General features: G+C 53.2%; 51 protein-coding genes (2 of these 51 cut by a window edge). 31 read left to right on the top strand and 20 right to left on the bottom strand.

The features are described 5' to 3' along the window. Nucleotides 1-1,288, bottom strand: partial view of a RimK family protein gene (locus SOJ49_RS13655; RefSeq protein ID WP_369855050.1) — the 5' portion only. 188 nt of this gene lie to the left of the window's left edge; the window shows 1,288 of its 1,476 coding nt (coding positions 1-1,288); the start codon lies at nt 1,286-1,288; the stop codon falls past the left edge of the window. Between the two features lie 384 nt (nt 1,289-1,672). Here SOJ49_RS13655 and SOJ49_RS13650 point away from each other — a divergent pair, with 384 nt between their 5' ends. The 3 genes from SOJ49_RS13650 (at nt 1,673) to SOJ49_RS13640 (ending at nt 5,079) form a co-directional block, all read left to right on the top strand. Continuing rightward, nucleotides 1,673-2,779 carry a peptidase C39 family protein gene (locus tag SOJ49_RS13650; RefSeq protein WP_369855049.1) on the top strand — a complete coding sequence of 369 codons (1,107 nt, stop codon included), beginning with the start codon at nt 1,673-1,675 and terminating at the stop codon, nt 2,777-2,779. 133 nt (nt 2,780-2,912) lie between these two features. After that, nucleotides 2,913-3,578: a DsbA family oxidoreductase gene (locus SOJ49_RS13645; protein WP_369855048.1), complete on the top strand. Its 666-nt coding sequence runs from the start codon at nt 2,913-2,915 to the stop codon at nt 3,576-3,578. Nucleotides 3,579-3,744: 166 nt separating this feature from the next. Beyond that, nucleotides 3,745-5,079 (top strand): ferric reductase-like transmembrane domain-containing protein, encoded by a 1,335-nt coding sequence (locus SOJ49_RS13640; RefSeq protein WP_369855047.1) that lies wholly within the window; start codon nt 3,745-3,747, stop codon nt 5,077-5,079. Between the two features lie 152 nt (nt 5,080-5,231). Here SOJ49_RS13640 and SOJ49_RS13635 read toward each other — a convergent pair whose 3' ends face one another. From SOJ49_RS13635 to SOJ49_RS13625, 3 genes are all read right to left on the bottom strand, one after another. Continuing rightward, nucleotides 5,232-5,615 carry a hypothetical protein gene (locus SOJ49_RS13635; protein WP_369855046.1) on the bottom strand — a complete coding sequence of 128 codons (384 nt, stop codon included), beginning with the start codon at nt 5,613-5,615 and terminating at the stop codon, nt 5,232-5,234. A 720-nt stretch (nt 5,616-6,335) separates the two neighbouring features. Next, nucleotides 6,336-6,761, bottom strand: coding sequence for a hypothetical protein (locus SOJ49_RS13630; protein ID WP_369855045.1), 426 nt, complete (start codon nt 6,759-6,761; stop codon nt 6,336-6,338). A gap of 114 nt (nt 6,762-6,875) precedes the next feature. Further along, nucleotides 6,876-8,504, bottom strand: a complete 1,629-nt coding sequence (locus SOJ49_RS13625; RefSeq protein WP_369855044.1) for an NAD(P)/FAD-dependent oxidoreductase — start codon at nt 8,502-8,504, stop codon at nt 6,876-6,878. Nucleotides 8,505-8,838: 334 nt separating this feature from the next. On the opposite strand from SOJ49_RS13625, the gene SOJ49_RS13620 reads away from it, so the two are divergent. Next, complete coding sequence (locus tag SOJ49_RS13620; RefSeq protein ID WP_369855043.1) at nt 8,839-9,435, top strand: Spy/CpxP family protein refolding chaperone; 597 nt, start codon at nt 8,839-8,841, stop codon at nt 9,433-9,435. A 411-nt stretch (nt 9,436-9,846) separates the two neighbouring features. Then, nucleotides 9,847-10,035: a hypothetical protein gene (locus SOJ49_RS13615; RefSeq protein WP_369855042.1), complete on the top strand. Its 189-nt coding sequence runs from the start codon at nt 9,847-9,849 to the stop codon at nt 10,033-10,035. A 202-nt stretch (nt 10,036-10,237) separates the two neighbouring features. Here SOJ49_RS13615 and SOJ49_RS13610 read toward each other — a convergent pair whose 3' ends face one another. Further along, nucleotides 10,238-11,722 carry an aldehyde dehydrogenase gene (locus tag SOJ49_RS13610; RefSeq protein ID WP_369855041.1) on the bottom strand — a complete coding sequence of 495 codons (1,485 nt, stop codon included), beginning with the start codon at nt 11,720-11,722 and terminating at the stop codon, nt 10,238-10,240. A gap of 545 nt (nt 11,723-12,267) precedes the next feature. On the opposite strand from SOJ49_RS13610, the gene SOJ49_RS13605 reads away from it, so the two are divergent. The 4 genes from SOJ49_RS13605 (at nt 12,268) to argE (ending at nt 15,966) form a co-directional block, all read left to right on the top strand. Further along, nucleotides 12,268-13,533, top strand: a complete 1,266-nt coding sequence (locus SOJ49_RS13605; protein ID WP_369855040.1) for a flavin-containing monooxygenase — start codon at nt 12,268-12,270, stop codon at nt 13,531-13,533. A 108-nt stretch (nt 13,534-13,641) separates the two neighbouring features. Further along, nucleotides 13,642-14,073, top strand: a complete 432-nt coding sequence (locus SOJ49_RS13600) for a RidA family protein (RefSeq protein WP_369855039.1) — start codon at nt 13,642-13,644, stop codon at nt 14,071-14,073. Beyond that, nucleotides 14,070-14,741 carry a DUF1028 domain-containing protein gene (locus SOJ49_RS13595; protein WP_369855038.1) on the top strand — a complete coding sequence of 224 codons (672 nt, stop codon included), beginning with the start codon at nt 14,070-14,072 and terminating at the stop codon, nt 14,739-14,741. Before SOJ49_RS13600 ends, SOJ49_RS13595 begins: the two co-directional genes overlap by 4 nt. Nucleotides 14,742-14,784: 43 nt before the next feature. Next, nucleotides 14,785-15,966 (top strand): acetylornithine deacetylase, encoded by a 1,182-nt coding sequence (gene argE / locus SOJ49_RS13590; protein ID WP_369855037.1) that lies wholly within the window; start codon nt 14,785-14,787, stop codon nt 15,964-15,966. 153 nt (nt 15,967-16,119) lie between these two features. Here the strand turns inward: argE and SOJ49_RS13585 are convergent, their stop codons facing one another. The 7 genes from SOJ49_RS13585 to SOJ49_RS13555 all read right to left on the bottom strand — a co-directional run bounded on the left by SOJ49_RS13585 (nt 16,120) and on the right by SOJ49_RS13555 (nt 22,926). Next, nucleotides 16,120-17,715: a GMC family oxidoreductase gene (locus tag SOJ49_RS13585; RefSeq protein WP_369855035.1), complete on the bottom strand. Its 1,596-nt coding sequence runs from the start codon at nt 17,713-17,715 to the stop codon at nt 16,120-16,122. Between the two features lie 12 nt (nt 17,716-17,727). Beyond that, on the bottom strand, nt 17,728-18,564 hold the full coding sequence (locus SOJ49_RS13580; protein WP_369855034.1) for an ABC transporter ATP-binding protein: 837 nt from the start codon (nt 18,562-18,564) through the stop codon (nt 17,728-17,730). Further along, the gene (locus tag SOJ49_RS13575) at nt 18,552-19,355 is read right to left on the bottom strand and encodes an ABC transporter permease (RefSeq protein ID WP_369855033.1); all 804 of its coding nucleotides are present in this window, start codon (nt 19,353-19,355) and stop codon (nt 18,552-18,554) included. The genes SOJ49_RS13580 and SOJ49_RS13575 overlap by 13 nt, the downstream gene beginning before the upstream one ends. A 10-nt stretch (nt 19,356-19,365) precedes the next feature. Then, nucleotides 19,366-20,364: an ABC transporter substrate-binding protein gene (locus SOJ49_RS13570; RefSeq protein ID WP_369855032.1), complete on the bottom strand. Its 999-nt coding sequence runs from the start codon at nt 20,362-20,364 to the stop codon at nt 19,366-19,368. A 162-nt stretch (nt 20,365-20,526) separates the two neighbouring features. Continuing rightward, nucleotides 20,527-21,510 carry a LysR family transcriptional regulator gene (locus tag SOJ49_RS13565; protein WP_369855031.1) on the bottom strand — a complete coding sequence of 328 codons (984 nt, stop codon included), beginning with the start codon at nt 21,508-21,510 and terminating at the stop codon, nt 20,527-20,529. A gap of 58 nt (nt 21,511-21,568) precedes the next feature. Next, entirely contained in the window at nt 21,569-21,922 is a 354-nt protein-coding gene (locus SOJ49_RS13560) for a hypothetical protein (RefSeq protein WP_369855030.1), read from the bottom strand. Nucleotides 21,923-22,479: 557 nt separating this feature from the next. Beyond that, the gene (locus tag SOJ49_RS13555; RefSeq protein ID WP_369855029.1) at nt 22,480-22,926 is read right to left on the bottom strand and encodes a bacteriohemerythrin; all 447 of its coding nucleotides are present in this window, start codon (nt 22,924-22,926) and stop codon (nt 22,480-22,482) included. Between the two features lie 483 nt (nt 22,927-23,409). Here SOJ49_RS13555 and SOJ49_RS13550 point away from each other — a divergent pair, with 483 nt between their 5' ends. Then, complete coding sequence (locus tag SOJ49_RS13550) at nt 23,410-23,661, top strand: hypothetical protein (protein WP_369855028.1); 252 nt, start codon at nt 23,410-23,412, stop codon at nt 23,659-23,661. A 477-nt stretch (nt 23,662-24,138) separates the two neighbouring features. On the opposite strand, the gene SOJ49_RS13545 is transcribed toward SOJ49_RS13550, so the two are convergent. The 4 genes from SOJ49_RS13545 to gcvT form a co-directional block, all read right to left on the bottom strand. Next, nucleotides 24,139-24,306 carry a hypothetical protein gene (locus SOJ49_RS13545; protein ID WP_369855027.1) on the bottom strand — a complete coding sequence of 56 codons (168 nt, stop codon included), beginning with the start codon at nt 24,304-24,306 and terminating at the stop codon, nt 24,139-24,141. Between the two features lie 152 nt (nt 24,307-24,458). Further along, the gene (gene gcvP, locus SOJ49_RS13540; RefSeq protein ID WP_369855026.1) at nt 24,459-27,404 is read right to left on the bottom strand and encodes an aminomethyl-transferring glycine dehydrogenase; all 2,946 of its coding nucleotides are present in this window, start codon (nt 27,402-27,404) and stop codon (nt 24,459-24,461) included. Nucleotides 27,405-27,547: 143 nt separating this feature from the next. Continuing rightward, a complete protein-coding gene (gcvH, locus tag SOJ49_RS13535) occupies nt 27,548-27,934 on the bottom strand; it encodes a glycine cleavage system protein GcvH (RefSeq protein ID WP_369855025.1) in 387 nt (128 codons plus the stop codon). 205 nt (nt 27,935-28,139) lie between these two features. Beyond that, entirely contained in the window at nt 28,140-29,237 is a 1,098-nt protein-coding gene (gene gcvT, locus SOJ49_RS13530) for a glycine cleavage system aminomethyltransferase GcvT (RefSeq protein WP_369855024.1), read from the bottom strand. A 325-nt stretch (nt 29,238-29,562) separates the two neighbouring features. Here gcvT and fliR point away from each other — a divergent pair, with 325 nt between their 5' ends. Together fliR and flhB are read left to right on the top strand one after the other, a co-directional pair. After that, complete coding sequence (gene fliR, locus SOJ49_RS13525) at nt 29,563-30,339, top strand: flagellar biosynthetic protein FliR (RefSeq protein ID WP_369855023.1); 777 nt, start codon at nt 29,563-29,565, stop codon at nt 30,337-30,339. Nucleotides 30,340-30,342: 3 nt separating this feature from the next. Then, nucleotides 30,343-31,494, top strand: coding sequence for a flagellar biosynthesis protein FlhB (gene flhB / locus SOJ49_RS13520; RefSeq protein ID WP_369855022.1), 1,152 nt, complete (start codon nt 30,343-30,345; stop codon nt 31,492-31,494). On the opposite strand, the gene SOJ49_RS13515 is transcribed toward flhB, so the two are convergent. The 4 genes from SOJ49_RS13515 to SOJ49_RS13500 all read right to left on the bottom strand — a co-directional run bounded on the left by SOJ49_RS13515 (nt 31,484) and on the right by SOJ49_RS13500 (nt 34,995). Next, a complete protein-coding gene (locus SOJ49_RS13515) occupies nt 31,484-32,272 on the bottom strand; it encodes a transglutaminase family protein (RefSeq protein WP_369855021.1) in 789 nt (262 codons plus the stop codon). The genes flhB and SOJ49_RS13515 overlap by 11 nt on opposite strands. A gap of 107 nt (nt 32,273-32,379) precedes the next feature. After that, on the bottom strand, nt 32,380-33,372 hold the full coding sequence (locus SOJ49_RS13510; protein WP_369855020.1) for a cyclic nucleotide-binding domain-containing protein: 993 nt from the start codon (nt 33,370-33,372) through the stop codon (nt 32,380-32,382). Nucleotides 33,373-33,505: 133 nt separating this feature from the next. After that, nucleotides 33,506-34,159: a DUF502 domain-containing protein gene (locus SOJ49_RS13505; RefSeq protein ID WP_369855019.1), complete on the bottom strand. Its 654-nt coding sequence runs from the start codon at nt 34,157-34,159 to the stop codon at nt 33,506-33,508. Between the two features lie 26 nt (nt 34,160-34,185). After that, nucleotides 34,186-34,995 (bottom strand): ion transporter, encoded by an 810-nt coding sequence (locus SOJ49_RS13500; protein ID WP_369855018.1) that lies wholly within the window; start codon nt 34,993-34,995, stop codon nt 34,186-34,188. Nucleotides 34,996-35,683: 688 nt separating this feature from the next. Here SOJ49_RS13500 and mraZ point away from each other — a divergent pair. The 19 genes from mraZ to argJ all read left to right on the top strand — a co-directional run. Then, nucleotides 35,684-36,139 (top strand): division/cell wall cluster transcriptional repressor MraZ, encoded by a 456-nt coding sequence (gene mraZ / locus SOJ49_RS13495; RefSeq protein ID WP_369855017.1) that lies wholly within the window; start codon nt 35,684-35,686, stop codon nt 36,137-36,139. Further along, nucleotides 36,136-37,071 carry a 16S rRNA (cytosine(1402)-N(4))-methyltransferase RsmH gene (gene rsmH / locus SOJ49_RS13490; RefSeq protein ID WP_369855016.1) on the top strand — a complete coding sequence of 312 codons (936 nt, stop codon included), beginning with the start codon at nt 36,136-36,138 and terminating at the stop codon, nt 37,069-37,071. Before mraZ ends, rsmH begins: the two co-directional genes overlap by 4 nt. Then, complete coding sequence (gene ftsL / locus SOJ49_RS13485) at nt 37,068-37,322, top strand: cell division protein FtsL (RefSeq protein ID WP_369855015.1); 255 nt, start codon at nt 37,068-37,070, stop codon at nt 37,320-37,322. The genes rsmH and ftsL overlap by 4 nt, the downstream gene beginning before the upstream one ends. Further along, nucleotides 37,319-39,040: a peptidoglycan D,D-transpeptidase FtsI family protein gene (locus SOJ49_RS13480; RefSeq protein WP_369855014.1), complete on the top strand. Its 1,722-nt coding sequence runs from the start codon at nt 37,319-37,321 to the stop codon at nt 39,038-39,040. Before ftsL ends, SOJ49_RS13480 begins: the two co-directional genes overlap by 4 nt. After that, nucleotides 39,037-40,623: a UDP-N-acetylmuramoyl-L-alanyl-D-glutamate--2,6-diaminopimelate ligase gene (locus SOJ49_RS13475; RefSeq protein ID WP_369855013.1), complete on the top strand. Its 1,587-nt coding sequence runs from the start codon at nt 39,037-39,039 to the stop codon at nt 40,621-40,623. Before SOJ49_RS13480 ends, SOJ49_RS13475 begins: the two co-directional genes overlap by 4 nt. Further along, nucleotides 40,613-41,977 (top strand): UDP-N-acetylmuramoyl-tripeptide--D-alanyl-D-alanine ligase, encoded by a 1,365-nt coding sequence (gene murF / locus SOJ49_RS13470; protein WP_369855012.1) that lies wholly within the window; start codon nt 40,613-40,615, stop codon nt 41,975-41,977. Before SOJ49_RS13475 ends, murF begins: the two co-directional genes overlap by 11 nt. Before the next feature lie 5 nt (nt 41,978-41,982). Further along, nucleotides 41,983-43,065 (top strand): phospho-N-acetylmuramoyl-pentapeptide-transferase, encoded by a 1,083-nt coding sequence (gene mraY / locus SOJ49_RS13465; protein WP_369855011.1) that lies wholly within the window; start codon nt 41,983-41,985, stop codon nt 43,063-43,065. Nucleotides 43,066-43,077: 12 nt separating this feature from the next. After that, the gene (murD, locus tag SOJ49_RS13460) at nt 43,078-44,454 is read left to right on the top strand and encodes a UDP-N-acetylmuramoyl-L-alanine--D-glutamate ligase (RefSeq protein ID WP_369855010.1); all 1,377 of its coding nucleotides are present in this window, start codon (nt 43,078-43,080) and stop codon (nt 44,452-44,454) included. After that, the gene (ftsW, locus tag SOJ49_RS13455) at nt 44,447-45,604 is read left to right on the top strand and encodes a putative lipid II flippase FtsW (RefSeq protein WP_369855009.1); all 1,158 of its coding nucleotides are present in this window, start codon (nt 44,447-44,449) and stop codon (nt 45,602-45,604) included. Before murD ends, ftsW begins: the two co-directional genes overlap by 8 nt. After that, complete coding sequence (gene murG / locus SOJ49_RS13450) at nt 45,601-46,713, top strand: undecaprenyldiphospho-muramoylpentapeptide beta-N-acetylglucosaminyltransferase (RefSeq protein WP_369855008.1); 1,113 nt, start codon at nt 45,601-45,603, stop codon at nt 46,711-46,713. The genes ftsW and murG overlap by 4 nt, the downstream gene beginning before the upstream one ends. Nucleotides 46,714-46,768: 55 nt before the next feature. Next, nucleotides 46,769-48,199 (top strand): UDP-N-acetylmuramate--L-alanine ligase, encoded by a 1,431-nt coding sequence (gene murC / locus SOJ49_RS13445; RefSeq protein WP_369858071.1) that lies wholly within the window; start codon nt 46,769-46,771, stop codon nt 48,197-48,199. Continuing rightward, nucleotides 48,199-49,119 carry a D-alanine--D-alanine ligase gene (locus SOJ49_RS13440; protein ID WP_369855007.1) on the top strand — a complete coding sequence of 307 codons (921 nt, stop codon included), beginning with the start codon at nt 48,199-48,201 and terminating at the stop codon, nt 49,117-49,119. The genes murC and SOJ49_RS13440 overlap by 1 nt, the downstream gene beginning before the upstream one ends. Before the next feature lies 1 nt (nt 49,120). After that, nucleotides 49,121-49,894, top strand: a complete 774-nt coding sequence (locus SOJ49_RS13435; protein ID WP_369855006.1) for a cell division protein FtsQ/DivIB — start codon at nt 49,121-49,123, stop codon at nt 49,892-49,894. Next, the gene (gene ftsA / locus SOJ49_RS13430) at nt 49,894-51,129 is read left to right on the top strand and encodes a cell division protein FtsA (protein WP_369855005.1); all 1,236 of its coding nucleotides are present in this window, start codon (nt 49,894-49,896) and stop codon (nt 51,127-51,129) included. The genes SOJ49_RS13435 and ftsA overlap by 1 nt, the downstream gene beginning before the upstream one ends. Before the next feature lie 64 nt (nt 51,130-51,193). Further along, a complete protein-coding gene (ftsZ, locus tag SOJ49_RS13425; protein WP_369855004.1) occupies nt 51,194-52,381 on the top strand; it encodes a cell division protein FtsZ in 1,188 nt (395 codons plus the stop codon). A 102-nt stretch (nt 52,382-52,483) separates the two neighbouring features. Then, on the top strand, nt 52,484-53,392 hold the full coding sequence (lpxC, locus tag SOJ49_RS13420) for a UDP-3-O-acyl-N-acetylglucosamine deacetylase (protein WP_369855003.1): 909 nt from the start codon (nt 52,484-52,486) through the stop codon (nt 53,390-53,392). A gap of 239 nt (nt 53,393-53,631) precedes the next feature. Next, nucleotides 53,632-54,510, top strand: coding sequence for a peptidoglycan DD-metalloendopeptidase family protein (locus SOJ49_RS13415; RefSeq protein WP_369855002.1), 879 nt, complete (start codon nt 53,632-53,634; stop codon nt 54,508-54,510). A gap of 113 nt (nt 54,511-54,623) precedes the next feature. Next, nucleotides 54,624-57,356, top strand: a complete 2,733-nt coding sequence (gene secA / locus SOJ49_RS13410; protein WP_369855001.1) for a preprotein translocase subunit SecA — start codon at nt 54,624-54,626, stop codon at nt 57,354-57,356. A 17-nt stretch (nt 57,357-57,373) separates the two neighbouring features. Next, a protein-coding gene (argJ, locus tag SOJ49_RS13405; RefSeq protein ID WP_369855000.1) for a bifunctional glutamate N-acetyltransferase/amino-acid acetyltransferase ArgJ crosses the window boundary here: on the top strand, nt 57,374-57,671 show its 5' portion. Its footprint extends 920 nt past the window's final position; 298 of the gene's 1,218 nt are visible here — the first part of the coding sequence; it begins with the start codon at nt 57,374-57,376; its stop codon lies beyond the right edge, outside the window.

Raw genomic sequence — 57,671 nt, 5'->3', positions numbered from 1 at the left:
TGGCGCGCAGGGCGATATCCAGTACATCACGCGGGACATCATAGGTCGGCATGGTTTCAAAACCGCCAGAATCCACTGAGCCAGTGTGGTGTTGGTAAATCTGCCAGTGATCCTTCACCATAAAGTAACGGCAGGCGAACAGTGGCTTGTTGTTCAGTACGCCAATACGCCAATCGTAGTCGGTGAACATGTACTCCTGAGCCAGTACCAGTGCGGATTTTTGCCGCAGCTGTTTCAGCCCTGTTTCCAGTTCCTTGCGATCACTGACCTTGATCACGCCACGTGAAAACGACCCGTCGGGTGTTTTCAAAACCATCGGAAAGCCTAACGACTGTTCAAGATCCTGTAATATGGCTTCGGATTGCTGGCTGATGATTCGAGTCGCAGGGGTGCCAATACGATGTGTCTTGAGCAAGTCGGCGAGGTACACCTTGTTGGTACAACGTAATATCGATGTCGGGTCGTCCATGACAACCAGGCCTTCGGCTTCGGCTTTTTTGGCGAAGCGGTAGGTATGGTGGTCGATGTTGGTGGTCTCGCGGATAAACAGGCCGTCGTATTCTGGCAGGCGCATGTAATCCTTTTTACCGATCAGCGAGACGTTGATGCCCAGGCGCTTGCCAGCCCGTACAAAGCGGGCGATGGCGTTTCTATCGCTGGGCGGCATTGCTTCGTCCGGGTTCACCAGCATGGCCAGATCAAAGCGGTAACGCTTGCGAGTACGAGGCTTACGCCACAGCAGGTTGGAGTACTGATCGACCGCATCGGCAAAATCGGTTTGATCCTGTTCGGTTTTAAGATCGCCCAACGCCAGTACTCGAATTCGGTCGACGGTCCAGCTGGTTTGCTTGCGTAAGCGCACTTCCAGAATCGGCGCGGCAAAACGCTCAAACAATTGTTTGCCTAACGGTGCCAAGGCACTGATCGGGGTTCTGCCGAAAAACAGCCGAAATACCAGCTCGGTGCCACTGTCGTCCAGTTGCCGAGCGAGTTTGTCGATGGTCTGCTCCAATCCTTCCAGCTGCAATGAGGTCAGGGCTTTACGGCGTACATCATTAAATACCGTAATGGACGGAATGATGTGATGGCCTCGGGCTTCTGCCAGCAAGGACGCATAGTAGCCACGGCCAAGTGCGTGGCTGTTGCGACAGCAGTTGATAACCCGCACCTTGTTGTCCGAGGTCTCGGTAGGCAACGCCAGGTATTGTTCGAACGAAATAACGTCTTTACTAGGGAAGTAGGGTGCCCAGTCGTTCAGGTCATCAACAACGACGTAATACGCAGGCATGGCACATGGTCCTCAGGAATATGAATGATGGTGAAAAGCTGATGGCGAACAGACGGGAATACCGTAACGGTGGCGCATGGTGAGGCCTGCCGCCTGCGACGTATAACGAAATTTTCTTGTTTTGTAGAGCAAGAAATTCTGATGTTACCTGGAGAGCACCAGTGTCAGACTGTCGGGCAGATTTCAAACCTGAATTCAAAACCAGAGTGTTTGCAACAATGGCGCTACACCTCGGCGCTTAATGCTCATCTATCATCTGTACATGGCGCTTTGTTCTTGCTTGTTGCTGTGTTTTTCATGGCTCATCGCGCGATATTTTTAGATACACCTCATACATTCAAGTATTGGTTGGTGGTATGACGCTGTTTTCTCTCGGATTCCATAATGACCGACTTTTTGATTCGTCCTGCTGTTGAAGCTGATCTGGCTCAGCTGGTAATGCTGGAAAACAGCACCTTTACCACCGACCAATTATCGCGCCGCAGTTTTCGCCATTTTATTCGTCATGCCCATGCCAGCGTACTGGTTGCCGAGCAGGCCGGTGAAATGGCCGGGTATGTGCTGGTGTTATACCGTCGGGGAACCTGGCTGGCCCGTGTGTATTCGTTGGCGGTGGCGTTGCGGTTTCGGGGCCAGCGGCTGGGCCAACAGTTGATGGCGGTGGCCGAGCAGACGGCTGAACAACACGATTGTGCGTTTGTACGCCTGGAAGTCAGCGTATGTAATACCGTCGCCTGCCAGCTTTACAAGGCAACTGGTTTTAAAACCATTGCTCGTTTGCCGCAGTATTACGCCAATGGTGATGATGGTGTGCGGATGGAAAAGGCGTTGTATCGCAAGCGCAGCAATCCTGTGCGACCCACGACCTACTACGAGCAGACGACGGATTTTACCTGCGGCCCGGCCAGTTTGATGATGGGTTTACACAGTCTGAACCCGGAGTACCAGATGAGCCGTCGGGAAGAGCTGCAAATCTGGCGCGAGGCCACCACCATTTTTATGACTACGGGTCATGGAGGCTGCTCGCCCCATGGACTGGCGCTCAGTGCCTACCAGCGCGGTGCCCAGGTACGTTTGTACGTCAGTCATAACGGTGTGCCTTTTATCGATGGTGTACGGGGTGATCACAAAAAAGCGGTGATTGAACTGGTGCATCAGGATTTTGTTGAGCGGCTGGCCGATACCACCGTGACCCTGGTCGAACAGTCGCTGACACTGGAACAATTACGCCAGCATCTACAACAAGGTGAGGTACTGGTTTGCCTGATCAGTACCTGGCGCTTGAACCGCAATCGGGCACCGCACTGGGTGGTGGTGACCTTTGCCGATGAGGACTATGTGTACTTGACCGATCCGGATTTTGAGAAGGAAGAAGGCCAAAGCAGCACTGACTTTATCGATGTTCCAATCCGGCATGATGAATTTATTCATATGGCGTCGTTCGGGCGTCAGCGGCTGAAGTGCACACTGGTACTGTCGCGTGCGCTGTAACACGATTCAGTTCCGGCAAGGTTGGAATAATAGAGTGTTGCAGAGTGTTGCTGCTCGCAGGCTGGGCAAGTGCTGCCACAACCGACATACTGAAGGTATGTGCAAGGTCGCCCGCCAGAATAAAGGAATCGTCATGTCCAAGCCGTTAACCATCGATTTTGTCTCTGATGTTGTCTGTCCCTGGTGCGCCATTGGCCTCGCCAGTCTGACTCGGGCGCTGCAACAGTTGGGCGATGAAGTCGATGCAACCATTCATTTCCATCCCTTTGAGCTGACACCCGACATGGGCAGTGACGGCGAATACGTAGTGCCGTATCTGTCGAGCAAATACGGTATCAGTCCGGAGCAGGTTGCCGCAAGCCAGGCGCAGATTACCGCACGGGGCCAGGATGTCGGGTTTGTTTTTGACTTTCGTGACGACAGTAAAAAATGGAATACCTTCAAAGCTCACCGGTTGTTGCACTGGGCCGGGTTGCAAGGTGAGAGTGACCAGCTGGCGTTAAAACAAGCGTTACTGTTGGCCTACTTTACTCACAATCAAAACCCGGATGATATTGATCTGCTGTGTGGTATCGCAACACAGGTCGGGCTGGATGGCGCTGCCGCCCGAACCGTACTGGAAAGTAATCAGTACGCGGATGACGTACTGGATGCCGAGCAACACTGGCAACAACAGGGCATCAGTTCTGTTCCGGCGATGATATTTAATGGCAGCCATTTGGTGTCGGGTGGGCAGCCGGAGGAAACGCTGAAAAAAGTTATTCGGGATGTGGTGAGGATGTCTGAAGCTATTAATTAACCGACATCGTTGTGTTCAGATCTGAGCTGACGCGTTAAATCCCGGTTTTTCTGGCGATATTAACCCATTGTTAACCTTCTTCCGTGCAGAATTCACAGATAGACATTGAGCTGGCTATTACCCGGCTCTGAATGTCCTTGTGAATCATCTGAGCATGGAAAACAATATGAAATCTGCCACCCGCCTGTACCTCGGCTTGCTATTGGCCATCACCCTGTTGTGGTTGCTGGCCGACTCCCTGTTACCCGAACCCTTTAGCTATTTCTCATTCCGCGCGGTGTTTATTCAGTACAGCGGAGCGATTGCCATGGCAGTGATGAGCCTGGCCATGGTATTGGCGGTGCGATCTTCCTGGTTGGAAGCACGACTGAATGGCCTGGATAAAATGTACCGGTTACACAAATGGCTGGGTATTACGGCCCTGGTGACAGCGGTGCTGCACTGGTGGTTTGCCCAGGGCACCAAATGGATGGTGGGTTGGGGCTGGCTGGAACGACCACAACGAGGAGCTCGGCCAGAGCAAACGCCAGGGCTGATTGAAGGGGCATTCAACAGTGTGCGCGAATTGGCCGAGCAAGTGGGTGAATGGGCTTTTTATGGTGCCGCCTTGTTGATGGTACTGGCATTGATCAAGCGCTTTCCGTATCACTGGTTCAAAAAGACTCATACCCTGATCGCAGTGGCGTACCTCGCATTGGTGTTTCACGCGGTAGTGCTGATCAAATTTGAATATTGGTCACAGCCGATTGGCTGGTTGTTGGCACTGCTGATTCTGGCTGGGACGCTATCGGCTGTGTGGATTTTGGCAGGCCGGGTGGGCAAGCGTCGTACGGTTGCAGGTCATATCGACAGTGTGATTCGCTACCCGGATATGAAGACGATAGAAACCCGTATCTGCCCGGATCATGGGTGGCCGGGACACCGCGCCGGACAGTTTGCTTTTCTGAAAAGCCGTGCGGATGAAGCGCCTCACCCCTTTACCATTGCCTCTGCCTGGAATCCGGCTGATCCCTGTCTGGTGTTTATCAGTAAGGCGCTGGGTGATCACACCGTTCAGATGATGGATTACCTGGAACCCGGTTTGCCGGTCTCGGTAGAAGGCCCGTATGGGTGTTTCAACTTTGAAGATGATCGTCCGCGTCAGATCTGGATAGGGGCGGGCATTGGCATTACGCCGTTTATTGCACGAATGAAACAACTGCAACAGCTGCCCGGCAAGCAATCGATTGATCTTTATCATACGACGGCTGACGTTGATGAACAGGCACTCGACAAGTTGATAAGCGATGCCCGTGATGCCTGTGTGGAGCTGCACCTGGTGCTCTCCGGGCAAGACAAGCGTTTGACGGCGCAACAGATTATGGAAGAGGTGCCAGAATGGCAGCAAGCCAGTGTCTGGTTTTGTGGCCCGGCAGCCTTTGGACAGCAACTTAACCGTGAGCTGACAGCCGCTGGTATGAATGCAGGCCGCTTCCATCAAGAAATGTTTGCTATGCGATAGTGTTATCGAGCCATCTTTGACCACACCAAAGTGGATGACGACAGCCCAATGGAGAAGGCGGGCTGTTCGCCCGCCTTGATAATCCGGTGTGTCAAAATGTAATTGATACACACCTTTAAAAATAAATACGTTAATAAAAAACGACTACAGCTCTAGTCGGCCAGCTTTTCGTACATAATCGCCACGGCGGACATTTTATTAAAGATAGACTCACTGGTGACCGAAATAACCGTTGGTACAAAATGGCCTTGTTCATCCAGCTTGAAACCGGAATTCGAAAATTTCCATTGTGACTTTACCTTGGCCAGTGCCGCCGATATCTCGGTGGTATTGGAGCTGGAAGTCGTCAGTGAATTGAGAGAATCATCAAATTCTTTTACCGACTTGTCGAAATCCTGTTTCAGGGTTTTGCCGTCAACGTTCCAGTACAAGGCAAAATAATACTTGGCAATTTTCTGGGTCAGTGTGGTGCCGTGCTCAGAAACTTCAACCAACTGGGCGATGGGCGAGTTGGATTGATGTGCAATGAATGCCACCGCGCTGTCTCAAATCGCTAGCAGCTCTTCACTTTCCTTGATGATGGAGATGGCTTTGGCCTGACTTGGCGGTGAGATAATGTTGTTACGGTAGTGCTCCCATGCCTGCGCCAATCGCCATGTAATCCTTGGCCATCCGTTGTGACAGCATACACAGGCTGCCGGTCAGGTATTCCGCTTCAGGAATTGTCAATGTTGCGGCTTGTGATAACAGTGGGAAGAGCAGAGAGATCGTTAAAGCAGAAGGTGCCAGATATTTCATAGAGTAATAAATTCGCGTTGAATAAGTGCTTTGGACAAGTCAGGGAATCCTGCCTTGCCGGATAATTATGTGTGATCATGAATGGATTGATTATACGGTAGTAACGTAAATGTAATGTTTATTTTTGTGATTAACTCGATAGTTTTTACAAAAAACAGAGTCTAAAAGACTTATTTTGTGACTTTTTTATTGTTTGATTTGAAAGATGTCGGACGAAATAAAAATCGTCGAAGGTGTTTTATAAATAAGAATGATTTTAATTTGTCTTGTTGTTGGCATTTTGATGTATTCCTGTGGCAATGATTAGGCTATATATCAGCTGCTGCTGAATCTCTTGGTGTCAAAAATTATCAATCAGCTATAACGAATAAGAACGTTTTATCAACGCTTGTGAATAGGCTCAGAGGCTCTGTCGGGCAGGGGCCGTATGCCGGGAGTGCCCTTATACTGCCAGCTCTTTAGCTACAAAGGCTCAGCGTCATTTTGCATTCGGCCAGAACCTGCTGAGAAAAATTAATGTAATCCTGGGTGACCAGGCCTCCATCCGTCGATTCACGCAGCATCAGTACCAGAGTCCAGACACCTTCCGTTGGCATTTGCATCGGCAGGGTGGCGGAACAATTACGAAAACAATGCTGGCCACTCAAGCTTCCCAAAGACTGGCTGGCAATCAGATAACCGGAAAAATTGCCGCTATTGTAGGCCGACTCCAGTGCCCAGATTTCTAGCGATAGACCGCCGCTGACGGAGCCGGCACTGCGGCGGCTAGCCACCTCGGCAACGTCCAGATACAGGGTTTCACCCTCAATGTGGTAACTGCACACACCGTTGAGCGCCAGTTCTTTTTGGGGAGAAGGCAGCGGGATTTGCATCGGAGTAGCCATGGAAAATATCCTGCGAGGAGAATAGTTGAGGGGCACAGCATAACAGGGAAAACCGTGAGCGGTAGACGCCAGAGTGGATAAATAAATAGCTCTCTGGCGCTCTGAGAGGAGCGGCTATTCGCTCTGTTTGGTATTCATACTTAACGCCATGGCCTCGGCGATTTTGATGCCGTCGATGGCCGCTGACATAATACCACCGGCATAGCCAGCACCCTCACCGGCAGGGAATAACCCTTGAGTGTTGATGCTTTGCAGGGTGTCGTTGTCGCGCTTGATACTGATGGGCGCCGAGGTGCGGGTTTCAACACCGGTGAGCAGGGCACCATCAAACGAGAAGCCCTTGATCTTCTTGTTGAACTCCGGGATTGCTTCGCGAATGGCCTCAATACAGAAGTCGGGCAAGGCGTCAGATAAATCCGTCAGCTTGATACCGGGTTTGAACGATGGCTGCACCGTGCCCAGTTGCTCAGGTTTTTCGCCGCGCAGGAAAGCGCCAACGGTTTGCGCCGGGGCATCATAGTTGCTGCCGCCCATAATATAGGCATGGCTCTCCAGCTGACGTTGCAACTCAATGCCTGCCAGCGGCCCACCGGGGTAGTCCGACGGATCAATCCCGACCACGACTGCGCTGTTGGCGTTACGCTCGTTGCGTGAGTACTGGCTCATGCCATTGGTGACCACGCGGTTTTCTTCCGAGGTGGCTGCGACCACTGTACCGCCAGGGCACATACAAAAGCTGTACACAGAGCGGCCATTCTTGCAGTGATGAACCAGCTTGTAGTCGGCGGCCCCCAGTATCGGGTTGCCTGCGTTTGGACCAAAACGGGCCTGGTCGATGACGGACTGCTCGTGTTCGATACGAAAACCGATCGAAAACGGCTTGGCTTCTATATAGACACCCTTGTTGAGCAGCATCTCAAAGGTATCGCGGGCGCTATGGCCAACCGCCAGTGCGATGTGCCGGGAAGCAATATGTTCACCATTGTCTCGCTCACTCTTGTTCAGAGTAACACCCGTTACCTGACCGTTTTCAATGTGCAGGTCATCGACACGAGCACTGAAGCGTATTTCACCACCTAACTCAATGATGGTTGCCCGCATCTGTTCCACCATCGATACCAGCCTGAAAGTGCCGATATGAGGCTTGCTGACATACAGGATTTCGTCGGGCGCACCAGCTGCAACAAATTCTTCCAGCACTTTGCGGCTGTATTGTTTGGGGTCTTTTACCTGGCTATACAGTTTGCCGTCGGAAAACGTCCCGGCACCGCCTTCGCCGAACTGTACGTTGGATTCGGTATTCAGTTCACGCTTGCGCCAAAAACCAAAGGTGTCTTTGGTGCGTTCGCGTACTTCCTTACCGCGTTCGAGAATCAGTGGTTTGTAACCCATTTGTGCCAACACCAGCCCGGCGAGTAAACCGCAGGGGCCGAAACCGATGATGATCGGACGCTCGGTCAGCGCATCAGGTGCTTTGGCAACCGGATGATAGTTGAGGTCGGGGGTTGCTTTGATGTTCTGGTTGTCGGCACATTTTTCCAGCAAGCCGGACTCATCTTGTACTTCGACATCCAGCGTATAGATCAACAGGATTCTGGTTTTTTTTCTGGCATCGTAGCCACGTCGAAAAATATCAAAGCGCACCAGTTGCTCAGCGTTGATATCCAGCATGGATACAATGGCGTTTTCCAGAGCCGCGTCATTGTGATCAAGAGGAAGCTGGATATTGGTCAGTCGAATCATAGGAAGTATCAGTGCCCGGAGCGGTGGGGTTTGGATGATGTTGAATAAGCGAACGCAAATTTTACGGCAGTTTGATTAAAAAATCTGCCCGTAGACGCGAGTGGCAGTGCGGATCTGTGTGCCGGGTAATCACTTCATCGATAGGCCTGGTAAGTCTTTCTAATGTCAGGAACCATCCGGTTTTTGTGTAGCGATGCAAATGTATGCAATACCCAGGGTACTGCCGTTTTCAGCTGCGGTTTGTTCCCTATACTCGGCGCAACGCTGGTGATTTGATCCAACCAGCAACTGACCCCTGGTTCAAGGGGTGATGGGTGATTTACAGGAGAAAACCATGATTAATGCTTTTACCAACTCCCGCAAAGCGCTTGCGGGTAGTGTTTTGGCGATTCTGCTCGGTGCTGTATCGGTGGCCGCGACAGCGGATGATGACCGGCCTGAGCGGGATGACGGTATGAAGGGGCATGCCTGTTTCGATGGCAGGGATCGGGATGGCTGGGATCGGGATGGCAGGAATGGCGGCGGCCGTCATATGCGTCATGCCGATACCGACAATATGAGACCCGGCATGATGTCAATGGGGCCAGGCATGATGCCAATGGGCCGGATGGGAGAAGAGCGCGAATTGGTCTGGCGTGATCTTGATCTGACCGATGGGCAGCGGGCAGATATGACCGGTATTCGCGATAAAATGCGCAAGGATCACTGGGCTGTTACCGGTGCAATGATGGACATACACAACACAATCCGTGATTTGTACGCTGCTGAAAAGTTTGACGAAAAAGCCCTCAACAAGGCGTATGGCAAGCTGGCGGAACTGCAACAGCAAATGTTTCTGATCGGCACTCAGGCAAAAACCAAAATGATGGCCTTGCTGTCGTCGGAACAACGTCAGCAACTGATGGATAAAAAACACGCATTTCGAGACTGACGGATCGTCGTCCCTGATTGCTGCTCTGGCTCCATGTGTCTGCATGGGGTCACGACGGGCAAGTCCATTCTCAGCGATTGTTGCCTTGTCCTTTTCGTCATCGCTGGTGACACCTTTAAAGGTAAAGGCCGAGAAAAACGGAGAAAGGTATTTTATGGATGAATATTCTTCAGGGTTTACAGGCAGCTATGTTACTCGGGTTGGCCATCGTTGATGGCGGTTTTAGGCTGAAATGCACGGTATATCAGACATTGCTGATTGATGGTTCAGGCTCATTTTGAAACATGCAGTGATTTTTAATATAAATGCTTAGTTTTTCTCATGATTCTACTGAAAAAGGATCGCTTTTTAAAAGAGTGGCTCAGACTTAGTATGCTCGCATCAACCAGCCAATCACCCGGAGCGACTCTCATGAACAACAACGAAACCAATACCACTACCCAAGCTAACGACACTATTGAACGCAGCATTGCTGAAGCGCGCGAATTACGCACTGAATATCTGGCTGAAATCATGTCTGGCGCCGCCGCAAGTTTTGGCGTTATGTTCAGCATCAAGGATGTATTCAGCAAGGTAGCAAAAACCAAATTCAGCCACTAAGGGCAATGGCAGGGCAGCGTTAAGCTATGCCTTGCGATAAGCAGTAAAACAGGTGATTGGCCGACTGTGAGGATCACCCCACAGTCAGGCTCAAGCCTGAGATACCATTTTTGCCAGTTCTGTTGAACACTCCCTTCAAAGACCTTCTCCCTGATTCTGTTTGCCAGCCGTTGTGGCTGACTCTGCCATTTATTGTTTCTCGTTAGCCTAATGTGATCCAGGTTGTTTTCAGCTGGGTAAACTTGTCGATGGCATGCAGCGACAGGTCACGGCCGAAACCTGACTGTTTGTAGCCACCAAATGGCACACTGTAGTCAATCGCATCCATGGCGTTCACCGAGACGGTGCCGGCCCGCAAACGGCGAGAGACGCGATAAGCGCGATTGATATTCAGTGTCCAGACCGAAGCAGCCAGGCCATAAATAGAGTCGTTGGCGATGCTGATCGCTTCCTCCTCATTTTCAAAAGCCATAACGGCGGCGACTGGGCCAAAGACTTCGTCCTGGGCAATGGCGAGATCCGTTGACACCTTGCCAAAGACTGTTGGCTCAACCAGACAAGATGACTCATCTCCCAAGCCGCCGGTCAGCAGCTCCGCCCCTTGGTTGATGGCTGTGCGGATATGGGATCGAACATTGGCAGCGTGGTTGGCATCAACCAGAGCACCCACTTGCGTGGTCGGGTCGAGGGGATCACCGACTGCCATCGCTTTGGCCTTGGCAACAAATTTCTCAACGAACACATCGTAGATACTCTTTTCCACCAGAATGCGGGAGTTGGCGGAGCACACTTCACCCTGGTTAAAGAAAATACCCAGCGCGGCATGTTCGACAGCAGCCTCCAGATCACAATCGGCAAAAATCAGATTCGGGCTTTTACCGCCGGTTTCTGGCCATACCTGTTTCATATTGGACTGGGCTGAGTAACTCATAAACAGCTTGCCGACGGCGGTAGAACCGGTAAAGGCGACGCAGTCGACATCCATATGCAGACCGAGTGCCTTGCCGACGACGTCGCCGTAACCGGTCACCACGTTCAGTACGCCATCGGGCAAACCGGCCTCTTTGGCCAGCTCCGCCAGTTTCAGTGCGGTCATCGGGGATTGTTCGGCGGGTTTCAGGATCACGGAGTTACCGCTGATCAGCGCTGGAGCCAGTTTCCAGGCGGCGATATCGAGTGGGAAATTCCACGGCACAATGGCGGCCACTACGCCCACCGGCTCACGGGTAATGGTGGCGATATTGGCACTGTTGGTGGGGGCGACTTCACCATAGAGTTTGTCGATGGCTTCGGCGTACCATTCAAAACATCCGGCGGCACCGGGGATATCAATGTTGTAGCAGTCCATCACTGGTTTGCCGACGTTGAGGGATTCCATCAAGGCAAAGGTTTCGCGCTGTTGCAGAATCAGCATCGCCAGTTTTTTCAGCACCGCTTTACGCTCTGCCGGTGACTGATCGGCCCATACGCCGGATGCAAAAGTAGCTTTGGCGGCCCCGACTGCGCGACCCACATCGTCGGTGCTACAGGCTGTTGTAGCGGTCAGTGTTGCGCCGGTGGCAGGGTTGATGGTGTCGTAGGTGGCACCGTCACTGGCGTCAACATATTCACCGTTAATCCATGCCTGTCTGGGCATGTTTAGCTGCTGTTGCTGCTCTAACCAGTACTGTTTGCTGAAGCGTGTCATAGTGCCCTCGGGTAATACGAGCGGGCACATCCCCAAACCGCCGTGCTCGACAATAAAATATTAACCATCGTTCGCGGCGTTTTTGAATGCGCTCTGAAAATACGTGTAATCCAAACAGAGGCTAATCGAGACATCGCGTCTTTAAAATACATTTTACCTGACCACTGCATTGTATTTTTCTATAAAGAAACCCTGACTGTTTATTGTTCAGCCTTGCGCCAGCGGCTGATTCACGGCAGATATTTCTGGATCAGTATTATCAATGCAGCTTTATAAATAAAAATATTTTAAGGCATTCCATTTTCTTCCTAGTCTCGGTCAATAGCTTCAGTCAGGGCGTTATCTGAAGGTCAAACCGACACTCCAGCACCTGGCCCGTCACAGAATATGGGTTTGGTGTCGCTGTGGGGTGTCGGCCTGGTCTTTTAATGCTCTGCCTGACGAACAGAAATCCGCTGCGGACATCGCCGTCAGCGAGGCTGGCTGTAAGCGCGCTGTCTTTTCACGTAGCAGCGCTTCTGATTAATGATGAGACTGGCAGAGTTATGACAACCCATACCCTTGATATCGATACGCTAGTTGTTGGCGCAGGTCAGGCGGGTATCGCCATCAGCGAACACCTGACCAAACTGGATATTCCCCACCTGATACTGGAACGCAACCGAATAGCCGAGCGCTGGCGCAGTCAGCGGTGGGATTCTTTGGTTGCCAATGGCCCCGTCTGGCACGACCGGTTTCCCGGTCTGCAATTTCAGGATATGGCACCCGATGAATTTGCCGCCAAAGAACGTGTCGCCGATTACTTTGTTGAATACGCCAGAAAAATGAATGCACCGGTTCGAACCGGTGTTGAGGTGACGCGAGTCACTCGTAATAGGAACCGTGCCGGGTTCACCATAGAGACATCCGATGGCGTCATCACGGCCAATCATGTCGTGGCGGCTACAGGGCCATTTCAGCAACCGCTGATCCCGGCTATTGCGCCTGCCGATGACTCGATATTACAAATCCATTCGGCTGAATACCGCAATCCACCGCAATTACCCGCAGGGAATGTGCTGGTGGTGGGTGCCGGTTCTTCCGGGGTGCAAATTGCCGATGAACTGCAACGCTCTGGCAAACAGGTCTATCTGTCTGTTGGTGCCCATGACCGTCCGCCACGCGCTTATCGTAACCGCGATTTTGTCTGGTGGCTGGGAGTTCTGGGGTTGTGGGACGCGGAGGAAGTTAGCCCCGGCAAAGAGCACGTTACCATTGCCGTCAGTGGTGCCCGAGGTGGCCATACCATTGATTTTCGTCGTCTGGCACAACAGGGCATGACACTGGTGGGGTTGACCAAAACATTTCATAACGGCCGCGCCATCTTTGCCAACAATCTGTGCGACAACATCCGTAACGGCGATGAAAACTACTTCTCGTTGCTGGATGCAGCGGATGCCTATATCGAACGTAATGGGCTGGATCTGCCGCCAGAGCCGGAAGCCAGAATCATGCTGCCAGATCCGCAATGCATGACCAATCCCTTGCTTGAGCTTGACCTGAAGGCGGCGGGTATTACCTCCATCATCTGGGCGACCGGTTTCAGCCAGGATTTTAGCTGGCTGCAGGTGGATGCGTTTGATGAGCAGGGCAAACCCCGCCACCAACGTGGCGTATCGAGTGAACCCGGTGTGTATTTTGTCGGCTTGCCATGGCTGTCGCGTCGAGGATCGACCTTTATCTGGGGTGTGTGGCATGACGCCAAGCACATCGCTGATCACATTGAGACCCAGCGCAAGTATGCAGACTACAAGGATGCTGCACAGCGTTAACTGCATGCTCAACCCGGTGGCGGTGATGCCGCACGATCATCATCGCCATCGACTCTTGTTACCAGCCTGATTGCGCGGGTTATTTTCTTGTTTATTCGGAGCCGATAGATGCCGACACACACTCGTATACGTATGTTTAACACCCGAGAGACCTACCCGAACCAGAGTCTTGACAATGATCTCTGCCAGGCGGTGAAAGCAGGCAATACCGTGTATCTCCGAGGGCAGGTCGGGACGGACTTTAACGGCAAGCTGATTGGTCTGGGGGATCCTCGTGCCCAAGCGGAACAGGCGATGAAAAACGTCCAGCAGTTACTGCAAGAAGCCGGATCTGATCTCTCTCATATCGTCAAAACCACCACCTATATTACCGACCCCCGGTTTCGTGAAGCGGTGTATCAAGAAACCGGCAAATGGCTGAAAGGCGTTTTTCCGATCTCAACCGGACTGGTGGTCGCCGGGTTGGGCCAGCCTGAATGGCTGATGGAAATTGATGTGATTGCTGTTATTCCCGATACGGTGGCAGGGGAAGCTCGATGACCTTTTCCGTTGCGGGGATCTGCCAGGACACCGGCATGGTCGGTTGTGCCATTACATCATCCAGCATTTGCGTCGCCAGTCGTTGTGCCTACACCCGCTCAGGTGTCGGGGTGGCGTTGAGCCAGAATGTCACCAACCCTGATCTGGGGCCACTGGCCTTGCACTATATGGCACAGGGCTGTGCCCCGGATGAAGTGTTGAAGTATCTGCAGCAGGCTGACCGTTATCTCGACTGGCGCCAGGTGGGCGTGCTGGATGCGCAGGGTCGGGGCATTACCTTCAGTGGCAAAGAAGCATTAGGCATCAATGCGACTCGGGTCGGGCAACACTGTCTCGCCATGGGTAACCTGCTGGCCAGTACCCATGTGCCAGATGCCATGATCGATGCTTTTGAGCACTCAACCGGTCATTTGGCTGAACGTCTGCTGATCGCTTTGGAAGCGGGTCTGAAAGCTGGTGGCGAAATGGGGCCGGTATTTTCCGCCGGTCTACAAGTCAGTGCTGAGCCGGATTGGCCCGTGGTGGATTTACGTGTGGACTGGCACGTAAGCCCGATTCATGAGTTGCGAATGGTCTGGGAGCAGTATCAGCCGCAAATTGACGATTATGTGAAGCGGGCCAAACAACCGGCTGATGCCAGTGCGTTTGGTGTGCCGGGTAACGAATAAATCGGCTTTTCAGCCTGTCCTTTAGCCACCCGATGAGACTGCTATGGCAACAGCACTGACCCGCACACTGTTAGAAACGCTGATTGGTTTTGACACCACCAGTGTTCATTCCAACCTGGCGCTGATGCATTTTATTCAGAACTACCTTCAACAGCATGGCGTCGACAGTACGCTGATTCATGATGAGAGCGGCGAGAAAGCCAACCTCTACACCACTATTGGGCCGCAAGACATCCCTGGCGTGATGTTATCTGGCCATACCGATACGGTGCCGGTGGCGGGTCAGCACTGGCATTTCCCGCCGTTTGAACTGACTGCACAGCAAGGCCGCTGGTATGGCCGTGGCACCACCGATATGAAAGGTTTTATCGCCGTGGTGCTGGCTGCTGTGCCTGACATGGTGAAGCAGCCGTTAGTCATGCCAATCCATCTGGCATTTTCTTACGACGAGGAAATTGGCTGCCTGGGTGTCCGCAGGCTGATAGATACCGTTCAAACGCTGCCGATCCAACCGGCTATGGCGATTATTGGCGAACCCACCAGCATGCAAATTGTTACTGCCCACAAGGGCAAGCTGGCTGGCAAGGTGACGGTGACGGGCAAAGCCTGCCATTCCGGTATGGCTCCGCTTGGTGTTAATGCCGTCAACTACGCTGCCCGGATGGTGGTCTGGCTGGAACAGCTGGCACGCGATAAACAACACAATGGCCCGTTTGCCGATGGCTATGAAATTCCTTTCACCACGGTGCATACCGGTACGATTCAAGGTGGCACGGCGTTGAATATCGTCCCTGACCACTGTGAGTTTGTGTTTGAATTCCGCAACATCGCCACAGAATCACCGCAGGATCTCCTGGCGTTATTCAAGCAATACGCCAACGAGTTGCAGCAAGAGATGCAAGCCCTTGATACTGGCTGTCGAATTGATTGCCGTATGACCAGTGAATATCCCGGTCTGACCACCGCCAGTGATGCCGACGTCATTCATTTTGTGCGGCAACTGACGGATCAACCGGGTTTGCACACCATTAACTTTGGTACTGAAGGCGGCTTGTTTTGTCAGGCGCTGGGGATTCCTACCGTGGTCTGCGGGCCGGGCAGTATGGATCAGGGCCACAAGCCGGACGAGTTTGTTGAAGCGGCCCAACTGGCACAGTGCGAAGTGATGATGCAGCGGCTGGTGGCGCTACTGGCAGAGCAAGCGGTATCCAGCCAAGCGGACTAGTCATGCGTGCATGTGGAGCTGTGAGCTGTGAGCTGTGAGATGTGAGATGTGAGATGTGAGATGTGAGATGTGAGATGTGAGATGTGAGATGTGAGATGTGAGATGTGAGATGTGAGATGAAGGGCAGGTGCGTAGTCATCCTGCCCATCGGTTTTACTGCAACATCAGCTCCGCTGCCTTCTCACCAATCATGATGCAGGGAGCATTGGTGTTACCACTGATCAGTGTTGGCATGATGGAGGCATCCGCTATTCGCAACCCTTCGATGCCCCGAACTTTCAGCTCCGGGGTAACTACTGCCAAATCATCCATCCCCATCTTGCAGGTGCCCACCGGATGGAACACCGTGGCACCGTATTCACGAATATAGGCCAATAATTCTGCGTCGGTTTGCACGGCAGCACCGGGCAGCATTTCCTTGCCACGAACGTCATCGTAGGTGTTGTCTGCCAATACCCTACGGGCCAGCTTCAGACCTTCGATCAGCACCTTGGCGTCGTCCATGTTTGACAGAAAATTGTAATCCAGCGCCAGCGATTGATCTGCTGCCAGACGTAATTCACCGATGCTTTTTGGCCGTAACACACAGACGTGAATGGCGTAGCCGTGGCCCCATTCGAACAGTCGTCCACGGTGACTGCGGTAGCCCGGTACATAGTGAAACTGTACATCGGGAATATCGCCTGCCAGCGGTGTTTTGAAAAAACCACCGGCTTCCACATAATTGGTGGTCAGCCAGCCCTTGCGGTTGGCCAGGTAACGTAATGGCGAGGTCAGAATGCTGGGCAAGGCACCGAAGGAAAAGCCCAGGGTGGTGGTGTTCTTCGAACGCACCGTTACCAGACCATCGAGATGATCTTGCAGGTTCTGGCCAACGCCGGGCAGATCAACCACTGGCTCAATACCGGCAGCCCGAAGCTGTTGCGCGGGGCCAATGCCGGACTTCATCAGAATATGCGGTGACCCGAGTGAACCGGCGCTGAGCACCACTTCCCGGCTGGCGTTCAAGGTCTTGCGCTGGCCGTTGTCGTTGACCACCATGCCGGTCACTCGCTTGCCTTCGAACGTCAGTTGTTCAACCTGGCAGCCTGTTCGTACGGTCAAATTGATACGGGTGTCCAGTACCGGGGCGACAAAAGCCTGGTAGCTGGACAGCCGTTTGCCGTCTTTCTGGGTCAGGTTGTAGATGCCGCAGCCTGCCAGTGTGGCACCGTTGAAATCGGAGTTTTGCTGAACCCCCAGAGCGCTTTTGGCGGCTTGTAAAAAACGGTAGCTGAAGGGGTTAGGATCTTTGGGTTTATCAACCAGCAACTCGCCTTGTTGACCATGAAAGTCTGCGGACTGGGCCAGCAGGTTATGTTCGGATTTGCGGAACAAGGGCAGCACATCTTGCCAGCCCCAACCGGGGCAACCGGCCTGCTCCCATTGGTCGTAGTCACTGGCATGGCCACGAATGTAAATCATGCTGTTCATCGAGGCCGAACCGCCCAGCGCCTTGCCTCGGGGGCAATGCAGCTGGCGGTTGTTCAGCTCATGTTGCGGAACGGAAAAGTAGTTCCAGCTATACACCTGGCTTTTATAAAGCGTAATGGTGCCAGCTGGTATCTGCACGCGCAGGCTGTTGTCACTGCCGCCCGCTTCTAGCAGTAATACCTGAACATCCGGGTTGGCACTCAGGCGATTGGCAATCACCGAGCCAGCCGAACCCGCACCTACAATGATATAATCGAACGATTCTGTCGTTTGCATAACGCGTCCCCTTTAATGGATTTCATCCAGATCATCATGCAACAGCGCCATAACGCGACGCTTGAGCGCGATAAATTCGGGTTCCATAGCCAGACTCAGAGTGCGGGGGTGGGGAATGTCGACGTTAATGATTTCCCGAATATGACCCGGACGCGCACCCATGACGAACAGTCGATCGCCTAGCAAAATGGCTTCGTCGATATCGTGAGTCACAAACACCACAGTTTTTTTCTTGTGTTCCCACACCCGTAACAACAGCTGTTGCATTTGCAGCCGGGTCTGGCTGTCGAGTGCACCAAACGGTTCGTCCATCAGCAGGATTTTCGGGTCGTTGGCCAGTGCTCTGGCAATGGCCACGCGCTGTTTCATACCGCCAGACAGCTGTTTGGGGTAGTTATCGGCAAAGTTCTCCAGCCCCACTTCCTTCAGATAATGCGCAACAATATCGCTGCGTTCTGGTGCTGGCACACGTTTGCGCTTCAATCCGAATTCAATGTTTTCCCTAACGGTGAGCCATGGGAACAGAGTGTAGCCCTGAAACACCATGCCCCGGTCAGGCCCCGGCTCGGTGACTGTTTCACCCGCTACCCGAATTTGCCCTTCAGTGGGATGACTCAAACCAGCCGTCAGAAATAACAGACTGGATTTGCCGCAGCCAGACGGCCCGACAATTACGGCAAATTCCTGATCACGAACTTCCATGCAGACGTTATCGAGTGCCGTAAATTCACCGCCGTCTGGCTTGGGGAAACGCAACGTGACGTTTTCAATCGACAACTGCACAGGGTGATCAAGAGTGGTGTCATCGGTGTGGGTCGCGACGGCGTGTGTGGTGTTCAGCTGTCCCATGAACCTAACCTCTTGCGTAAAACCCGGAAAAACTGGTCGGTAATCAGACCCAGCAAACCAATAATCATGATGGCCAGAAAGATAATATCGACCTGGAAGCCACGCATGGCCTTGAGGCTGATATACCCCAGGCCACTGGATGCGGCGACCAGCTCGGCAACCACCAGATAGGTCCAGGCCCAACCAATGGTGACTCGCAAGGTGTCCAGAACGCCCGGCAGCGAGGCTGGCGCAATAACGTGGGTCATCACCTCACGACGGCTGGCACCAAGAGTGTAGGCTGCCTGCATCAAGTCTTTGGGAACGCCACGGGCAATATCGGCAATCATCACCAGTTGCTGGAAAAACACCCCAAAAATAATCACCGTGACACGCTGCTCCAGACCAATACCAATCCAAAGAATAAACAGTGGCACGAACGAGGTGACTGGCAGGTAGCGCATAAAGTTGACCAGCGGTTCCAGAAACGCCTGCACAATGCGAAAACTGCCCATCATCAGTCCCAGCGGCACGGCGACGATCGAAGAAATAAAGAAACCAATAATAACGACCTGAAAACTGGCCCAGATATGCACCGCCAGAGAGCCGTTTTTAGCCATACGAACGCCAGCGTCAAAGACATCCAATGGTGATGGCAGGAACATTTTCGGAACGATTTCGGTGACTGAAAAAGTCACCCAGATCAATAACACCAGACTCCAGCCGATTAAACCTGTGCCGAGAACGAGCTGCTTTGGCAGCTCCTCCCGAGGAGTCAAACAGGTGTTCAGTACACCGCGTTTGCTTGACATCAAAAACTCCTCACTGCGCCACGAAGTCGCTGTTGATCAGCTGGTCGTAGGTCACATTGAGTTCGGTTTGTTGCAGCGCGCTCCAGGTGTCATTCGCCGTGGTAATCAGACTGGCGATATCACCCGGCTTGTTGCTGGTGCCGAACAGTTTTTCATTCATGGCCTTGTCGTAGAAACGGACATTGGCAGCGGCAGCGGCAAACTCAGCCGGGTCAGACAGGTAACCACCTACGCCCTTGGACATGATGGCATAGGCTTCCTGCGGGTGTTGCTTGATGTATTCGACCGCACGATAGAGGCCATCAACCAGGGCTTTGACATCGTCTGGCTGGTTCTTGATAACACTGCAGCTGAGCGCGACCACATCCACAATCACGCCAGGGGTTGTGCTGCTGTCGATCAGCACCTTGCCGGTTTTCTTGGCACGCACCATGGACAAATGAGGTTCCCAGGTAACGGCAGCAGGAATACGTCCGGCCATAAAGGCGCTGGCGGCATCGTCGGCGGTCATATTCTGGATTTTCAGATCTTTCAGGCTCATGCCGTTTTGCTTGAGTAAGTAAGATAACCAGAACTGGGAAACAGAGCCTTCGTTCACTGCAACCTGTTTACCTTTCAGGTCTTGCAACGAGTTCACATCGTCACCCACCAGAATGCCATCACCGCCGTAACTGTCGTCCAGTGCCACTACCGATTCAAAGCAGAACTTGGGGCGATATTTCAGAATCTCATCGACAGTCGAGGCTGAGCCATCGAGGTGACCCGACGCTTGTGCTGCCATGTACATGGATGACTCTTCGATGGTTTTAAGATCGACGGTCAAGCCTTTTTCCTTGAAGTAACCCAGGTCACGAGCCAGATACAAGGTGCCATAACCAACCCAGGTGGTGTGGCCAATGGATAACTCACCCGCATTCGCGGTGGTGGTTATCATGGTTGCTGTTGATAGCGCCAATACGGAACCCAGCGTTATCTTGCGAATACAGGAAATAATGCCGTTCGTTTTCATGTAAGTGCCCCACGTGAAGATTCAGAGTTTTCATATTCGGTTCTCCAAAAGTTAATCCTGTCGGGGTGGGGTTCATCAATTATCTTTTTCCTTAGGCCTGAATCATGTTTTATTATTCAGGCAAATAATGCCAATCCATAGTGCAAGATAAAAGAAAGCGCCTCATATAAGGGCGCTTGTTGGCAAGCTGTTTGCCGCCAGTAATGGCATGGTCACCGAGCTGACTTCTCCGAGTTGTATATCGCTGAACTCCGACATGTATTTTTTTATTTCCTTAATAAAGGCGCTGGCTGCGGGGGTTGGCACCGACTCCGACAACTTCACGACACCCATGGTCAAAGACACCAGGTCGTCTTCAATAGGGATGGCGACCAGATTGTCTGTGTCACTGTCTTGAGACAGCGGCATATTCAGCAAGGAGTAACCAAAGCCATTAGCCACCATGCCCCGCGCCATACTCAGGGAATGGGTTCGGTAGGCACAATTAGGGTTGAGGCCGAGGGAGATAAACAGCGACATAAAATATTGACGGCTGACTGGCCAATCCAGCATCACTAATGGCAATGGTGCCAATTCCGCCATGGATACCGACGTGCGCTGGCTCAAACCATGCTCACGATTGACAACGGCATACGGCGGCAGTGATACCAGTGGTTCAAAGGAGACACTGCTAGGCAATTCCATGTCGTAGGTGATACCGATTTCATAGGCACAATCCTGAATACCCTGAATCAGATCTTTCTGGTGTAACTCGCGGCAGTCCACATACACCGAGGGGTACTGGTCGACAAAACGTTTCAGAATGCTGGGTAACACCGCACCGGTAACGGTCGGAAAGCCCGCCACTTTCAAGGTGCCGGAAATCTCTGTGCCCAGGCTGCTGGCAAACTGGGCCAGGCTTTCTGCTTCTTTCAGCAGATTGCGGGTTTTGCGGTAAAACGCCAGCCCTTGTGGTGTCAGGCTCAGTCCTTGAGCGTGGTGACGAATAAACAGTTTGAGGCCGGTGACATCTTCCAGATGCAAAATTGCCGACGAAATCGACGGCTGCGAGACGTACAACAACTCAGCGGCTTTGGTGACACTTTGATGCTCACCGGCAACGGCAAAGTAACGTAACTGCTTCAGCGTGAAGTTCATGGGGTTCATGTCAATCTCCTCATTTTTTCTGGCGGCTGTTTTGCCACAGAAAAACAAATGCAAAATCTTATCTGGTATTGATATTCCTATGCAGACTCCTTGCCAGCTTTGCCACCAGCGTGATTAAGGAACGCAACCATTGCGTTTTTGACAGGGCCAGCAAAACATCCAACAGGGCCAGACCAGACAGCAGACACACCGACGGGGGCGGATTTTCAGCCATGTGCTGTATAATATTTTCAAATGTAACGATATGGAATATGTGATCAAGCATCTCCCTCGTCTTTGTTATGCTGAAAATCAATACAATGTCAGCGCCATAAACCATGGCAGATAAGTGGTAAAAAAAACTGTTAAACGGCCAATAAATACCGGTCAATAATGCCCATATATTCTTTGGCAACTCCGGCAGTGACGCCAACGATACCCAGTTGAAACTGCTGCGTTATTACTTCAACGCCATTGGCAAACCGGCAAAGAAAAGGGTTATCGCCCGCGAGCGCTCCTACCACGGCATTTAAAACCCTGGAAATTTACCAGCGTGACAACACTTTCGGCAGCGCCATTGCCTTCTGCCCACTACTGATTATTACCAAAGATCAGATAGACGAACTGCTGGGGATGTTCGACCGTGTTCTGGCCGAGACCAGACGGTACGTTGAAAAACAAGGTTACTGATTAGGGGGAGTTCTCAATGATTAAACCGAGCCTGCTGAGAGCCCGTTGGTGTCAGAACAAGGCATGAGGAGCGCGGTTTAGCGAGTTAAACAAGTGACGAATAACGCCGTGCTGGAAGCCACTGGCCTCAGCCCGAAGGGTCAGGGTCAATATCCCGCTATGCGGTGTTGTCGGACTTGAAAGGACTCGCTATTCTCGGCGTCCAGCGCCTTACCTGACGGAATTTGTCCCCCTGACAGGGCATGTTAAATAATTGAGAACGCCCCTGATCACTGATATCAACCTGAACCGTTGGCTGACTCAGGCAAAAAAGCGTTTAACCATCCGCCGAACGAAGTTGCCCTCCAGCGTCTTTTTGACATAGGGGACATAATGCTTGTCATCGCGTTGAATATGATTGGTTAACCACAAGCCAATATCCGAACGCACCTCCTTGGCGACCTTGATACTGTCTTCACCTGTTTCCAGCCGCTGGTCGTAACTGATCGCTCGTTGCCGAAAGGCCTCGTGAACCTTGGCATGAGCCGCCAACACCGGGTAATTGGCTTGCTCCATCAGGCTTTCTTCAAACGCGTTATGTGAAATGGAATAGTCAATCAAGGCCTTGGCCACTGCCCGAATTTTAAGGTCGTCCCGCTGCGTTATAGCAGCGTCGACCTCTTGTAAATAGTCAAAGATACGTTTGTGTTGGGTATCAATAATATCAATGCCGGTTTCAAACTCCGGGTTCCAATGAAATGGCTGCACAGGTTCCTTCCTAACTTAATGGGATCATAAAAATACGCGGGTTGAAATGCCCCCGACTCCGTGACAGCCGCCTGTTACCTGGCCACACTTAGAATGACTAACTGACCGACAACCAACAGCAACGCCAACACTACCAACAAGGCCTTGATCGCAGCTGGATACCCCAGCTCATGCCTGGATAATACCCATATCGAGGTGGCTGCCATGGTGATAACAACCGCTGTCATCGTGACCGTCAGAGCGCTCCAGCTCATGCTCGTTAATGATCAGGACAAAAGCTGCTCCAACCCAAGCGCATCAGGAATGACTCGGATAGAAAATATGGAAAAACAGGACATAGAACCTCCTGACCCAACCAGACTGCCGGGAAACAGGCAGTTCGTGGTAGGCTGTGAAATCAATTTCGATGGTGATCGGTGCTCCAACACCTTTTGCCTATATTAGGCATAAATACCCAATATGGGTAAATTGGAATTATAAATAGTGGGTGATGTAGTAGATAGATTAAATCTATTGCTGGATCTGGAACAAGTGAAGATGCCATGGCTGGAACAGCAAACTGGTATCAAGTCAGGGAAGTGGCACAAGGTGAAACGGCGCGAGAATGAAATGAAAGCATCCGAACTAGCAGTTCTCGGCACGGTGTGGCCTGAGTATGCTTACTGGCTAATGACTGGTCTGGAGCTCCCGGAAGCAGGGCAGATTAGCCCGATAACAAAAAGAGCCTCCGGCTAACCTGGATCCATCCAATCCTATCGATTGAACGATCCTTAAATAGATGGCGCTACCGTTGTTGAGCAGCAAAATACAAGGATGTGATAGGGAAATGATAATTCGCCCAAGGTTTGGGCTTTTGCTGGTTGTTAGATTGGGGAAGCCAAATCACCAAATACGACTGGAGCGTGACCCGCAAGATTCGCTACGCCGGTTTGGTCTGGGCTTTGCCCCTTGATCACCCCCCTTTAATCGGCAGGTCGAAATACACACCATTCCAGAAATTCGCCCCGAATTCCGCCGGTTGTTTGAACATAAACAGCAAATTATGGCACCGACAGCTTAGGTTATCTCGGCTGACGGTATGGGGTTGAGAATAGGGGCAGGCTAAATGGCACATTAACTCCGGGCCTTCCAGGCATTTCATATCCTTCATCGACAGCAAGAAATCCTTGAAACCGGTGGCTCAAACTCAGCTTATAACGGCTGGTATCACCGTCAGGGCTCAAACACCACTGTAGCGATTTCAAACGTATGGCCTTTCTTGTCGAGCAGAAAAACCGTCTTCTTACCTTCTAACGTCGCCGCTGTTGCTATGGCAGAACCGATTAAGGTCGAGAACATCAGCAGCCATGTCGCTACTGTTTGGAGTACCGGAATTATCATCTAGCAGGCTGCTGACCTGCTATCTGCGTTGCCACTACGGTGTCAAAAACAGGTTCAAATCGGTTGTTTATTAGCCATAAACTCCCTCTTTTCTCCTGTTTTTGCCTTGCGTTGACTGCCTCGAAAACAAACATCAACGGCCTGCCAGAAAATCAATCCTCGTAGTGTTCAATCGCCGGGCAGGAACAGATCAAATTCCGATCGCCATACACGTCATCAATACGACCCACGCTTGGCCAGAACTTGTGGGCACCGAGGTTTTTGGTGGGGTATACGGCTTGTTCGCGGCTGTACGGCCGATCCCATTCACCAACGGTGACGACTTCGGCGGTGTGGGGGGCGTGTTTCAGCGGGTTGTTTTCGGCGTCCAGTTGACCCCGTTGGACGGCGTCAATTTCACCTTTGATGGCGATCATAGCGTCGGCAAAGCGGTCGATTTCGGCTTTGGATTCAGACTCGGTCGGTTCGATCATGAAGGTGCCCGCCACTGGGAAAGACATGGTTGGGGCGTGGAAGCCGTAGTCCATCAAGCGCTTGGCAATGTCGACTTCGGTGATGCCGGTTTCGGCTTTGATTGGGCGCAGGTCGACGATGCATTCGTGTGCCACGCGGCCGTTCTGGCCGGAGTACAGAATCGGGTAGTGGTCACTCAGGCGTTTGGCCAGGTAGTTGGCTTTCAGCAGGGCGTTCTGGGTGGCGAGGCGCAGACCGTTGCCGCCCATCAGGGTGATGTACATCCAGCTGATCGGCAGAATGCTGGCAGAGCCGTAGGGGGCAGACGATACCGCGCTGTTGCCTTTGGCTTCGTTGTCTATCGGGCGTACGGCGTGGTTGGCGACAAAGGGAGCCAGTGCGGCGGTGACGCCAATCGGACCCATGCCGGGGCCGCCACCACCGTGGGGAATGGCGAAGGTTTTGTGCAGGTTCATGTGGGATACGTCAGCGCCGATAAAGGCGGGCTGGGTAATGCCGACCTGGGCGTTGAGGTTGGCACCGTCCATGTACACCATGCCGCCGTTGGCGTGAATCAGGTCGCAGATTTCTTTGACACCTTGTTCATAAATGCCGTGGGTCGACGGGTAGGTCAGCATCAGGCAGGAGAGCTGGTCTTTTAATTCTTCGGCCTTGGCTTTGAGGTCGTCGAAGTCAACGTTGCCCTGGGCGTCGCAGTTGGTGACGACCACGCGCATGGAGGCCATCTGGGCAGATGCCGGGTTGGTGCCGTGGGCGGAGCGCGGAATCAGGCAGACGTTGCGGTGACCTTCGCCACGGCTCTCGTGGTATTTCTTGATTGCCAGCAAACCGGCGTATTCGCCTTGTGCGCCGGAGTTCGGCTGCATACAGATGGCGTCGAAGCCGGTGATGGCGCGCAGGTAACCGTCCAGTTCGCCGATCATTGCTTCGTAGCCCTGGGTCTGGGACTTGGGTGCGAATGGGTGGATGTTGGCGAATTCTGGCCAGGTCACCGGGATCATTTCGGTGGTGGCGTTGAGTTTCATGGTGCAGGAACCCAGCGTGATCATGCTGTGGTTCATGGCTAAATCCTTCGACTCCAGACGCTTCAGGTAGCGCAACATGTCGTGCTCGCTGTGGTACTGGTTGAAGGTTGGATGAGTCAGAAAGTTGCTGGTACGTACCAGTTCGGCGGGCACAGAGGTGGAACCTGTGGCAACGATACTGGCGTCGAGGGTGTACACGTCGAGTTTGTGGCTGTCTTTATTGGTACCCAGAATCACGTCGAACAGCTGTTGCACGTCGGCCGTGTTGGTTTTTTCACCCAGAGTGATACCGAGTGTGTCTGTGTCGATGCCTAACGCCTGATCGTCACGCAGGTTGATTTCAGCGGTTTCGGCGCGGGCCAGTACGGCGGCGCGGTCGTTTACTTTAATGGTCAGGGTATCGAACCAGCTGCTGGTGACCAGTTTAATACCAGCGGCTTTGCCAGCGTCTGAAGTCAGACCAGCCGCAAGAATATCGGTCAAACGGTGGATGCGAGCGGCAATGGTCTTCAGACCCGTCGGGCCGTGGTAAACGGCATAGAACGACGACAGGTTGGCCAGTAATACCTGGGCGGTACAGATGTTGGAGTTGGCCTTCTCGCGGCGAATATGTTGTTCGCGGGTTTGCAGTGCCATGCGCAGGGCCGGTTTGCCCTGGGCGTCGATGGAGACACCGATAATACGGCCGGGAATCGAGCGTTTGAAGGCGTCGCGGGTGGCAAAGAAGGCGGCATGAGGGCCACCAAAGCCCATAGGTACGCCAAAATGCTGGGCGTTGCCGAGGACAATGTCGGCACCCATCTCACCGGGAGATTTCAGGGTTACCAGAGCCATCAGGTCGGTGGCGATGGCGACCAGGGCGTTGTTGTTGTGCAGGGCGTCGATGATGGCGGTGAAATCACGCACGTCACCGTTTTTACCCGGATATTGGAACAGTGCACCAAATACGTCGGCGCTGGCGGCGGCGTCAGCCGGGCCAACCAGAATGTCCCAACCAAAGGCTTCGGCGCGGGTTTTGACTACGTCGATGGTTTGCGGCAGGCAGTTTTGATCAATAAAGAAGGTGTTGGATTTGTTCTTCTTGACCGAGCGTTTGGCCATCGCCATGGCTTCGGCGGCGGCGCTGCCTTCATCCAGTAGCGAGGCGTTGGCCAGTTCCATGCCGGTCATGTCGATGACCATTTGCTGGAAGTTCAGCAGCGCTTCCAAACGACCTTGGGCGATTTCTGGCTGATATGGCGTGTAGGCGGTGTACCAGCCGGGGTTTTCCAGCACGTTGCGCAGAATGACCGGCGGAATAATGGTGTCGTGGTAGCCGAGGCCAATGTAGCTTTTGAAGACTTTGTTCCGGCTGGCTAAGGTACGCAGATAGTTCAATGCGTCAAATTCTGTCTTGCTGTCGGCAATAGCGAGGAATGGCGCTCGTAAGATATCGGCCGGGACGATTTCGGCCGTCAGCGCGTCGATGGAGTCGGCATTCACCGTAGCTAGCATGGCATCGGCTTCGACGTGGTCAATTCCTGTGCCGTTTGAGGCAATGTGGCGACCTACAAAGGCATCGCGTTGTTCCAGTTGTTGCAGTGACAGAGTGGGTGTCATTGAGAAGGTTACCCTCAGTTTAAAAGCAAAGAACCCCTGAGGAGTCAGAGGTTCGAATGTGTGCTGCTGTGCGGCAGCAGGGTTGCGCGCGGTGTTGCGTCACTTGTACTTGTGACTTGTACTTGTGACTCGGGTGGGGAGAATCAGCCTTCGCAAGCCGCGCTATAGGCATCGGCAGCCATCAGATTTTCCAGGTCGGCGGCATCGGCCAGTTCCATCTTGAAGAACCAGGCTTCACCGTATGGGTCTTCGTTGACTTTTTCCGGAGCATCGACCAGGTCTTCGTTGATGGCGATGATCTTGCCAGCCAGTGGCGCATAGATATCGGAGGCGGCTTTTACTGATTCAACCACGGCGCATTCGGCGTCGGCTTCGAATTCGGCGTCGATTTCTGGCAGCTCAACGAAGACCACATCGCCGAGTGCTTCCTGGGCAAAATCGGTGATGCCGATGGTCACGGTGCCGTCGGCTTCGACACGAATCCATTCATGAGATGCGACGTATTTCAGATCTGCAGGTACATTGGCCATGTTCTTTCTCCAGGCTATTGATGTTGCGGGTGCGCTTGAGAGACCAGCAGCAGACAGGGCCGGGTAATGTCGGGGTATCTGTGTGCTGGTCGGCACGGCAACAGCAGTATGTTAATTCAGGGTTATCGTTGTTGCTGCATTCTACGGCGTCCGGCAGTTGGCTGAAATGCCCCTGCGCGAACGCTACCTACTTAATTGGAACTATTTACTCGTAGACCTTTTTACCGTTACGCACAAAGGGCAACTTAACGACTTTGGCCGCTATCTGTTTGCCACGAATATCCACCAAGCAGCGATCACCAGTGGCTACCGGCACGCGCGCCATGGCGATAGAGCATTCCAGCGTTGGGCTGAAAGTGCCAGAGGTAATCTCGCCGGTTTGTTGCTCGCCGTTACCCAGATCAACGATCACCTTCTGGTGTGAACGCATAATGCCACGGCCTTCCAGTATCAGGCCAACCAGCTTGTTGGGCACGCCTGTGGCTTTTTCGGCTTCTAGCGCGTCGCGGCCAATAAACGGTCGGTCGGTCGGTTCCCAGGCAATGGTCCAGCCCATGTTGGCTTGCAAGGGGCTGACGGTTTCGCTCATGTCGTTGCCGTAGAGGTTCATGCCGGCTTCCAGTCGCAGGGTATCGCGCGCGCCCAGACCACAGGGTTGTACATCGGCTTCCAGCAAAGATTGCCAGAATGCAGCGATTTCTGTTTCTGGCACCATGATTTCCAGACCGTCTTCACCGGTGTAACCGGTACGGGCATAAAACCATTCGGCCTGCCCCCGACCCTGAAAGACTTTCAGGCCGTCAATGGCGCTGGCCGCTTCCGGTTTGACCAGTTTTACCTTGGCAATGGCGTGCGGGCCTTGCACTGCGACCATGGCCAGCTCTGGACGCTCGGTGAGGCTGAGGTTGGAAAAACCGCGCAGGTTTTTCTCCATCCATTCGAGGTCTTTGGATCGCGTCGCCGAGTTCACCACCAAACGGTAACCGCCGTCGGCCTTGTAGACGATCAGGTCGTCAATCACGCCGCCATCCTGGTTCAGCATGCCGCTATACAGCGCCTTGCCTTTTTCCTTCAAACGGGCGACATCGTTGGCCAGCAGTTTTTGCAGGTAATCCGTGGCATCGGAGCCAGCCAGATCAACAATGGTCATGTGTGATACATCAAACATCCCGGCGTGTTCGCGCACCGCCTTGTGTTCAACAATCTGGGAACCATAGTGAATCGGCATTTCCCACCCGGCGAAGTCCACCATCTTGGCGTTGGCTTCCAGGTGTTTGGCATACAAAGCAGTACGTTTGGCCATGGAGCGTCCTGTGTCTGGGTTACCTGAAACGCACTCGGCAGCAGTTGCCGGGGGCGTGAAAAAAAGGGCGGCAAGTATACAGCTTTGTGGTGAGCAGGGCATCTGCTGCAGGGGATTTGTTACGGATTCAGTTTGGTGGTGCTGGTGGTGAGGTTGGTCGGTTCATTCGCTGATGACCTGGTATTCGGCAGGATCGCTCCAATCGTTCCAATCATGAGAATGCCCCTGAGTATGCGAGTCGGTTTTACGATGAGCGTGAGGGTCTGCCAAACTTCTTCGGCACAGCCCTTGCTTGAACCAGATATTGCGTCAATAAGCGGTCATTATGCTGGAATTTACCGATCTTGAAGTTGGTCACTGGATTAGCCGTTACATTTATCCGTTTGCCCGCATCAGTGGCCTGTTTATGGTGATGCCGCTGCTGGGTACTCGTATGGTGCCGACCCAGATCCGGCTACTGTTAGCCGTGGCGACGACGCTGGTTATTGTGCCGGTCTTACCACCTTTGCCGAAGGTGGAGGCGATGTCGGTTGCTGCGTTTGTGATTATTTTGCATCAGCTGCTGATCGGTATTGCGCTTGGTTTTATCGTCGAGATGTTGACGCAGGTATTTGTGTTGGCGGGTCAGTTGATTGCCATGCAAACCGGTCTGGGTATTGCGACCACGGTCGATCCGTCACAAGGTGCGTCGGTGGTGGTGATTTCGCAGTGGCTGCTGTTTATGGTCAGCCTGGTGTTTTTGTCATTGAATGGCCATCTGGTACTGATCGAGGTGCTGGTACAAAGTTTTTACTCGCTCCCCGTTGGTATGTCGAGTTGGTCGGCGGCTGATCTCGGTCGTATTGTGCACTGGAGTGGCTGGATGTTTGCTGCGGCACTGGTGATTGCCTTGCCAGCGCTGGCGGCGTTACTGGTGGTGAATCTGGCCTTCGGGGTGATGACCCGTGCCGCCCCGCAGTTGAATATTTTTGCCTTGGGTTTTCCGGTCACCATGGTGGTTGGTTTGTTTATCTTGTGGCTGACGATGACGGATATGGCACTGTCGTTTCATCGCCATATGGAAGCCTTGTTTGCTTTTGCGCGCACATTGGTGGGAGGCTGAGGTATGGCTGAAGATACTGGTCAGGAGAAAAGCGAAGAACCCACGGCACGAAAGCTCGAAAAAGCTCGTGAGGAAGGCCAGGCGCCACGCTCGAAAGAGTTGAATACCACTGCGGTATTGGTGGTCGGGGCGCTGGGATTGCTGGCGTTGGGGCCGTATATGACCCGTCAGGTGGCCGCTATGGCCCGTTACAGCTTTGAAGTCGGGCGAGCGGATGTGTTTGACAGCAGCCGTATGGCGCATCATTTGATGGCATCGCTGGACAGTGCCGCACTGGCGTTAGCTCCCTGGTTGGCACTGATGCTGGTGGCCGCCATTGCTGGCCCTTTGGGGGTTGGCGGTTGGCTGTTTTCGAGCAAGTCACTGGCCCCGAAGTTGAGTCGTATGAGTCCGCTGGCCGGATTGAAACGTATGTTTTCTGCCAATTCGCTGGTGGAGTTATTCAAGGCCTGGGCCAAGGTGTTGGTGGTCGGTTTTTGTGCCTGGATGGTACTGGGGTACTTCTTTGACGATGCCCTGAGCCTGTTGTCGATGCCGGTTGAAGGAGCGATTCCTGGTGCCGTTCATATTGTGCTTTGGTCGTTTATTCTGATGTGTATGTCCACGGCACTGATTGCGCTGGTCGATGTACCCTGGCAGATCCATAGCCATATCAAAAAGCTGAAGATGAGCCTTCAGGAAATCAAGGACGAATACAAGGACACCGAGGGTAAACCGGAAGTCAAAGGCCGGATTCGACAGCTGCAGCGTGAGGCGGCACAACGACGGATGTTGGCGGATGTGCCAAGTGCAGATGTGGTGATTACTAACCCGACTCACTTTTCTGTGGCGTTAAAATACCAGTCGGATTCGATGACGGCGCCGGTTGTGGTGGCCAAGGGTGCAGACCAGGCGGCGCTAAAAATTCGGGAGATTGCGAAGGAGCATAATGTGCCCCGGATGCAGGCACCACCGCTGGCTCGTGCGTTGTATACCCATACGCGCATCGGTGATGAAATCCCGGAAGGCCTGTACGTCGCGGTGGCACAGGTGCTGGCGTATATTTATCAGATGGATATGTATGTCAAGGGTCGGGGGCCGAAGCCGGACCGTCATCCAGACATGCCGATTCCTCGGGACTTGCGGGTTGACCCGGAGCGTCCGCTTAACGATTGACCATCTCTACCGAGATAATCTGTTCAATGGGAAATACCGGTGGGCCGTACTGGTTGTAGATGGCAACGTCGGTTGCGTCGCGGCCATAGCCGGTGGCAACGTAAGCGCCCTTGCGGCCGTATTGGGTGGCATCAAAGATGTACCAGCGGTCACCGACATAGGCTTCGAACCAGGCGTGTAAATCCATCGGTTGCAGGTCGTACAGATAACCCACTACCTGACGGGCAGGAATACTCAGTGCCCGGCATAGGGCAATACAGAGGTGAGACAGATCACGGCAGACACCGGATTGACGCAGGTTGATTTCAATCGCTGAGACTGGCGAAGGACTGGTGCCGGGTTCGTAACGAATATTGCGGCGCACCCAGTCTTCGATGGCTGCCACCTGATCGTAACCGGGCAAATAGCCTTGGGTGATTTCACTGGCAAGCAGGTAAAAGCGGTCGGATTCACAATAGCGGCTGGGCAGCAGGTAGGTGAGGACATCCGATGGCAGGTTCTGGATTTCGACGAAAGGAGTCCCTGGGGCTTCTTCGACATGTTCGAGCGTCATCACGTCGGCTGAACAATACAGCGCGAAGGGGCCAGGGGGCGCGATCAGGCGTTGGCAGTCGTTGCCATAGAAGTCCTTGAACTCTATGACTGGCACACTGGGGAGCACTTCATATTCTTCCCGTGCAACCCATTGTTGGGAGCCTCGGCGGGCGCGCAACATAAGAATAAAAGGTGTGGGCACAGAAATTTCAAACGAAAATTCACAACTGGTGCTGATCCACATTCGCGCTTTTCCTGGCCGATGATCGAAGGCGCAACTATAGGACCAGAAGCCGGATACGCCTAGCTCTATCAGCTGATTTTCTGGACGGAGTGGGTAATTGTAGGGCTTCAGTGCCTGAGTATCTTGACCTCGAATCCGGCTTCACTGAGGATATAGGCCGCTGCTTCTGCGCGACCTTCTCCCAGTACAACGTAAATAAAATCACGGTTGAAGTTATCCATCTGGCTACGCAGTTGCGCCAGAGGCACATTGCGTGCGCGTGCAACCGGTGCCATGGCGGCTTCCTGTTGGGTACGGACATCGAGCTGGATGACGCCGGTATCGCTGTTTTCGATCAGCTCGTCGAGCTGTTGGGGGTCGACGTATTCCAGTACCGGTGTTTTTAACAGGGTATCAAAATCGTTTTTGCTGAGTACCATGACGATGCCGTTACTGCTCATGGTAATCGTGGCACTGCGAGGCAGGCTGCTGATCAGGGAGTCTTCGCCGAAGAGCGCACCATTACTCAGTGCTGCCAGGGTTTCTTCCTGCTTGCCGTTGCGCCGTGTGACAACGGCTTTCCCTTGTTTGATGACATAGCATTCGTTGCCTTCATCGCCTTCCTGGATCAGCACGTCGCCCAGAGTGACTTCGCGCTCCTCAAAACGGGAGAGTAATTGCTGGATATTGCCTGGCGGAATGCGATTAAACAGCTCTGAGGTTAACAGGGCTTCAAGCCAGTCTGTTTCTTCATCGGACTCAAGCGAGCGGGCTACTTCGACCCAGGTACTGATCAGTTCAAGGTAGCGTCTGGGCAGGCTGGCAATCAGACAGTCACTGACTGCAACAGCAGAATATTTGTGAATGGGATGGGTGGCATCCAGGGCGAGAAAGTTGCCTTCGTCCTCACCATTAAGCTGAGTCACTTCAAAGTGATCGTTGACCAGGTCGATGGCACCCTCCAGCAAATAATGGCAGCGGTCATCTTGCTGCCCCCGTTTGAACAGCACGCCACGTTGAGCCAGACGAACCGGTGCAAAGTGCGGCAGCAATTCCTGGAGGGCATTTTCAGACAGATCTTCAAAGGGAATAAATTGCTGGAGTCGTGCTGCGTTGATCATGCCGTTCTGACCGGGTTGTGAATAGACTGGATGAGTGTTGCCATTATCGTTTCAGTACTTTCAGTGTTGCTGCGACAATTAACGTGCATGTAAAAGACTATAGCAAAGGGCCTGCCATGTTGCTTGAGATGTATCACATCTCTGTGGCTGCGCTGTCGTTTGTGGGCGGTCGCGACTTTGCCTGGTTCAGCGATTGGCTTTGGGATACACCGGCAGTAATGGCAAAACGCATGGCTTCCTCAAAAGACCAGTCGACTTGGGTCAGCTGTGCTTTGGGCAGGAACAGGGTATAACCACCCACCATGTAGCTCATGGGCAGATAAACAGCCACGAGAGGCTGTTCAGGGCGGGTTTGTTGTACTACGGCGGGGACGTTCTGATTGGTGATAAAGCCGACCAATGTCCCTTGTCCGGGCATATCAACCAATACCACCGGTTGGGGTTGTTTTTTCTGGCCATCAAACATCACGGTAAAATCCTTCACTGCACCGTACAGGGTTTTGACGACAGGGAAGCGTAGCAGGGTGTCTTCGAGGTAGGTGTGTAACCAGTTGATAGGGTTGAACTGGATCAGCAATCCGACCACAAACAGACTGACCAGCATGACGATCAGACCGAAACCGGGGATGCCGGAACTGGCACTGTCGATCTCCAGACCGGTCCAGGACAGTAGTTCGAGACCGATATTGTCGAGCCATAGCAGTGTCGACCACAACAGCCAGGCAGTGATCACCAGCGGCAGGACGACGACAGATCCTTTTAACAGTACTCGGGCCAGATACGGCATGGGGTTTCCTTGGTAGCGGAGCCGGATCAGTTGTCCGGTTTCAGGTTGTTAAGCTCTTTTCGCAGTGATCGGATTTCCAGCATCAGGTCATCCAGTGTGGCCTTGCCCTCTGCTTGATCCTGTGCTTCGCGTTCGCGTGCATGCTCATCCTCCAGCACATTGACCACGATACCAATGACCATGTTCAAAAAGGCGAAGGTGGTCAGAAAGATAAAGCTGAGGTAGTAGATCCAGGACAGTGGGTAAACCGCCATGGTTTCGTACATAACGTCGGTCCAGTCTTCGAAGGTCATGACGCGGAACAAGGTCAGCATACCAATCGAAATATCACCCCACAGATCCGGGTTAATATGGGCAAAAAAGGTAGCTCCCACTGCTGCGTAGATGTAGAAAATAATAAACATCAGCAATACCACGTAGCCCAATTGCGGCATGGCCCGTAGCAGGGAATTCAGCAGCATGCGCAGTTCCGGAATGATCGATACCATCCGCAGTACCCGGAATATTCTTACCAGTCGTCCGACCAGAGCCAACTCACTGTTTTCGATTGGAATCAGGCTGACCACGACCACCAGGGTGTCGAATATATTCCAGCCGCTATAGAAAAAACGTCGTTTGTCCGGGGCGGCAAAAAAGCGAACGGTGATCTCAAACAGGAAAAGCAGGGTGATGCCGATGTCGAGCCACTGAATGAGCAAAATCAGCGTATCGGGGATTGGATAGGTGCGGGCACCAATCAGCAGGGCTGAGATGATGATGACGGAGACAACCAGCCATTCAAAGGTCTTGTTGTCACGCAGTTGTTGGGAAGCCAGTTGAAGTTTCTGAATATTCATGACGATGGGTAATCAGCCAATGTGGGCGTAGGAATGGGTTTGTTGTATCGATTAACCGTTTGGTACGCAGACGTGTCGGTGATCAGCTCTGCTGCGCGGTTATCTGTTCGCGACCGGGCTCTGGAGGCGCATTCCGACAAACGGTCAAGTCGGCTGGGTAAGCTGGATAGTAGCGTTTTTTCAGCCATCTCCCTATCGACTTTTTTATCCTGAGTGGGCTTGTTGGGCGCATAACGGATGGACTGTGTGGATAAATTCATGTTGATCAAACTATTGGTTAGTTAGTGGTCACTTCTCATGCGAAAACAATCTAGGTTGTGTCAATATGTTACAGAACCTTAGAAGTTACTTTAAGTAATGCTTCCACCGCTCGGTTCCTTTGAAATATTTTGATTATGACTTTTTCTCGTCCTGCCATAAAAGCCCCTAAGTGCTTGTGATTTAAAGCAAATTTCATCTTTCCACGTGATCTGTCAGCTTGCAATGACACCGGCCTGTTTTTATAGTGTCTCAAAGTGTCGAATTGTGGCGAATCGGGTCGCAAAAGTGGGAAATAGTAGGAAATAATTTATTCTGGAAGGCTATAGTCTGATTGCCCTGAGTTGACATTCATGATCACGAAATACACCGAGGCCCCTGTGCTGATCAACACCACTGAAATCTGCCAACCGTGATGGATTGACCTGTCATGTTTCGCGGAATGCACCACATCAATCTGGATGCCAAAGGTCGTCTGGCGATACCTGCAAAAGTGCGGGAAACGCTGGAGGGTGCGAGTGTGTCTGCGTTGGTGGTGACTGTGGATAGCCAGGATCGTTGCCTGATGGTTTACCCGCTCGAAGAGTGGATCAAGATTGAAGCCAAGCTGAATCAGCTGCCCACACTGAATCCTGCCAGCAAACAACTGAAGCGCCTGCTGCAAGGCTATGCCACCGAGTGTGAAACCGATGGCAGTGGCCGGGTATTGATCAGTCCTGCCTGCCGCGAGTACGCCGGGCTGGTTAAAGAATGTGTGTTGATGGGTCAGGGCAACAAGCTGGAGCTCTGGGACAAGGCTCGTTGGGATGGTCAGCTGGATGACTACCTGGAACAACCCATGTCGCTGGAAAATCTTCCCGACGAACTCAAGAGTCTGTCTATATGAATCTGCAAGAGCTGGCCCACGCAACCGTGTTGCTGGAACCGACCGTTACCGGTTGCCTGAATGATCCGTCCGGGGTCTACATCGATGGCACGTTTGGTCGTGGCGGACACAGTCGTTTGTTGTTGTCACAGCTGGCTGCTGATGGTCGTTTGTATGGTTTCGACAAGGATCCGCGCGCCATTGAAACCGGCGAGCAGCTGCATCAGGAAGACGCGCGCTTCGAAGTGGTTCAAGCGTCTTTTGCTGATATGAAGCAGGAAATGGCCGCCCGTGGCATTGCACGTATCAACGGTATTTTGCTGGATCTGGGGGTGTCGTCGCCACAGCTGGATGATCCAGAGCGCGGTTTCAGCTTTATGCGTGATGGCCCGCTGGATATGCGTATGAACCCGGATGCGGGCTTGTCGGCCGCTGAGTGGGTGGCAACCACCGATGAAAATGACATTGTCCGGGTGCTGAAAGAATACGGTGAAGAGCGTTTTGCCAAACGTATGGCTCGCGCCATCGTGACCACCCGTGCCACCACTCCGATCACCCGTACCTTGCAGCTGGCGGAGCTGATCAAGGAAGCCAATCCAGCTTGGGAGCGCCACAAGCATCCGGCGACCCGTGCTTTCCAGGCGATCCGGATTGCGGTGAATAATGAGCTGGGTGATCTGGAACGGGTGCTGAATGAGAGTGTGGATTTTCTGGTGCCGGGGGGGCGGCTGGCGGTGATCAGCTTTCACTCGCTGGAAGATCGTATGGTAAAGCGGTTTATTCGAGCTCAGGAGAAGGGGCGCGATTTGCCTCCCGGTCTCCCTGTGCTGGAAGCGGATTTAGGCAAAACCATGAAACGTATCGGCAAGGCCATCATGCCGGACGATGATGAAGTTCGCAGTAATGCCCGCGCTCGCAGCGCGGTGTTGCGTATCGCCGAGCGCTTGCCATGAATCTGGCTGTCGTGCTGGTTTGGCTGGTAGTGGTGGTGTCGGCTCTGGTGCAAATCGGAGTCAGTCACGGTCATCGTCAGCTGGTTCAGCAATGGCAGACGCTCGAAAAACACAGTGACGCTTTGCAGCAGGAACAGACACAACTGGTGCTGGAACTGGCGGCATTAACCAGCTACTCCCGGATCGATCAGCGTGCACGACGTGAACTTAATATGATTGAACCACAACAGGTCAGGATTCTTTCTCAATGACAGCCTCACAGCATGATCATTCAGCTCAGGGCATTACCCGCTGGCGCTTTGTACTGGTGCTGATGGTGATGGTTGCGCTGTTGTTGCTGATTCTGGTGCGGCTGATCTCGTTACATACGGTGGATCAGCCTTTTCTGTTTGAAGAAGGTGAAAAACGCATTGTCCGCGCTCAGGTTCAACCGGCGCGGCGCGGCATGATCACTGACCGCTTCGGCAAGCCGCTGGCCGTCAGCACGGCAGTGACGGACATCAGTCTTAATCCTCAGGTGTTTGACCTTGACCAAGTGGCGTCATTGGCCAAGGTGTTGGGGATTTCTGCCAATCGGCTGACGCAGCAAATCACTGCTGCCCGCCAGCGTGGGCGCGGTTTCTTTTATGTCGATCGGCAGGTGCAACCGGCCCAGGCCGATCAGGTTGTGGCTTTGGGACTGGAGGGTTTGCAGTTCGAAAGTCGTTTCCGACGTTATTATCCTGCCGCTGAGGTGACCGCTCATGTGGTCGGTATCGTGGATATTGATGGCAACGGCCAGGAGGGTCTGGAGCTGGCCTATAACGATTACCTGACGGGTACGGGTGGACGCCGTACTGTGATTCGTGATCGCTATGGCCGTGTGGTCAAGCAGTTAGCGGTGGAGTCCGTGGCTCAGCCGGGTCATGACTTGCGCCTGACCATTGACCTGCGTTTGCAATATCTGGCGTATCGCGAGCTGATGGCCGCTGTACGCCAGCATCATGCGGCTTCTGGTAGTGCGGTGTTGCTGGATGCTCATAATGGTGAAGTTCTGGCGATGGTGAACCAGCCTTCCTACAATCCCAATAATCGGGCCGGATTGAAACCAGCGTATATGCGTAATCGGGCGCTGGCCGATGTACTGGAGCCAGGGTCGACCATGAAGCCCTTTACCGTGGCCGCAGCGCTGGATTCCGGGCGCTATACCCCGAGCACGCTGGTCGATACCAGTCCGGGCTATTTGCGGGTTAAAAACAAAACTATCCGCGATCATCGCGATTATGGCGTTCTGGATGTGACCGGCGTGATTACCAAATCCAGTAACGTGGGTGTGACCCTGATCTCGGCGGATCTGGGTGCGGAAACCGTGTTCAAAATCATGAGTGCCGCCGGTCTTGGGCAGGCTACTGGCTTGGGCTTTCCCGGTGAGAGTGTCGGTATTTTACCCTACCCCGAACAGATGGATGACCTGCGTCTGGCGACGGTGTCGTACGGTTACGGCATGGCGGTTTCGCCATTGCAGCTGGCGCAATCCTATACCAGTTTTACCCAGCATGGTTGCCGTTTGAACGCGACGTTGTTACTGGACAGTGAGTCACGTCCAGACTGTCAGCGGGTGATGTCCGATAAGGTCGCCCGCCAGGTGTTGGATATTCTCGAAACCGTCACCTCCGACCTCGGTACTGGACGGCGTGCCCGCGTTGCCGGTTACCGGGTGGGCGGCAAAACAGGGACAGCGCACAAGGTCGGCGAAAACGGCTATGAAGATGCGACTTATAACGCAGTCTTTGCCGGTATCGCACCGCTCACCGATCCTGATCTGGTGCTGGTGGTGGCGATTGATGAACCACAAGGGCGTGAGTATTACGGGGGCGAAGTCGCTGCGCCGGTGTTTTCGCGCATTATGGAGCAGGCACTGCGTTTACGTCAGATTGCACCGGACGATTCGACAGCGGCTTCCCTGATTGTTGCCGGAGGCCCGAAATGAAGCTTTCCCAATTGCTGCAGGATGATCTGTTTGTTCCACCGGAGTGGGATCGTGAATTTGCCGAAGTGGTAACGGACAGCCGGGATGTGCAACCAGGAGACCTGTTTGTCGCTCGAGGCGGTGCTGCCAGTCACGGTGCAGAATATATCAATGCTGCCATCCAGAAAGGTGCGGTGGCTGTTTTGCAGGAAGCGGATAGCGGATTTCGCTGTGAATTCGGTCAGACCGCAGTGCCGGTTTTTTCTGCTCCTGTGGTGTCTGCCCGCTTAGCAGCATGGCTTTATCGACGTTATCAGCAGGTTTGTCATTTGCCTGTGTTCGCGGTGACGGGCACCAATGGCAAGAGTTCGTGCGTGTCGTATCTGGCACAGCTTTCCCAGGCACTGGGCAAGCCTTGTGGTGTGTTGGGGACGCTGGGTAATGGGCTTTGGCCTGAGTTGGCGTCAACTCGTAATACAACACCGGATTTGTCGGTGGTGTTGCGGACATTGGCTCAGGTGGCTGAACAGGGCGGCTGTCGTGCAGCGATGGAAGTGTCTTCTCACGGCTTGGATCAGGGGCGCGTGGCAGGGATGAGCTTTGAAGGCGCATTACTGACCAATCTGACCCAGGATCATCTCGATTATCACGGCGATATGGAAAGCTACTACCAGGCCAAGCGTCGACTGTTGCTGGATTACCATACCGGTTTTGTACTGATTAATCGTGATTGTCCTTATGGCCAGCGGTTGCTGGCAGACACCGAAATACAGGGGCTGCGGTACAGTTATGGCCTGGTGACGGACGAAGTCATTACTGGCGATGCTGTGCAGGGTTATGCCGAGGGCAATGTTCAACATATCGGTTATCGCATACTGGCTCTGGACAGTACGGGTATCAGCGCGGAGTTGATTACCCCCTGGGGACAGTGCTGCTTGCAGTTACCGTTGCTGGGAGCATTCAATCTGGCGAATGCCGTCGCGGCGATTGCTATGTTGGCTGCTGCTGGAGAGTCATTGGCGTTGCTGGTCGACGCCGCCGCACAGTTGCAGCCGGTTGCCGGGCGGATGGAAGTATATCGGCCATCCTGCGGCGATGGCCCGACGGTCATTGTGGATTTTGCCCATACACCGGATGCGCTGGTGAGCGTGTTGTCATCCTTGTTGCCCTGGCAGCAGCCGTTGACGCTGGTGTTTGGTTGTGGCGGTGATCGAGATCGGAGCAAGCGCCCGCAGATGCTGGCGGCAGCGATGAAATATGCGGATTCAGTCTGGCTCACTGACGACAATCCACGTTCTGAAGACCCACAACAGATTTTTGCCGATACGATGACCGCTCCGGGTGCCCGCGAGGCTGGTATTCATCTCGAACACGATCGTACCCAGGCGATTCAACAGGCACTTGCGCAAGCATCCTCTCGTCGTGGCGGGCTGGTTAGTAGTGGTGGTCTGGTGGTGATTGCGGGCAAAGGGCATGAAACCTGGCAGGAAATTGCCGGTGTCAAACATCCCTACAGCGATGCGGCGGTGCTGGCGACGCTGGGTTATGAGACTCGTCGTGGATCTCATGGTGGATATCAGAGTGGAGGTCGTCATGCTGTTTGATTTTACCCTGAGTCAGGTGGCCTCTTTACTGGGGCTGGCCCAACCCTCGCGGGATGTACGTTGTACTGGCATCTCGACCGACACACGCCAGATTCAGCCAGGTGACTTGTATGTCGCACTTCGGGGCGAACACTTTAATGGTAACGATTTTGCCACACAGGCGCTGGCCGCCGGAGCGGTTGCGGTGCTGTTGGATCAGCTGCCTGCCACTGAGCCGGATGGCCCCTGGCTGGTATGTGACGATGGCTTGTTGGCTTATGGCTTGATCGCTGGCTGGCAACGAGACGCTTTCGCTGGCCCGATCGTTGCGATTACCGGCAGCGCCGGAAAAACCACCACCAAGCAATTGATGGCGAAGGTGCTGGAGCAGCAATTTACTACCTGGATGACGCCGGGAAATCTGAACAATCATATCGGTGTGCCCAAAACCCTGTTGGCGCTGCAATCAGAGCATGAAGCTGCCGTTGTTGAGTTGGGAGCCAGTGGTCCCGGCGAAATTCGTTACACCGCCTGCCTGGTCAAGCCCGTGGTTGGGATTATTACCAATGCCAGCGCTGCGCATCTGGAAGGTTTCGGCTCGCTGGCTGGCGTCGTACAAACCAAGGGTGAATTGATTGATTGCGTTGACGCTGAAGGCATTGTGGTGTTGAACGCGGACGACCCGGCCTATGAGCACTGGCAAGCACGGGCCAGACACAAACAGGTGATTACGTTTGGCCTGTCGGCAACGGCGGATCTGTATGCAGAAGACCTGCAAATCCGTGTTGATGGCAGCGATTTTACGGTGTGTTGCCGTGGTCAGAGTTGGTCCCAGCCGGTGCAGCTGGCCTTTCCAGGACGCCACAATATTGCCAATGCGCTGGCGGTGTTTGCGGCAGCGCTGGGCCTTGGTATGTCCCCTGATATTGTGGCCAAAGGTCTGGAGGCCGCAGCCCCTGTGGCCGGGCGTATGAAAACACTGGTTGGCGAAGGGGGAGCTCGGATTATTGACGACAGCTACAACGCCAACCCGGCTTCCATTCGGGCAGCGATTGATGTAATAAGCCTCGCGCCCTGTGCCTGGTTGGTATTGGGCGATATGGCGGAACTGGGCGAGGGAGCCGAACAAGCGCACAGCGACATGGGTCGTTATGCCAAACAACAGGGAGTCTCGGCACTGGTTGCGACCGGGCCGTTGAGCCGCGCCACCGTGACGGCATTTGGCGAGCAGGGGTATTGGTTGCCTGATCGTGATGCTGTGGTGGCGTTTATAAAACAAAAAATGCCCGATCAGGCGACGATTCTGATCAAGGGTTCGCGCAGCGCCGGGATGGATCAGGTGGTTCGGGCGTTGCAACTGCATTCAGGGGAATAGGGTTTATGTTGTTGTGGCTGGGTGAATGGCTGACGCAGTGGCACTCGGGTTTTGGTGTCGTGGGTTATTTGTCGTTAAGGAGCATCTTTGCAGTGATTACTGCGTTGGTGGTGTCCATGGTGCTCGGGCCGGTTGTTATTCGCAAATTACGCGAATACCAGATTGGTCAGGCGATCCGTGACGTGGGGCCGAAGTCGCATCTGAGCAAGGCGGGGACACCTACCATGGGCGGGGTATTGATTCTGGTATCGATCGCGCTCAGTACGCTGTTATGGGGCAACCTGGAAAATCGTTTCGTCTGGGTTGTACTGTTGGTAACGCTGCTGTTTGGTGCTATCGGCTGGGTGGATGACTACCGCAAGGTGGTCGAGAAAAACTCTCGAGGCCTGCCCGGCCGCTGGAAATATTTCTGGCAATCGGTATTTGGTCTGCTGGCGGCGGCCTATCTGTATTACAGCGCCCAGAGCCCGCAGGAAACCCAGTTTGTGGTGCCTTTTTTCAAGGACATCATGCCGCAATTGGGGTTGATGTTTGTACTGCTAAGCTACTTTGTCATCGTTGGTTCCAGTAATGCTGTGAACCTGACGGATGGTCTGGATGGTCTGGCGATTATGCCGACGGTGATGGTCAGCGCCGCCCTGGGGGTATGTGCTTACCTCGCTGGCAACGTCAACTACGCCAACTATTTGCATATTCCTTATATCGCGGGTGCCGGTGAACTGGTGGTGTTTTGTGGTGCCATGGTGGGGGCCGGGATTGGTTTCCTCTGGTTTAACACCTATCCGGCACAAGTGTTCATGGGCGATGTCGGTTCCCTGGCACTGGGCGCTGCGCTCGGCATTGTGGCAGTGATTATCCGGATGGAAGTGGTGCTGTTTATTATGGGTGGCATTTTTGTGGCCGAAACCCTGTCGGTGATCCTGCAGGTAGCGTCGTTCAAAATGACGGGTAAACGCATTTTCCGCATGGCGCCGCTGCACCACCATTTTGAATTGAAAGGTTGGCCAGAACCACGCGTGATTGTGCGCTTCTGGATTGTCACCATTATTCTTGTGCTGGCCGGGTTGGCCACACTGAAAATTCGTTAACGGGCTGTATTTATGACGCTGGCAAAGGCACACATCAAACGTATGATCGTCGGACTGGGCGTTTCCGGTCAGGCGACGGCACGTTATTGCCAGCGCATGGGCTGGGCGTTTGATCTGTGCGACAGCCGTGATGCTTTGCCTGCTGTAGACAGTCTGAAAGCGCAATTTCCCAAGGCCAATATCCGTCTCGGGGCTTTGGATGGTGAGTTGTTGGCTGATTATCACCAGATTATTGTCAGCCCTGGGGTGGCACTGTCGGAACCGGCGTTACAACAGGCGCTGAGTGAACAGGTTGAAGTTATCGGTGACGTCGAGCTGTTCGCCCGCCATAACCATACGCCAGTCATCGCCATCACTGGCTCCAACGGTAAAAGTACCGTCACCACTCTGGTGCGGGATATTCTGGTTGATGCCGGTATGACCGCCGTGATGGGCGGCAATATCGGTGTGCCGGTACTGGATTTGCTGGATGGGCCACAACCGGACGTTTATGTGCTGGAGTTGTCGAGTTTCCAGCTGGAAACCACTTCCAGTCTGAAGGCTCGGGTGGCCACCATTCTGAACCTGAGCGAAGACCATCTGGATCGTTATCAGGGTATGGCGGACTACGGGTTGGCCAAACAGCGTATTTTTATCGGCTGTGAGCTGGCGGTGGTCAATCGTGATGATGATGCCAGCAGCCCTCATGATGAAATCGCTGAAGAAGCCGGTTTTACCCTGAATGCCCCTGCAGACGATGATTTTGGACTGCAGCCAGGTGAGCGTGACGGCATTGCCGGTGATTGGGTGGTACGCGCCGGCATGAAACTGGTGCACAGCTCGGAGTTGAAAATCCGTGGCCGCCACAATCTGGCCAATGTGATGGCTGCGCTGGCGCTGGTCGAAACCGTGGGTGTGAGTCCCGCTCAGGCTCGCACTACGCTGTGTCGCTTTGCCGGTCTGGCGCATCGCTGTGAATGGGTCGGAGAGCATGGCGGTGTTGCGTTTATCAACGACTCCAAAGGCACCAATGTGGGTTCAACCCTGGCGGCTATTCAGGGATTGGCTGGCCAGGGCCTTGCTGGCGAAGCTGGATCAATCTGGTTATTGGCGGGTGGCGATGGTAAAGGACAGGATTTTCAACCTTTGACTGACGCCTGCCAGACCGGTATCGCTGGCGTGTGTTGTTTTGGCAAAGATGGCGGATCACTGGCCACAGCGCTGGCTGCAACTTGTCCGGCCTACCATTTTCCGGATCTGTTTGAAGCCTTTACGTTTGCTGCCCGTAATGCCAGTGCGGGAGACATTGTGCTGTTGTCACCGGCCTGTGCCAGTCTGGATCAGTTTCCCAATTACATGGAACGCGGTCGACGTTTCTGCGAGCTGGTCGGGAGATTGGTGGATGTTTGAGAATCTGCGCTGGCAAGCTCGCGATCAGCATTTTATTCCCTGGTTGCTACTGATGGTACTGGGCTGGGTGATGGTGGCTTCAGCATCGACTGGTATTGGTGAAAAGCTGACGGGTAATGCCGCGTATTTTGCTATTCGCCACGGTGTATATCTGATGCTGGGTGTGGCCGCGCTGTATATCGCCAGTCAGATCAGTCTGGAGCGCTGGCGTCAGTTCGAGTTGCCGATGCTGGCGCTGGGTTTTGTCGGACTGTGTCTGGTGCTGGTGCCGGGGGTTGGCCATGAGGTGAATGGCAGTCGTCGCTGGTTGAACTTTGTTTTGTTCAAGTTGCAGGCATCGGAACTGGCCAAGCTGGCCGCCATTTTTTATGTGTCCGGCTATTTGGTGCGCCGCTTGCCGGAAGTGCGTGAACGTTTCTGGGGCTTTATCAAACCCTTGTTTGTACTGGTCATCATGGTGCTGTTACTGCTGATGGAACCGGATTTTGGTGCCGCTGTTGTTTTGTTGGGCGCGGCGATGATTCAGCTGTTTCTGGGGGGCGTTAAGGCCGGACAGTATTTCTTGTTGATGATCGGTACCGGGGTTTTGTCGGTTATAGCGCTGACATCAGAAGAATGGCGAGTGGCACGATTGATGGCGTATCTCGACCCCTGGGCACCCGAACATGTGTACGGTACCGGATATCAGCTTACCCAGTCACTGATTGCATTTGGCCGTGGCGAGTGGTTCGGGGTGGGGTTGGGAGAAAGCGTGCAGAAACTGTTTTACCTGCCAGAAGCCCATACCGACTTTGTGTTCGCTATTTGGGCTGAAGAAACCGGATTATTTGGTGGTTTGGTGGCGATTGCATTACTGACGTTTCTGGTAGCGCGAATCTGGCAAACCGTGTGGATTGCACAACAACGCGGCTTGCTTTATGGCGCCTATATTGCGGCGGGTATTGGATCGTTACTGGCGCTGCAAATTGTGATTAACCTGGGCGTGAATATCGGCTTGTTACCGACCAAGGGGCTGACCTTGCCATTTTTCAGCTACGGCGGCAGCAGCCTGGTGTTGGCCTGTGCCATGATCGGTATTGTGATGCGGGTGAAGTATGAAGCGATGCTGTTGCCTGAGCCGGAACAGCACGACGACGGAGGTGAGCAATGAGTCCATCAACGTCAACGTCAACGTCAACGTCAACAGTCAAACCGACAACCAGAAAAGTCGCCCTGATTATGGCTGCCGGTACTGGTGGCCATGTTTTTCCGGCCCTGGCCGTTGCCCATGCGCTGGTGGCCCAAGGGTATGATATTCACTGGCTCGGGACACCGTATGGCATGGAACAAAATCTTGTTCCGGCGGCTGGCTATCCCCTGCATGCGGTGAATATTCGTGGGCTACGTGGCAAGGGAATCAAAGGCCTGATCTTGGCACCCTGGCGCATTGCTCTGGCGACCTGGCAATCGCTGGCGGTTATTCGGGCTATCAAGGCCGATATTGTGGTGGGGTTTGGTGGTTATATTGCTGGCCCAGGCGGGGTGGCGGCGCGCCTCGCGGGGGTGCCACTGCTGATTCACGAACAGAATGCCATTGCCGGTATGACCAATCGCTGGCTCAACCGGATTGCACACTTAAGCCTGCAGGCATTTCCTGGCGCTTTGTCTGGAGCTGTGACGGTGGGGAATCCGGTACGACGCGAACTGGCGGAATTACCGGTGCGAGCAGTGCCACCCTCTGACCCGTTAAATGTGCTGGTCGTGGGTGGCAGTCTCGGTGCTGCTGCGCTGAACGATGTGGTACTGACGTGTTGGCAAGGGCTGGCGGCGGATCAGCGACCAAATTTGCGCCATCAGGTGGGCAAACGGGATTACGAGCGGATGTTGGCGGCCTATGACGCCAGCAACGTGGTCGCCGAGGTTTCCGCATTTATTGATGATATGGCAGCAGCCTATGGTTGGGCAGATCTGATGATTTGCCGCTCTGGTGCACTGACCGTGTCCGAAATCGCCGCCGTAGGCAAGGCGGCCATCTTTGTACCATTCCCCTATGCGGTTGATGATCATCAAACGGTCAATGCCGGTTATCTGGCTGATGCCGGTGCCGCGCTGATTCGTCAACAAAAGGATCTGACGCCAGAGTGGCTGCAACACACACTTGGCCTGCTGAATCAGGATCGTAGCCGGTTACAGACTATGGCCGATCAGAGTCGTGCCCAGGCCCGACCGGATGCAACCGCTCTGGCCGTTGAACAGATTATGAGGAAAACACGTGATTGATGCGTCTGCAGAACCGACGCTGGCAAATGGTCAGCTGGCACATTTGATTCCCGAGATGCGACGTATTCGCTGCATCCATTTTGTCGGTATTGGTGGCACCGGGATGTGCGGTATTGCGGAGGTGCTGCTGAATCAGGGATATATGATTACCGGCTCGGATATTCGCGCATCGGCGGTTACCCGTCGTTTGCAGAACCTGGGTGTCACACTGTTTATCGGCCATGAGGCAGAAAATATTGCGACTGCCGATGTGGTAGTGGTGTCTTCTGCGATCGATACCCGCAATCCGGAAGTGGCTGCGGCGCTGGCACAGCGTAAACCGGTGGTGCGGCGGGCAGAAATGCTGGCGGAGCTGATGCGTTTTCGCCACGGCGTTGCGGTGGCCGGAACCCATGGCAAGACGACCACGACCAGTTTGTTGACCAGTATTTTTGCCGAAGCCGGGCTGGATCCGACGTTTGTCATTGGCGGCAAGTTGAACAGTGCCGGGGCCAACGCCCGTTTGGGTGCCAGTCGTTATCTGATTGCGGAAGCGGACGAAAGTGATGCCAGCTTCCTGCACTTGCAACCGATGGTCTCGATTGTTACCAATATTGATGCTGACCATATGTCGACCTACGGCGGTGACTTTGAACGGCTGAAGCAGACCTTTATCGAGTTCCTGCACAATTTGCCATTTTATGGTCTGGCAGTCGTCTGTATCGATGATGACACCGTGCGTTCAATTCTTCCTGAGATTTCACGGCAAACTGTGACCTATGGTTTTTCCGGCGATGCCGATTACCGCGCCATCAATGTTGTGCAACAGGGGATGTTCACCGAATTTACCCTGGTGCGTCCCGGAGATCGACTGCCGCTTAATATTCGCATGAGAATGCCGGGTCGACATAATGTACTGAATGCGCTGGCGACAGTTGCGGTCGCGGATGAAGAAGGTGTCGCGGATGACGCCATTCGCTCAGCGCTGGAAAAATTTGCCGGGGTTGGCCGGCGCTTTCAAGTGTGCGGAGAATTCCCATTGGCTGATGGCAACGTGATGATGGTGGATGATTATGGCCACCATCCTCGTGAACTGGAAGTGACTATTGAAGCCATTCGCAAGGGCTTTCCCGAGCGCCGGCTGGTGATGTTGTTCCAGCCGCATCGTTTCAGTCGTACCCGCGACCTGTATGAAGATTTTGTCAAAGTGTTATCGATGGCCGATGTCCTGCTGCTGATGGATGTCTACCCGGCAGGAGAAAAAGCGATTGCCGGTGCTGATGGCCGCTCACTGTGCGGCAGTATTCGCCAGCGCGGCGAAGTAGACCCGGTATTTATCGAACGTGGCGAATCCCTCGAAGGTTTGTTGACCGGAGTACTCAAAGCCGGTGACCTGCTGCTGACTCAGGGGGCTGGCGATATTGGCTCATTGGCTGTTCAGCTGGCGGAGCAATTGCCGGGTTGGCTGCAGCCCCTCAATAGCATTATTGAAGAGGGGAGTCGCTGATGGCGGATGACATCGGTTTTGGTCGTGTTGCGGTACTAATGGGTGGGGTTTCTGCCGAACGGCCCGTATCGCTGCGCAGTGGTCAGGCGGTGTTGGAAGCCTTGATTGCAGAAGGAGTGGATGCCGTTGGGGTTGATGTACAAGACGATATCGCTGCTCGTCTGGCCCGCGAACATTTTGATATGGCTTTTATCGCCTTGCATGGTCGGGGTGGCGAGGATGGCACCATTCAGGGATTGCTGGAGTGGTTGAAAATACCCTACACCGGCAGCGGTGTGATGGCATCGGCGCTCGGAATGGACAAATGGCGCACTAAACTGATCTGGCAGGCGGCTGGTTTGCCAACCCCCGCTGCGGTGTTGCTTGGCCAACAGTCCGATTGGCAGCAAGTCATGAATGAGCTGGGTACTGACGTTATCGTCAAGCCAGCTCATGAGGGATCCAGCATCGGAATGCGTAAAGTACACGATGCTCAGGCTTTGCAAGACAGTTATCAATTTGCCAGTCAATACGATGCATTAGTACTGGCAGAACGCTGGATCAGCGGGCGTGAGTACACCATAGCGGTGGTGAATGGCCAGGCGTTACCGGTTATTCAGCTGAGGACATCACATGAATTTTATGATTACGAAGCAAAATACGAATCGGCGGATACCCAGTATTTATTACCTTCCGGGCTGACTGCCGAAAAAGAGAACGAATTGCAGCAGCTATCGATGACTGCGTTTGAACTGATTGGCTGTCGAGGTTGGGGTCGGGTTGATGTGATGGCGGACGCTGACGGTCAGTTCTGGTTGCTGGAAGTCAACACCAGTCCAGGCATGACCGATCATAGCCTGGTGCCCATGGCAGCCCGAGCAATAGGCATGTCGTTTTCACAACTGGTTATCCAGTTACTGAAAGAGGTGCAGAAGCGCTGATATGTCGGACAAGCAGCTGCCACGTGGTGCCACGCTGGTGCCACCTAGAAGAGAACCGCTTACCCGGAAATTAAAGTTCCGGGTACGTATTCCGGCTCAGGTTTGGGTTGGGTTGGTGATTGCGTTGCTGTTTGTGGGGGCTGGGGTCCTGGTACGTCAGGCCTATCACACCTGGCCGGTCAAGGATGTGGTGGTGATTGGCAGATTAAACGTTTTGCACGCAGAGGAAATAGCACGGCAAATATTGTGGGTGAGAAATGAAAGTTTTTTCACCCTTGATGTGACACGGGTTCAACGGCAGGTTGCTGCAATGCCATTGGTCAGTCGTGTCGCAGTTCGCAAGCGTTGGCCGGACAGTGTCGAATTACTGCTGTATGAGGAGTTGCCAGTGGCGTTATGGAATGACGAGCAGTTATTGACCGCCACTGGCCGCCTGTCGGATATACCGCCCGGCTTTACTACAACTGGGTTGATGCGCTTGTACGGGGCCGATCCGGTAAAAAATGAGTCCGTCAAATATTTCCGGCGCTTGCAGCAGGCACTGAATGACCGAGGTCTGACCGTGAACAGTATGAATGTCAATGCTGTGCAAGCTGTCGATGCGACACTATCGAACGGTTGGGTAGTACGGTTTGGGCGTAAATATTTTGAAGAACGATTACAGCGTCTGGTAGCCCTGTTAGGCAAACTTGACGCCAACGAGGTGCGTCAGGTGGATTTGAGATATGGCAAGGGTGCTGCTATTCGCTGGCAAACAACAGGAGTAACCGGGTAATGGCAAATGCGCAGGCAGGTCAAATGCTGGTAGGACTGGACATTGGAACGTCCAAAATCGTTGCGATTGTTGGTGAAGTGACATCGGAAGGCGGTATTGAAATTGTCGGACTTGGCAGTCACCCCAGTCGTGGTATGAAAAAAGGCGTGGTGGTTAATATTGAATCCACCGTTCAGTCTATTCGTCGTGCTGTTGAAGAAGCAGAATTAATGGCTGGCTGCACGATTCATTCGGTTTATGCCGGTATTGCTGGTAGTCATGTGCAATCACAAAACTCGAATGGTGTGGTTGCGGTACGTGGTGCCGAAATAACCGAAGCGGATGTGGAACGCGTTATTGACGCAGCCCAGGCTGTTGCTATTCCGCAAGACCGCCGCACCATTCATGTATTGCCGCAGGAATATTCGGTTGATCATCAGGAAGGTATTCGCGAACCGGTCGGTATGGCTGGAGTCCGTCTCGAAGCCAAGGTACACCTGGTTACTGCAGCGGTTAACGCAGCGCAGAATATTGAACGCTGTGTGCAGCGCTGTGACCTCAGTACGGATGATATTATTCTTGAACAACTGGCGTCCAGTTATGCGGTCTTGACCGATGATGAGCGGGAGCTGGGTGTGTGTATGGTGGATATTGGTGGTGGTACCACGGATATTGCTATTTTTACCGATGGGGCGATTCGTCATACGGCGGTTATTCCCATTGCTGGCGACCAGGTCACCAATGATATTGCAATGGCATTATTGACACCGACCCAGCATGCAGAAGCCATAAAAATCAAATACGCCTGTGCGTTGCGTCAGCTGGCGCACGAAGATGAGATGATTAACGTCCCCAGTGTCGGAGAGCGCCCGCCACGTCAGCTGTCACGGCAGTCTTTGGCGGAGGTTGTCGAACCTCGATATGATGAATTATTTTCCCTGATTCAGGCAGAATTGCGTAGAAGTGGCTATGATGAACTAATACCTGCTGGGGTTGTACTGACGGGTGGTACTTCAAAAATGGAAGGTGTTGTGGAATTGGCTGAAGAAATATTTCATATGCCTGTCCGGTTGGCTCGTCCACACGGGGTTTCGGGGTTAACGGATATAATTAATAACCCTATTTATAGTACTGCCGTGGGGTTGCTTCTTTATGCGGCCAAACAACCTAAAAATAAGCCAGCAGCCATAATTGAAGATAAGTCACATTCCGGGCTGTTTGCCCAGTTATCCGAATGGATAAAAGGTAATTTTTAGTATTTAATGTACAAGTGCGTAGCAGAGAGGGGGGTGCGTCATGTCATTTGGAAAAGAAGGCGATATGTTTGAATTAGCAGACGATGTGCTGGAAAACGCGATAATCAAGGTTATCGGTGTTGGTGGCGGCGGCGGTAATGCTGTTCAGCACATGGTAGAAAGCAATATTGACGGCGTAGAGTTTATTTGTGCCAATACGGATGCGCAGGCATTACGTAATGTGGGTGCTCGCTCTGTTATTCAGCTGGGTTCTGGTTTGACCAAGGGGTTGGGTGCTGGTGCCAATCCTGACGTTGGTCGTCAGGCTGCAATGGAAGACCGCGAGCGTATCGCAGAGGCGCTTAAAGGTGCTGATATGGTCTTTATCACTGCAGGTATGGGTGGCGGAACCGGTACTGGTGGTGCGCCTGTAGTGGCTGAAATTGCTCGCGAACTGGGAATCCTGACTGTTGCTGTGGTAACACGGCCATTCTCATTCGAAGGCAAAAAACGCATGGCGATGGCTGAAATCGGATTGAAGCAGCTAAGCGAACACGTGGATTCGCTGATCACTATTCCGAACGAAAAGCTCCTGTCGGTACTGGGGAAGGGCACCACGCTGATGGATGCTTTCCGCACTGCAAATGATGTGTTGCATGGTGCTGTCAAGGGGATCGCCGATCTGATTACCCAGCAGGGTATGATTAACGTTGACTTTGCTGACGTGCGCACAGTGATGTCCGAAATGGGACAAGCCATGATGGGAAGCGGTTCTGCCAGTGGCGAAAATCGCGCTCGCAAGGCCGCAGAAGCTGCCGTTGGCAGTCCGTTGCTGGAAGACGTTAATCTCAAGGGTGCGCGCGGTATTCTGGTCAATGTTACCGCAGGTTTTGATTTGTCTCTGGGTGAGTTTTCCGAAGTTGGCGATATTATTGGCGAATACGCTGCAGAAGATGCGACCGTCGTTGTCGGTACTGTCATCGATCCAGAAATGAGTGATGAGTTGCGCGTAACGGTGGTCGCTACTGGCCTGAACTACCATGCTTCTGCGTCAGCCTCTGTCGCAGCGGAACCTCGCCCGAAAAAAGTGGTCGATAATGCACCGGCACCAAAACGTGCTGACGGAACTACAGACTACAACAAACTGGATCGCCCGGCGGTGAGTCGTCAGGCTGGAGCTGGGGCACAGGCGGCGACAAGAGCAGAGCCACAAACACGACAGGATATGGAATATCTGGATATACCTGCTTTTTTGCGTCGTCAGGCAGATTGAGTCAAAAAGAGCACGCCACTGGCGTGTTCTTTCATTCCTGCTATAATCCCTAGATCTACCTTTTTTGTATAAAAAACGCCCAATAATGGCAGGATTGTCAGAATGATCCCTCAACGCACCCTAAAGAACACTATTCGCGCTTCAGGCGTAGGCCTTCACTCCGGTGAAAAAGTCTACCTGACTTTGAAGCCCGCCCCGGTCAACACAGGGATTGTGTTCCGTCGAACTGACCTTGACCCCGTCGTCGATATTCCTGCGCATGCGTTGAATGTCGGTGAAACGACTTTATCTACAACCCTGGTTCGTGATCATGCCAAGGTTGACACTGTGGAGCATTTGCTGTCTGCAATGGCTGGCCTTGGTATCGATAACGCCGTTGTGGAAGTCAGTGCTCGCGAAGTACCTATTATGGACGGTAGCTCTGGCCCGTTTGTCTTTTTACTGCAATCGGCTGGTTTGATGGAACAGGACGCGCCAAAGCGTTTTATTCGTATCAAGCGTCGTATTGAAGTCAAAGAGCGCGACAAAACGGCTGCTTTTTTGCCTTATGACGGTTTCAAGGTGTCTTTTGAAATTGATTTTGATCACCCTGTGCTTAAACAGAGTGTGCAGAAGGCCAGCTTGGACTTCTCCTCGACCTCGTATGTCAAGGAAGTCAGTCGTGCTCGTACCTTTGGGTTTACCAAGGATCTGGAGTACATGCGCTCCAAAAACCTGGCGCTGGGCGGTAGTGTCAAGAATGCGATTGTGGTGGATGATTATCGCGTCCTGAACGAAGACGGTCTGCGCTATGAAGATGAGTTCGTCAAACACAAGATTCTGGATGCCGTTGGTGATCTGTATTTGCTTGGCCACAGTTTGATTGGTGAATACATAGGCTACAAGTCGGGTCATGGCCTGAACAATTGCTTGCTGCGCGAATTACTCGCTCATGAAGATGCGTGGGAATTTGTCGAGTTTAGTGAAGAAGCTGCACCGATTACTTATATGCGTCCAGCTGCCGCTGGTTAAGTGCTTCTAAAAAATGCTGTAGTAATATCCCAAGGCCATAGTAATATGGCCTTATTTTTGTCTGTTGGTTGGTGAATTGTCATGGGTTTGGCTGTTGTGAAAGCTCCGGTTGTGCGGCGGTCAGTAGGGCATGGGCCTGACAAGCAAGTCTGTACGCGTATCCGTCTGGTTCACTTACCTGGTTATTTATGAACATTATTGTTGTTGGTCAGCGTCACGGTGAGTCTCGGACTTACCGATTGACCACACCTGCAAGGACGCTGCTGTTTGGTTGTCTTGTGGCACTGCCTTTTGCGATGGGGGCGGCAGGCTTTTGGCTGGCTGATTGGCTGGCAGATGAAGATTTTTCGCTGGAGCCGATGGCAGCAGAGGCATGGGAAAATGATCTCAGCCTGCAGCGCCAGGAGTTGGAACAAATCCGTGTTCAGACCGATCAGGAGCTACAAGCTCTGACGGTCAAATTGGCAGAATTGCAGTCGCGCTTGATGCGCCTTGACGCCCTCGGCGAACGCCTGGTTGATGTTGCCAATCTGGAAGCGGAAGAATTCGATTTCTCCATGGCACCTGCTTTGGGTGGTCCGGGATCTATAGGCGAAGCCTACGAGGCACCGGAAATCAGCGATGTGCTGAATGATCTGGCAGATCGTATTGGCCATCGTGAGCAGCAGCTGGAAGTGCTGGACGACCTGATGTCTGCCCGGCGTCTGGATGAAGATACCTTTGTCACTGGACGGCCGATCAAGAAAGGCTGGATGTCCTCCCGCTATGGTCGCCGTGCGGATCCCTTTACAGGGCAACTGGCCTGGCATGCGGGGGTCGATTTTGCCGGTAAGCTGGGCTCTGATATTGTAGCGGTCGCGTCCGGTGTTGTGACCTGGGCGGGTGATCGTTATGGCTATGGACGGCTGGTTGAAATCAATCATGGCAACGGCTACAAAACGCGCTACGCACACTGCCTTGAGTTGAACGTCAAGGTTGGTGATATTGTTCGCAAGGGTGATGTTATTGCCGCGATGGGCAGTAGCGGGCGCTCAACCGGGCCCCATGTACATTTTGAAGTCTTCAAGAACGGGCGAACGGTAGACCCCTCTGCTTATATTCATCGCACTCTCCGATAGGCATTGATCAAATTGCTGTCACCATCTCGGGCCTGTAACGTAGGCGGCGTATAACTTGCCGTTTCGGTCTGTCCGGGCCTCACTGTATTTGCAAATTGGATAGTTAGAATCACATGATGGGTAATATTTTCCGCAAGCTCTTCGGCAGTAAAAACAGCCGGGAACTGAAGCGCATGGGTAAGCTGGTTGAGCAGGTCAATAGCTACGAAGAAGCGCAGCAAGCGCTCACTGACACAGAGCTGCAGGCAAAAACAGCTGAATTAAAACAACGCCTTAACAATGGTGAAAAACTTGACGACTTGCTGCCAGAAGCATTTGCAGTCTGTCGTGAAGCCAGTCGTCGGGTTATGGGCATGCGCCACTTTGATGTTCAGCTGATTGGTGGTATCACCCTGCATGAAGGTCGTATTGCTGAAATGCGAACCGGTGAAGGCAAAACCCTGGTGGGTACCTTGCCGACGTATCTGAATGCGTTAACCGGCAAGTGCGTTAATGTCGTCACGGTGAACGATTACCTTGCCCGTCGTGATGCCGAATGGATGCGCCCGTTGTATGAATTTTTGGGTTTGACGGTCGGTGTGGTTGTGCCCGGTCAACAAACAGCCGAAAAGCGCGAACAATACCAATCCGACATTGTATATGGAACGAACAACGAGTTTGGCTTCGATTACCTGCGCGACAACATGGCCTTTTCTGTAGAGGACAAGGTTCAGCGTGATCTGTACTTTGCTATTGTCGACGAGGTGGACTCCATCCTGATTGACGAAGCCCGTACACCACTGATTATTTCCGGCCCGGCCCAGGATAACTCCGAACTTTACCGCAAAATAAATCTGCTGGCTCCCAAGTTGCAAAAGGGTGAGCTGGATGAAGAAGATAATCCGATTTCCGGCCACTTTGTTGTCGATGAAAAAAGTCGTTCAATTGAGATGACAGAAGAAGGTCACGAGTTTGTTGAAGAGATGCTGGTTGCTGAAGGTCTTCTCGAAGCGGGTGAAAGCCTCTACGCAACGCAAAATCTTAACCTGCTGCATCATGTCCATTCGACTTTGCGGGCGCATGCAATTTATAACAAGAACGTCGACTATATCGTTCAAAATGGCCAGATTGTGATTGTTGATGAACATACCGGGCGAACCATGCCCGGACGGCGCTGGAGCGAAGGTCTGCACCAGGCTATTGAGGCGAAAGAAGGTGTGCGTATTCAGGCAGAAAGCCAGACCTTGGCTTCTACTACCTTCCAGAACTACTTTCGCTTGTACGAAAAGCTGGCTGGCATGACCGGGACTGCGGACACCGAAGCTTTCGAGTTTCACCAGATTTACGGCTTGGATGTGGTGGTTATTCCTACCAACAAACAGGTACAGCGAACCGATTATAATGACGTGATCTACGCCACGGTGCCAGAGAAGTATGACGCCGTTGTTGAAGAAATTCGTGCTGTCATCGAATTGAAACGTCCTGTTCTGGTTGGCACCGCATCTATTGAATCATCCGAATATGTTTCCGGTTTACTGCAAAAAGCCGGTATTCCTCACAATGTCCTGAACGCCAAGGAAAATGCCCGTGAGGCGGAAATTATTGCCGATGCCGGTCGTCCGGGGGCAGTCACCATTGCTACCAATATGGCGGGTCGTGGTACTGACATCATGTTGGGTGGTAACTGGGAGTCCGAGATTTCCCGCCTGGATAATCCGGCAGAAGACGAAATCGAGGCGATCAAGCTGGACTGGAAAACGCGTCACGATGCGGTTTTGGAAGCCGGTGGTTTGCATATTGTCGGGACTGAGCGGCACGAGTCGCGCCGTATAGACAATCAGTTACGTGGCCGTGCGGGTCGTCAGGGGGATCCGGGTTCTACCCGCTTCTTCTTGTCGCTGGATGATAGCTTGATGCGCATGTTTATGTCTGAGCGTATGCGCGGAATGATGCAGGCGTTAGGCATGAAGGATGGTGAATCGATCGAACACAAAATGGTCACCAATGCGGTCGAGAAGGCACAACGCAAGGTCGAAGGCCGCAACTTTGATATTCGTAAGCAGTTGCTGGAATACGACGATGTGGCCAACGACCAGCGCCGCGTTGTGTATGAACAGCGTAATGACCTGATGGCGATGGATGACATCGGCAACATCATAACGGCGGTACGCAAGGATGTGGTTGATGAAGCGGTTAACGATTACATTGCCCCACAAAGTCTGGAAGAGCAGTGGGATATCGCTGAGCTGGAAGCGTATCTGAGTGCTGAATTTAATGTCGAATTGCCGATTCAGCAGTGGCTGGATGCGGAAGACAAACTGTATGAAGAAACCCTGCGTGAGCGCATAGCGGCTGCCATTGAGCAAGCCTACAAAGACAAGGAGGCCTCGGTTGGTCGAGAAACCCTGCGTATCTTTGAAAAGCAGGTGATGCTGCAGATTGTTGATAATCTCTGGAAAGAGCACCTGGCGACCATGGATCACCTGCGCCAGGGTATTCATCTGCGTGGTTATGGCCAGAAAAATCCGAAGCAGGAATATAAACGTGAATCGTTTAACCTGTTTCAGGAGCTGCTTGGCAATATCAAGCGCGAGACCATTCGGGTGCTGTCTCACGTCAAGGTTCGTGAAGAATCGGAAGTCCGTGAAATGGAAGAGAAGCGCCGTGCCGAAGCTGAAGCCCAGGCGCAACTGGCGAAATACGAGCACGAAACCACCAGTGGTATGGTTGCAGACGAGCCGGTTGCAGCACCTGGAGATGATCAGGTACAACCGTTTGTCCGTGATGAGCGCAAAGTGGGACGTAATGAACCCTGCCCGTGTGGTTCTGGTAAAAAATACAAGCATTGTCATGGCACATTGTCATAAGGCGTAAGAGATACAACATGGCCGTTAATTTTTCAGTATTTGAGGATTTTGCAACCGTTGCCGGTGTACGGTTGGGAATAGCCCAGTCTGCGGTGCGTTACCAGAACCGCGATGATATGGTTATTTTTGAGTTGGCAGAGGGTGCCGAGGTAGCTGGCGTATTTACCCAAAATGCTTTCTGCGCGGCTCCCGTGCAGATTGCCCGTGAGCATCTCGCTGTACAGTCACCGCGTTACCTGTTGATCAATACCGGCAATGCCAATGCCGGCACCGGCAAGCAAGGGTTTGCCAATGCTCGTCGTAGCTGTGAGTTGC

Source organism: Candidatus Thalassolituus haligoni (genome assembly GCF_041222825.1).
Taxonomy (GTDB): domain Bacteria; phylum Pseudomonadota; class Gammaproteobacteria; order Pseudomonadales; family Oceanobacteraceae; genus Oceanobacter; species Oceanobacter antarcticus.
Note: the sequence above shows the minus strand (reverse complement) of the source record. Positions and strands in the feature narration are given on the sequence as shown.

What these genes read in the sequence shown, in the direction of transcription:
- SOJ49_RS13650 (WP_369855049.1), top strand. Translation starts at nt 1,673, where the DNA reads ATGACCGACTTTTTGATTCGTCCTGCTGTTGAAGCTGATCTGGCTCAG.
- SOJ49_RS13645 (WP_369855048.1), top strand. Translation starts at nt 2,913, where the DNA reads ATGTCCAAGCCGTTAACCATCGATTTTGTCTCTGATGTTGTCTGTCCC.
- SOJ49_RS13640 (WP_369855047.1), top strand. Translation starts at nt 3,745, where the DNA reads ATGAAATCTGCCACCCGCCTGTACCTCGGCTTGCTATTGGCCATCACC.
- SOJ49_RS13630 (WP_369855045.1), bottom strand. Translation starts at nt 6,761, where the DNA reads ATGGCTACTCCGATGCAAATCCCGCTGCCTTCTCCCCAAAAAGAACTG.
- SOJ49_RS13625 (WP_369855044.1), bottom strand. Translation starts at nt 8,504, where the DNA reads ATGATTCGACTGACCAATATCCAGCTTCCTCTTGATCACAATGACGCG.
- SOJ49_RS13620 (WP_369855043.1), top strand. Translation starts at nt 8,839, where the DNA reads ATGATTAATGCTTTTACCAACTCCCGCAAAGCGCTTGCGGGTAGTGTT.
- SOJ49_RS13615 (WP_369855042.1), top strand. Translation starts at nt 9,847, where the DNA reads ATGAACAACAACGAAACCAATACCACTACCCAAGCTAACGACACTATT.
- SOJ49_RS13610 (WP_369855041.1), bottom strand. Translation starts at nt 11,722, where the DNA reads ATGACACGCTTCAGCAAACAGTACTGGTTAGAGCAGCAACAGCAGCTA.
- SOJ49_RS13605 (WP_369855040.1), top strand. Translation starts at nt 12,268, where the DNA reads ATGACAACCCATACCCTTGATATCGATACGCTAGTTGTTGGCGCAGGT.
- SOJ49_RS13600 (WP_369855039.1), top strand. Translation starts at nt 13,642, where the DNA reads ATGCCGACACACACTCGTATACGTATGTTTAACACCCGAGAGACCTAC.
- SOJ49_RS13595 (WP_369855038.1), top strand. Translation starts at nt 14,070, where the DNA reads ATGACCTTTTCCGTTGCGGGGATCTGCCAGGACACCGGCATGGTCGGT.
- argE (WP_369855037.1), top strand. Translation starts at nt 14,785, where the DNA reads ATGGCAACAGCACTGACCCGCACACTGTTAGAAACGCTGATTGGTTTT.
- SOJ49_RS13585 (WP_369855035.1), bottom strand. Translation starts at nt 17,715, where the DNA reads ATGCAAACGACAGAATCGTTCGATTATATCATTGTAGGTGCGGGTTCG.
- SOJ49_RS13580 (WP_369855034.1), bottom strand. Translation starts at nt 18,564, where the DNA reads ATGGGACAGCTGAACACCACACACGCCGTCGCGACCCACACCGATGAC.
- SOJ49_RS13575 (WP_369855033.1), bottom strand. Translation starts at nt 19,355, where the DNA reads ATGTCAAGCAAACGCGGTGTACTGAACACCTGTTTGACTCCTCGGGAG.
- SOJ49_RS13570 (WP_369855032.1), bottom strand. Translation starts at nt 20,364, where the DNA reads ATGAAAACGAACGGCATTATTTCCTGTATTCGCAAGATAACGCTGGGT.
- SOJ49_RS13565 (WP_369855031.1), bottom strand. Translation starts at nt 21,510, where the DNA reads ATGAACCCCATGAACTTCACGCTGAAGCAGTTACGTTACTTTGCCGTT.
- SOJ49_RS13545 (WP_369855027.1), bottom strand. Translation starts at nt 24,306, where the DNA reads ATGATAATTCCGGTACTCCAAACAGTAGCGACATGGCTGCTGATGTTC.
- gcvP (WP_369855026.1), bottom strand. Translation starts at nt 27,404, where the DNA reads ATGACACCCACTCTGTCACTGCAACAACTGGAACAACGCGATGCCTTT.
- gcvH (WP_369855025.1), bottom strand. Translation starts at nt 27,934, where the DNA reads ATGGCCAATGTACCTGCAGATCTGAAATACGTCGCATCTCATGAATGG.
- gcvT (WP_369855024.1), bottom strand. Translation starts at nt 29,237, where the DNA reads ATGGCCAAACGTACTGCTTTGTATGCCAAACACCTGGAAGCCAACGCC.
- fliR (WP_369855023.1), top strand. Translation starts at nt 29,563, where the DNA reads ATGCTGGAATTTACCGATCTTGAAGTTGGTCACTGGATTAGCCGTTAC.
- flhB (WP_369855022.1), top strand. Translation starts at nt 30,343, where the DNA reads ATGGCTGAAGATACTGGTCAGGAGAAAAGCGAAGAACCCACGGCACGA.
- SOJ49_RS13515 (WP_369855021.1), bottom strand. Translation starts at nt 32,272, where the DNA reads ATGTGGATCAGCACCAGTTGTGAATTTTCGTTTGAAATTTCTGTGCCC.
- SOJ49_RS13510 (WP_369855020.1), bottom strand. Translation starts at nt 33,372, where the DNA reads ATGATCAACGCAGCACGACTCCAGCAATTTATTCCCTTTGAAGATCTG.
- SOJ49_RS13505 (WP_369855019.1), bottom strand. Translation starts at nt 34,159, where the DNA reads ATGCCGTATCTGGCCCGAGTACTGTTAAAAGGATCTGTCGTCGTCCTG.
- SOJ49_RS13500 (WP_369855018.1), bottom strand. Translation starts at nt 34,995, where the DNA reads ATGAATATTCAGAAACTTCAACTGGCTTCCCAACAACTGCGTGACAAC.
- mraZ (WP_369855017.1), top strand. Translation starts at nt 35,684, where the DNA reads ATGTTTCGCGGAATGCACCACATCAATCTGGATGCCAAAGGTCGTCTG.
- rsmH (WP_369855016.1), top strand. Translation starts at nt 36,136, where the DNA reads ATGAATCTGCAAGAGCTGGCCCACGCAACCGTGTTGCTGGAACCGACC.
- ftsL (WP_369855015.1), top strand. Translation starts at nt 37,068, where the DNA reads ATGAATCTGGCTGTCGTGCTGGTTTGGCTGGTAGTGGTGGTGTCGGCT.
- SOJ49_RS13480 (WP_369855014.1), top strand. Translation starts at nt 37,319, where the DNA reads ATGACAGCCTCACAGCATGATCATTCAGCTCAGGGCATTACCCGCTGG.
- SOJ49_RS13475 (WP_369855013.1), top strand. Translation starts at nt 39,037, where the DNA reads ATGAAGCTTTCCCAATTGCTGCAGGATGATCTGTTTGTTCCACCGGAG.
- murF (WP_369855012.1), top strand. Translation starts at nt 40,613, where the DNA reads ATGCTGTTTGATTTTACCCTGAGTCAGGTGGCCTCTTTACTGGGGCTG.
- mraY (WP_369855011.1), top strand. Translation starts at nt 41,983, where the DNA reads ATGTTGTTGTGGCTGGGTGAATGGCTGACGCAGTGGCACTCGGGTTTT.
- murD (WP_369855010.1), top strand. Translation starts at nt 43,078, where the DNA reads ATGACGCTGGCAAAGGCACACATCAAACGTATGATCGTCGGACTGGGC.
- ftsW (WP_369855009.1), top strand. Translation starts at nt 44,447, where the DNA reads ATGTTTGAGAATCTGCGCTGGCAAGCTCGCGATCAGCATTTTATTCCC.
- murG (WP_369855008.1), top strand. Translation starts at nt 45,601, where the DNA reads ATGAGTCCATCAACGTCAACGTCAACGTCAACGTCAACAGTCAAACCG.
- murC (WP_369858071.1), top strand. Translation starts at nt 46,769, where the DNA reads ATGCGACGTATTCGCTGCATCCATTTTGTCGGTATTGGTGGCACCGGG.
- SOJ49_RS13440 (WP_369855007.1), top strand. Translation starts at nt 48,199, where the DNA reads ATGGCGGATGACATCGGTTTTGGTCGTGTTGCGGTACTAATGGGTGGG.
- SOJ49_RS13435 (WP_369855006.1), top strand. Translation starts at nt 49,121, where the DNA reads ATGTCGGACAAGCAGCTGCCACGTGGTGCCACGCTGGTGCCACCTAGA.
- ftsA (WP_369855005.1), top strand. Translation starts at nt 49,894, where the DNA reads ATGGCAAATGCGCAGGCAGGTCAAATGCTGGTAGGACTGGACATTGGA.
- ftsZ (WP_369855004.1), top strand. Translation starts at nt 51,194, where the DNA reads ATGTTTGAATTAGCAGACGATGTGCTGGAAAACGCGATAATCAAGGTT.
- lpxC (WP_369855003.1), top strand. Translation starts at nt 52,484, where the DNA reads ATGATCCCTCAACGCACCCTAAAGAACACTATTCGCGCTTCAGGCGTA.
- secA (WP_369855001.1), top strand. Translation starts at nt 54,624, where the DNA reads ATGATGGGTAATATTTTCCGCAAGCTCTTCGGCAGTAAAAACAGCCGG.